General features: G+C 35.2%; 46 protein-coding genes and 1 tRNA gene (1 of these 47 only partly in view). 16 read left to right on the top strand and 31 right to left on the bottom strand.

Features of this window, described 5'->3' with window-relative positions; translation table 11 throughout:
* Positions 1 to 312: 312 nt before the first annotated feature.
* The 5 genes from ACNQGO_RS10315 to dnaE all read right to left on the bottom strand — a co-directional run bounded on the left by ACNQGO_RS10315 (position 313) and on the right by dnaE (position 7,876).
* A tRNA-Asp gene (locus ACNQGO_RS10315) sits at positions 313 to 386 on the bottom strand.
* An 86-nt stretch (positions 387 to 472) separates the two neighbouring features.
* Positions 473 to 1,408 (bottom strand): DUF58 domain-containing protein, encoded by a 936-nt coding sequence (locus tag ACNQGO_RS10310; protein ID WP_417985202.1) that lies wholly within the window; start codon positions 1,406 to 1,408, stop codon positions 473 to 475.
* A 166-nt stretch (positions 1,409 to 1,574) separates the two neighbouring features.
* Positions 1,575 to 1,892 (bottom strand): thioredoxin, encoded by a 318-nt coding sequence (trxA, locus tag ACNQGO_RS10305; protein ID WP_066083169.1) that lies wholly within the window; start codon positions 1,890 to 1,892, stop codon positions 1,575 to 1,577.
* Between the two features lie 319 nt (positions 1,893 to 2,211).
* On the bottom strand, positions 2,212 to 3,135 hold the full coding sequence (locus tag ACNQGO_RS10300; protein ID WP_417985201.1) for an outer membrane beta-barrel protein: 924 nt from the start codon (positions 3,133 to 3,135) through the stop codon (positions 2,212 to 2,214).
* Between the two features lie 196 nt (positions 3,136 to 3,331).
* Positions 3,332 to 7,876, bottom strand: coding sequence for a DNA polymerase III subunit alpha (gene dnaE, locus ACNQGO_RS10295; protein ID WP_417985200.1), 4,545 nt, complete (start codon positions 7,874 to 7,876; stop codon positions 3,332 to 3,334).
* Positions 7,877 to 8,508: 632 nt separating this feature from the next.
* Between dnaE and leuC the strand changes: the two genes are divergently transcribed.
* The 4 genes from leuC (at position 8,509) to leuB (ending at position 13,508) form a co-directional block, all read left to right on the top strand.
* Positions 8,509 to 9,903, top strand: a complete 1,395-nt coding sequence (gene leuC / locus ACNQGO_RS10290; RefSeq protein WP_417985199.1) for a 3-isopropylmalate dehydratase large subunit — start codon at positions 8,509 to 8,511, stop codon at positions 9,901 to 9,903.
* Positions 9,904 to 10,023: 120 nt separating this feature from the next.
* Entirely contained in the window at positions 10,024 to 10,620 is a 597-nt protein-coding gene (gene leuD, locus ACNQGO_RS10285) for a 3-isopropylmalate dehydratase small subunit (RefSeq protein WP_417985198.1), read from the top strand.
* 137 nt (positions 10,621 to 10,757) lie between these two features.
* Positions 10,758 to 12,350 carry an alpha-isopropylmalate synthase regulatory domain-containing protein gene (locus tag ACNQGO_RS10280; RefSeq protein WP_417985197.1) on the top strand — a complete coding sequence of 531 codons (1,593 nt, stop codon included), beginning with the start codon at positions 10,758 to 10,760 and terminating at the stop codon, positions 12,348 to 12,350.
* A 96-nt stretch (positions 12,351 to 12,446) separates the two neighbouring features.
* Positions 12,447 to 13,508, top strand: coding sequence for a 3-isopropylmalate dehydrogenase (gene leuB / locus ACNQGO_RS10275; protein WP_417948040.1), 1,062 nt, complete (start codon positions 12,447 to 12,449; stop codon positions 13,506 to 13,508).
* 108 nt (positions 13,509 to 13,616) lie between these two features.
* On the opposite strand, the gene ACNQGO_RS10270 is transcribed toward leuB, so the two are convergent.
* A complete protein-coding gene (locus ACNQGO_RS10270) occupies positions 13,617 to 13,979 on the bottom strand; it encodes an RNA recognition motif domain-containing protein (RefSeq protein ID WP_417985196.1) in 363 nt (120 codons plus the stop codon).
* A 155-nt stretch (positions 13,980 to 14,134) separates the two neighbouring features.
* The gene (locus tag ACNQGO_RS10265; protein ID WP_417946479.1) at positions 14,135 to 14,620 is read right to left on the bottom strand and encodes a DUF6252 domain-containing protein; all 486 of its coding nucleotides are present in this window, start codon (positions 14,618 to 14,620) and stop codon (positions 14,135 to 14,137) included.
* A gap of 202 nt (positions 14,621 to 14,822) precedes the next feature.
* Between ACNQGO_RS10265 and ACNQGO_RS10260 the strand changes: the two genes are divergently transcribed.
* From ACNQGO_RS10260 to ACNQGO_RS10230, 7 genes are all read left to right on the top strand, one after another.
* Positions 14,823 to 15,383 (top strand): 30S ribosomal protein S16, encoded by a 561-nt coding sequence (locus tag ACNQGO_RS10260; RefSeq protein ID WP_417946481.1) that lies wholly within the window; start codon positions 14,823 to 14,825, stop codon positions 15,381 to 15,383.
* Between the two features lie 14 nt (positions 15,384 to 15,397).
* Positions 15,398 to 15,922 carry a ribosome maturation factor RimM gene (gene rimM / locus ACNQGO_RS10255; RefSeq protein WP_417946482.1) on the top strand — a complete coding sequence of 175 codons (525 nt, stop codon included), beginning with the start codon at positions 15,398 to 15,400 and terminating at the stop codon, positions 15,920 to 15,922.
* An 89-nt stretch (positions 15,923 to 16,011) separates the two neighbouring features.
* Positions 16,012 to 16,725 carry a tRNA1(Val) (adenine(37)-N6)-methyltransferase gene (locus tag ACNQGO_RS10250; protein WP_417985195.1) on the top strand — a complete coding sequence of 238 codons (714 nt, stop codon included), beginning with the start codon at positions 16,012 to 16,014 and terminating at the stop codon, positions 16,723 to 16,725.
* Between the two features lie 172 nt (positions 16,726 to 16,897).
* The gene (locus ACNQGO_RS10245) at positions 16,898 to 18,076 is read left to right on the top strand and encodes an acyl-CoA dehydrogenase family protein (protein ID WP_417985194.1); all 1,179 of its coding nucleotides are present in this window, start codon (positions 16,898 to 16,900) and stop codon (positions 18,074 to 18,076) included.
* 181 nt (positions 18,077 to 18,257) lie between these two features.
* A complete protein-coding gene (locus ACNQGO_RS10240; protein WP_417985193.1) occupies positions 18,258 to 19,040 on the top strand; it encodes a DUF3050 domain-containing protein in 783 nt (260 codons plus the stop codon).
* Positions 19,041 to 19,103: 63 nt separating this feature from the next.
* Positions 19,104 to 19,829, top strand: a complete 726-nt coding sequence (locus tag ACNQGO_RS10235; RefSeq protein ID WP_417985192.1) for an SGNH/GDSL hydrolase family protein — start codon at positions 19,104 to 19,106, stop codon at positions 19,827 to 19,829.
* Positions 19,830 to 19,909: 80 nt separating this feature from the next.
* Entirely contained in the window at positions 19,910 to 20,806 is an 897-nt protein-coding gene (locus ACNQGO_RS10230; RefSeq protein ID WP_417985191.1) for a metallophosphoesterase family protein, read from the top strand.
* A 65-nt stretch (positions 20,807 to 20,871) separates the two neighbouring features.
* On the opposite strand, the gene ACNQGO_RS10225 is transcribed toward ACNQGO_RS10230, so the two are convergent.
* The 14 genes from ACNQGO_RS10225 to ACNQGO_RS10160 form a co-directional block, all read right to left on the bottom strand.
* The gene (locus ACNQGO_RS10225; protein ID WP_417947179.1) at positions 20,872 to 21,888 is read right to left on the bottom strand and encodes a hypothetical protein; all 1,017 of its coding nucleotides are present in this window, start codon (positions 21,886 to 21,888) and stop codon (positions 20,872 to 20,874) included.
* Complete coding sequence (locus ACNQGO_RS10220; RefSeq protein ID WP_417947188.1) at positions 21,869 to 23,494, bottom strand: NAD(P)-binding protein; 1,626 nt, start codon at positions 23,492 to 23,494, stop codon at positions 21,869 to 21,871. The genes ACNQGO_RS10225 and ACNQGO_RS10220 overlap by 20 nt, the downstream gene beginning before the upstream one ends.
* On the bottom strand, positions 23,472 to 24,989 hold the full coding sequence (locus ACNQGO_RS10215; protein WP_417947180.1) for a polyamine aminopropyltransferase: 1,518 nt from the start codon (positions 24,987 to 24,989) through the stop codon (positions 23,472 to 23,474). Before ACNQGO_RS10215 ends, ACNQGO_RS10220 begins: the two co-directional genes overlap by 23 nt.
* Positions 24,982 to 25,197, bottom strand: a complete 216-nt coding sequence (locus tag ACNQGO_RS10210; RefSeq protein WP_309756641.1) for a DUF350 domain-containing protein — start codon at positions 25,195 to 25,197, stop codon at positions 24,982 to 24,984. Before ACNQGO_RS10210 ends, ACNQGO_RS10215 begins: the two co-directional genes overlap by 8 nt.
* Before the next feature lie 21 nt (positions 25,198 to 25,218).
* The gene (locus ACNQGO_RS10205) at positions 25,219 to 25,404 is read right to left on the bottom strand and encodes a hypothetical protein (protein ID WP_417947182.1); all 186 of its coding nucleotides are present in this window, start codon (positions 25,402 to 25,404) and stop codon (positions 25,219 to 25,221) included.
* A gap of 2 nt (positions 25,405 to 25,406) precedes the next feature.
* Entirely contained in the window at positions 25,407 to 26,621 is a 1,215-nt protein-coding gene (locus tag ACNQGO_RS10200; RefSeq protein WP_417947184.1) for a DUF4178 domain-containing protein, read from the bottom strand.
* A 5-nt stretch (positions 26,622 to 26,626) separates the two neighbouring features.
* Positions 26,627 to 26,989 (bottom strand): S-adenosylmethionine decarboxylase family protein, encoded by a 363-nt coding sequence (locus ACNQGO_RS10195; protein WP_417947186.1) that lies wholly within the window; start codon positions 26,987 to 26,989, stop codon positions 26,627 to 26,629.
* Between the two features lie 124 nt (positions 26,990 to 27,113).
* Positions 27,114 to 27,431 carry a 2Fe-2S iron-sulfur cluster-binding protein gene (locus tag ACNQGO_RS10190; protein ID WP_309756649.1) on the bottom strand — a complete coding sequence of 106 codons (318 nt, stop codon included), beginning with the start codon at positions 27,429 to 27,431 and terminating at the stop codon, positions 27,114 to 27,116.
* Between the two features lie 112 nt (positions 27,432 to 27,543).
* Positions 27,544 to 27,783, bottom strand: coding sequence for a NifU family protein (locus ACNQGO_RS10185; RefSeq protein ID WP_073205171.1), 240 nt, complete (start codon positions 27,781 to 27,783; stop codon positions 27,544 to 27,546).
* A gap of 69 nt (positions 27,784 to 27,852) precedes the next feature.
* Positions 27,853 to 28,983, bottom strand: coding sequence for an Mrp/NBP35 family ATP-binding protein (locus tag ACNQGO_RS10180; RefSeq protein ID WP_417985190.1), 1,131 nt, complete (start codon positions 28,981 to 28,983; stop codon positions 27,853 to 27,855).
* A gap of 204 nt (positions 28,984 to 29,187) precedes the next feature.
* Entirely contained in the window at positions 29,188 to 29,517 is a 330-nt protein-coding gene (locus tag ACNQGO_RS10175; protein WP_417945115.1) for an MGMT family protein, read from the bottom strand.
* A 52-nt stretch (positions 29,518 to 29,569) separates the two neighbouring features.
* Positions 29,570 to 30,202: a LysE family transporter gene (locus tag ACNQGO_RS10170; protein WP_417985189.1), complete on the bottom strand. Its 633-nt coding sequence runs from the start codon at positions 30,200 to 30,202 to the stop codon at positions 29,570 to 29,572.
* Between the two features lie 30 nt (positions 30,203 to 30,232).
* Positions 30,233 to 30,910, bottom strand: a complete 678-nt coding sequence (gene trmB, locus ACNQGO_RS10165) for a tRNA (guanosine(46)-N7)-methyltransferase TrmB (protein ID WP_417985206.1) — start codon at positions 30,908 to 30,910, stop codon at positions 30,233 to 30,235.
* Between the two features lie 128 nt (positions 30,911 to 31,038).
* Complete coding sequence (locus tag ACNQGO_RS10160) at positions 31,039 to 31,557, bottom strand: nuclear transport factor 2 family protein (RefSeq protein WP_417985188.1); 519 nt, start codon at positions 31,555 to 31,557, stop codon at positions 31,039 to 31,041.
* Positions 31,558 to 32,164: 607 nt separating this feature from the next.
* Between ACNQGO_RS10160 and ACNQGO_RS10155 the strand changes: the two genes are divergently transcribed.
* Positions 32,165 to 33,745, top strand: coding sequence for a L,D-transpeptidase family protein (locus tag ACNQGO_RS10155; RefSeq protein ID WP_417985187.1), 1,581 nt, complete (start codon positions 32,165 to 32,167; stop codon positions 33,743 to 33,745).
* 141 nt (positions 33,746 to 33,886) lie between these two features.
* Here the strand turns inward: ACNQGO_RS10155 and ACNQGO_RS10150 are convergent, their stop codons facing one another.
* The 4 genes from ACNQGO_RS10150 to ACNQGO_RS10135 all read right to left on the bottom strand — a co-directional run bounded on the left by ACNQGO_RS10150 (position 33,887) and on the right by ACNQGO_RS10135 (position 35,642).
* The gene (locus ACNQGO_RS10150) at positions 33,887 to 34,114 is read right to left on the bottom strand and encodes a hypothetical protein (protein WP_417985186.1); all 228 of its coding nucleotides are present in this window, start codon (positions 34,112 to 34,114) and stop codon (positions 33,887 to 33,889) included.
* Between the two features lie 80 nt (positions 34,115 to 34,194).
* Positions 34,195 to 34,770, bottom strand: a complete 576-nt coding sequence (locus ACNQGO_RS10145) for a BRO-N domain-containing protein (RefSeq protein WP_417985185.1) — start codon at positions 34,768 to 34,770, stop codon at positions 34,195 to 34,197.
* Between the two features lie 188 nt (positions 34,771 to 34,958).
* A complete protein-coding gene (locus tag ACNQGO_RS10140; protein ID WP_099713737.1) occupies positions 34,959 to 35,273 on the bottom strand; it encodes an HPF/RaiA family ribosome-associated protein in 315 nt (104 codons plus the stop codon).
* 63 nt (positions 35,274 to 35,336) lie between these two features.
* Positions 35,337 to 35,642, bottom strand: coding sequence for a hypothetical protein (locus tag ACNQGO_RS10135; protein WP_417985184.1), 306 nt, complete (start codon positions 35,640 to 35,642; stop codon positions 35,337 to 35,339).
* A gap of 81 nt (positions 35,643 to 35,723) precedes the next feature.
* On the opposite strand from ACNQGO_RS10135, the gene ACNQGO_RS10130 reads away from it, so the two are divergent.
* The 3 genes from ACNQGO_RS10130 (at position 35,724) to ACNQGO_RS10120 (ending at position 38,761) form a co-directional block, all read left to right on the top strand.
* Positions 35,724 to 35,930, top strand: a complete 207-nt coding sequence (locus ACNQGO_RS10130) for a helix-turn-helix domain-containing protein (protein ID WP_309758374.1) — start codon at positions 35,724 to 35,726, stop codon at positions 35,928 to 35,930.
* A 63-nt stretch (positions 35,931 to 35,993) separates the two neighbouring features.
* Entirely contained in the window at positions 35,994 to 37,382 is a 1,389-nt protein-coding gene (locus ACNQGO_RS10125) for an AAA family ATPase (protein WP_417947321.1), read from the top strand.
* Positions 37,379 to 38,761: a hypothetical protein gene (locus tag ACNQGO_RS10120; RefSeq protein ID WP_417947320.1), complete on the top strand. Its 1,383-nt coding sequence runs from the start codon at positions 37,379 to 37,381 to the stop codon at positions 38,759 to 38,761. Before ACNQGO_RS10125 ends, ACNQGO_RS10120 begins: the two co-directional genes overlap by 4 nt.
* A gap of 67 nt (positions 38,762 to 38,828) precedes the next feature.
* Here ACNQGO_RS10120 and ACNQGO_RS10115 read toward each other — a convergent pair whose 3' ends face one another.
* Together ACNQGO_RS10115 and ACNQGO_RS10110 are read right to left on the bottom strand one after the other, a co-directional pair.
* Complete coding sequence (locus ACNQGO_RS10115; RefSeq protein WP_417947318.1) at positions 38,829 to 39,104, bottom strand: helix-turn-helix domain-containing protein; 276 nt, start codon at positions 39,102 to 39,104, stop codon at positions 38,829 to 38,831.
* A gap of 278 nt (positions 39,105 to 39,382) precedes the next feature.
* Complete coding sequence (locus ACNQGO_RS10110; protein WP_417985205.1) at positions 39,383 to 41,482, bottom strand: prolyl oligopeptidase family serine peptidase; 2,100 nt, start codon at positions 41,480 to 41,482, stop codon at positions 39,383 to 39,385.
* Positions 41,483 to 41,785: 303 nt separating this feature from the next.
* On the opposite strand from ACNQGO_RS10110, the gene ACNQGO_RS10105 reads away from it, so the two are divergent.
* On the top strand, positions 41,786 to 42,913 hold the full coding sequence (locus ACNQGO_RS10105; protein ID WP_417947814.1) for a Fic family protein: 1,128 nt from the start codon (positions 41,786 to 41,788) through the stop codon (positions 42,911 to 42,913).
* A gap of 104 nt (positions 42,914 to 43,017) precedes the next feature.
* On the opposite strand, the gene ACNQGO_RS10100 is transcribed toward ACNQGO_RS10105, so the two are convergent.
* From ACNQGO_RS10100 to ACNQGO_RS10085, 4 genes are all read right to left on the bottom strand, one after another.
* Positions 43,018 to 43,575 (bottom strand): type 1 periplasmic binding fold superfamily protein, encoded by a 558-nt coding sequence (locus ACNQGO_RS10100; protein WP_417985183.1) that lies wholly within the window; start codon positions 43,573 to 43,575, stop codon positions 43,018 to 43,020.
* 22 nt (positions 43,576 to 43,597) lie between these two features.
* Positions 43,598 to 45,982 (bottom strand): TonB-dependent receptor, encoded by a 2,385-nt coding sequence (locus tag ACNQGO_RS10095; protein ID WP_417985182.1) that lies wholly within the window; start codon positions 45,980 to 45,982, stop codon positions 43,598 to 43,600.
* A 74-nt stretch (positions 45,983 to 46,056) separates the two neighbouring features.
* Positions 46,057 to 46,401 (bottom strand): hypothetical protein, encoded by a 345-nt coding sequence (locus ACNQGO_RS10090; RefSeq protein ID WP_417985181.1) that lies wholly within the window; start codon positions 46,399 to 46,401, stop codon positions 46,057 to 46,059.
* A 112-nt stretch (positions 46,402 to 46,513) separates the two neighbouring features.
* Positions 46,514 to 46,736 carry the 3' portion of an aspartate-semialdehyde dehydrogenase gene (locus ACNQGO_RS10085; RefSeq protein WP_417985180.1) on the bottom strand. It continues 767 nt past the right edge of the window, so the window shows 223 of its 990 coding nt (coding positions 768-990); the start codon falls outside the window, past its right edge — the gene reads right to left on this strand; its stop codon occupies positions 46,514 to 46,516.

Below are 46,736 nucleotides of genomic sequence, written 5' to 3'. Positions count from 1 at the left end.
AAATAAAAGCATTTAGATCTCAATTCAGAGGAGTTAGAAATATAGAATTCTTCCTTTTTAGACTAACTAATATTTATGCTTAATTTTTGCTTCCCCACAGGTTTTGGGATTGATCCAGTTTTTGATTCTTTATTCAGCAAACGAACCTACTTTAAAATCAAAAAAGCTATCCACCAGGGTGGAAAGCTTTTCATTGGTCTAACTACTAAACCCGCTACGAGTTACAAATTCGTAGCAAACAACACAACTAACGTTAAAAACCTTAAAGGGGCAAAAAAGCCTTTCTGTTACGAAAGGCTTTCCCCAATATTGCGGTCTGGACGGGACTCGAACCCGCGACCCCATGCGTGACAGGCATGTATTCTAACCAACTGAACTACCAAACCTCTGCGTTATTGCGGTGGCAAAGATACAATTGATTTCCGTTTACACAAGCGTTTTTTTAAAAAATATTTGATAAAATTTAGACAGACTACCCAAAGTTTTGTTTTTCAAGTAAGTATGTCGTTAAAATTTTTTCAAAATTTTCACCAACGCTTACTGGAATGTACTTTATTCGGTTCTGTGAGCAGGTTAACGCTAATTTTTTAAAGTAACTTTCAACCTGTTTTTCATATTCTTCTTTGACGGTATCGGCAAAAACAGCTACTTCTTCTCCTGTTTCTACATCAATAAACTTCCTGGGAGCATTATCAAAGTCAAAATTCAACTCTGTTTTGTTATCGACCACGTGAAATAAAACTACTTTATGCTTGTTGTGCTTTAAGTGCTGTAATGCATTAAACAAGGCTTCTTCTGATCCATCAGCACCAGACTGAAACATATCTGTAAACAAGATAATCATGGAACGTCGGTGAATTTTTTCAGCAATTTGATGCAAGAAGGTAACCGTATCAGTACTTTTTTTAGCAACTGGCTTTGTCAATAATCCTTCTAGCGTATTCAAAATCATTCTATGATGGCGATCACTACCTTTTTCAGGCGCATAGTACTCATAAGTATCTGAATACACACTTACTCCAATAGCATCCCGCTGTTTCTTCAACAAATTCATTAAAACTGCCGAGGCCAAAACTGAAAAACCAATTTTATTCTCAAAAAACTGCTGGTTCTCTTTCAATTTAGGATAATGCATCGATGACGAATTATCGATAATAATATGGCAGCGCAGGTTGGTTTCTTCCTCGAATCGTTTGGCGTACAAACGATCGGTCTTGGCATATAATTTCCAATCAATATGCTTGGTACTTTCGCCTACATTGTAGACTTTGTGCTCTGCAAACTCTGCAGAAAAGCCATGAAACGGACTTTTATGCATACCCGAAATAAAACCTTCTACGACCTGATTAGCCAGCAACTCTAGGTGCTGAAAACTGGAAATTTTCTCTATTTGCGATTCTATCTTCATATCTCAAATGTATTTAAAAAGAATGAAAAATTTAATACTTTAAGGATTGAAAGATTGAAATAATTAATGGAGAAGCTGAATTAAATTTAGCTAAAACAAAAAAGGCTTGACTTGCGCCAAACCTTTAATTAAATCTCAGTAGATTTTATATCAATCCTACTCTATTTTACAACAAAGCATCTAAACTATCAGCATACGTTTGCTTTGGAGCAACTCCTACTTGTTTTCCTACTACTTCACCATTATGAAAAACCAAAACTGTTGGAATATTTCTAACACCGTATTTAGCAGCAAATTCTTGGTTTGCGTCAACATCAACTTTTCCTATAACAACTTTTCCTTCGTACTCGTTGCTTAATTCATCAATGATTGGACCTACCATTCTACAAGGTCCGCACCATGCTGCCCAAAAATCAACCATCACCGGTTTATCTGATTTCAAAACTACTTCTTCAAAAGTAGCATCCGTTATTGCTAATGCCATAATATTTTATTTAGAGTTTATGGTTTGACTATTTTAATGTTTCAAACCCAACTACAAATTTAGAAATTAAAAACAAATCAAACACTATTCGTAAATTAGTTTTGACTATTAATCTATTATCAATTCCTATTTGCTTTATAAATTCATGCTTTTTCTGGAGCAATTTCCTGCTGTTCGCTATATCTTTTCCTTTTTAAAGAAAAAAGGAAAAGGATGCCGCTACCATCAGGGCTAAAAATCCGTATTCTCCAATCTTATTTTTTTTTAAAATAAAAAAGGGATGCTTTCAAAAACATCCCTTCACGTATAAAAAGCTATATTACAAGCTATATTTTAATCCAAGAGTCAAACCTAGACCACTAATACCAACATAAGAACTTATATCATCAGAAGCTTTCGTGCTATCAAAACCGGCCGAGTTAGTAGCTTTGTTATTTGAAGTACTATTAATTTGATCTACATAATTAACGTGGTTCACAGAATAAGATGCATCGGGACGAAACGATGTAGGCGTATTTAAATTATCTACTCCATTTTCTGTATAAACTTCTGTTTCTTTAGACTTTCCATGTACTGTGAAATTACGGTATTCTAATTCTCCATACACTGAAATATTTTTTCCTAGTTTATAAGAAGTACCTACAACTGCCATAAAACCTACAGTTGGGTTTGGCAATACTTTTTCTTTAGAATATGTATTTACATTTCCACTAGGAGTTGTATATGTTCTGTTTGTTTCAATGGTTAAATTTCCAGAAACCGGCACAATTACCCCTACTTTTGTATACGGTTCAAACCCTTTCGACTCCCCTAAAAACAGAACAATTGCTGGAGCCAAATCAAATGCGGTAATTGTTCCCTGTGCTTTCCCTGAAGCGAAAACAGGTCCAGGAGCCACTAACCTATTCACGGTTTCTACCATAGTTTTACTGTTGCTTTTATAATGATTAAATCCTATCTCAAAACCCAACCTTGAAGAAACACGGTAACCTCCTGTTACACCTACTCTAAATCCTTCACCAAAAGATCCGTGATTTGTTTCTCTTGAAAGTAAAGTTGTTCCGTTAGAACCATAAACATCCGTATTTGGCAACTGACCTGAAACCACTGGAAATTCTGTCGCCGCCATTTGCATAAAATACGATCCTCCTAATTTAAAATACCAACTTTCTTTTTTCTCTGTTTGTCCAATCATCGCGATTGAAAAAATCATAAATCCCACTACAAATAACATCTTTTTCATAACACCTTTTTTTAACATTTTTGCAAAAATAGGTCATTTAGACTAAAGATTATTCATTAAATCACTTTGAAAATATGTTAAAACTAATGATTATTTAATAATCAATAAGTTGCAAAATCCAAAAAGCTATATTTATTTAGAAGGAAAAAATATCGCTATGATTTACAATAGAAAAAAGAGACGAAAAAGAACTTATTTAATTCAATTTAAAATTTACTTGCATTTTTTCGAGTTCCATTAGTAATTCATTCGAAATTTTAATTTTTAATTTTCTACTCGGCATTGTTAGCTTTGTTATTACTTTTATTTCTTCAACCTCCTCTACTTTTGCTAATACTGTTGTCTCTAAAATCTCGTTACCTTCCATTTCAGTATCGTCATTTACTTCTACAAAGGCTTCTTCGTCATTATCTATATTTGTTGCTGCATTTTCAACAATCCGCTTGATTTTTTCTAATTCCATGATTTCAAACGAAACCGTATTATCGCCTTTATTGTCTTGAAAAAGATGACTCAATTTATGAATAAAATCCGCCTCTAAGTCGGCAATATTCAAAAGCACAACTAGTTTTCTAGCAAAAGTTTCTAGTACATCCTGTAATTGTTTGACCTCAACAAATTGTAACCTTGGCTCTCCTTTTTTACCTGTATCGCGATCTGTCCAACCTTCTTTTACCAACACTTTCATGTACGTAAAATTATTTTGAATAAAAAAATGACGAAACTTCAAATACTCTTCTCCAAAAATTCGAAACTCATAACTTTCATCGTACCCTTCGAGTGTAAACATGCCCCAGCCCTTGCCATTCTTAGCTATACGATGTTGCACATTATTGATAATTCCTCCAAAAGTCAAATTTTTACTCAAGTAAAGATCCATATTTCTCAACGCTTCTAACTTCGCGTTACAAAAATATTTCATCTCAAATTTATAATCGTCTAGCGGATGTCCCGAGATGTAAATCCCAACAACCTCTTTTTCTTTTGCTAATTTCTCCATCGTACTCCAATCCTCACATGGTGGCACAATAGGCTCGGCAATTTGTACGTCACTAGCATCTCCAAATAAACTTACTTGAGCAGAATTCTCATTTTCTTGAAATTTCACACCATACCGAATCGCTTTTTCGTAAAAGGTAATTCCATCACCATCATCATGAAAATATTGTGCCCGTGTCGTCCCCAAAAAAGAATCAAATCCTCCTGCCAAAGCCAGATTTTCAATCGCTTTTTTGTTGGCAGCACGCAAATCTATTCGCTTTGCCAAATCAAAAATCGATTTGTACTTTCCATCTTTTCTGTTTTCAACAATCGTTGCAACTGCCCCAGAACCCACTCCTTTTATAGCACCCATTCCAAAACGAACAGCGTAATTATCATTTACAGTGAATTTGTAAAACGATTCATTCACATCTGGCCCTAAAACTTGTAGCCCCATTCGCTTGCATTCTTCCATAAAAAAGGAAACCTGCTTGATATCACTCATATTATTCGAAAGTACCGCAGCCATATATTCAGCTGGATAATTCGCTTTTAAATAGGCTGTCTGGTAGGCAATCCAAGCATAGCACGTCGAGTGCGATTTATTAAACGCATATTCCGCAAAAGCTTCCCAGTCTTTCCAAATTTTTTCAAGTTTATCTTCGGCATGTCCTTTGGCGGCAGCCTGACTAATAAATTTAGGTTTCATTTTATCTAAAACGTCCTTTTGCTTTTTCCCCATCGCTTTACGCAAAACGTCGGCATCACCCTTAGAGAAATCGGCTAATTTTTGGGACAAAAGCATTACTTGCTCCTGATAAACCGTTATCCCGTAGGTATCTTTTAGTAATTCTTCGCAGGCATCAAGGTCATAAATAATCTCTTCTTCACCGTTTTTTCGCTTGACGAAACTCGGAATATAAGCAATAGGTCCCGGACGATACAAGGCATTCATGGCAATCAAATCGGGAAAAACCGTTGGTTTCAATTCCTTCATATACTTTTGCATTCCTGGACTTTCATACTGAAAAATCCCTACCGTTTCTCCTCGTTGAAAAAGCTCATACGTCTTAACATCATCAATTGGAAATGCATCTGGATCGAGATCAATTCCCGTTCTGTATTTTACCAGTTTGACTGTGTCTTTTATCAGCGTCAGGGTTTTTAAACCCAAGAAGTCCATCTTCAATAAACCAGCACTTTCCACGACGGAATTGTCAAATTGCGTTACATACAAATCTGAATCTTTGGCTGTAGCCACAGGAACAAAATTTGTTATATCACTTGGTGTAATGATAACTCCACAGGCGTGAATACCAGTGTTTCTTAGGTTTCCTTCTAAAACTTTAGCTTGCTGAATGGTTTCTCCACCTAAATCATCTTCATTAGCAAGACCTATTAATTCTTTTATTTTATCGTATTCCTCGGGCCGAACCGCTTTTTTAATGATGTCTTCTTTTTCATTTAAAAAACGAGCTAAATTCCACTTAGAAGGCATCATGCCCGGAATTAACTTGGCAATTTTATCGGCTTCAAACAACGGTAAATCCAGCACACGAGCCGTATCACGAATTGCCGATTTGGTGGCCATTTTACCATAGGTGATAATTTGTGCCACTTGTTTCGACCCATATTTTCGGATCACATAATCCATCACACTGCTTCGGCCTTCATCATCAAAATCGATATCAATATCGGGTAATGACACACGATCGGGATTCAGGAAACGCTCAAAAAGCAGGTTGTACATCAGCGGATCGATATTCGTAATTTTCAAACAATACGCCACCACCGATCCAGCCGCAGAACCACGACCTGGACCTACCGAAACGCCCATACTTCTGGCTTCGGCAATTAAATCCTGTACAATCAAGAAATATCCAGGATAACCAGAATTAGAAATGGTCAATAATTCAAAATCCAATCGTTCCTGAATTTCTTCAGTAATTACTGGATAACGCTTTTTAGCACCCTCAAAAGTAAGATGCCTTAAATACGCATTTTCACCTCGTACTCCGCCATCAGCTGCGTCTTCAGGATTATTAAATTCAACCGGGATTTCAAATTTTGGAAGTAACACTTCTCGAGCCAAATCGAAAATTTCAATCTTATCCACAATCTCCGAAATATTCGAAATCGCCTCAGGCAAATTGGCAAAAAGCTGTTTCATTTCGTCTCCCGACTTGAAATAGTATTCCTGATTGGGCAATCCGTAACGATATCCTCGGCCACGACCAATTGGTGTAGTTTGCTTTTCGCCATCACGCACACAAAGCAAAATATCGTGAGCATTCGAATTTTCTTTGTCTATATAAAAGGTATTGTTTGTCGCAATAATTTTGACATCATGTTTCCTTGCCAATGAAATTAAAGAGGCATTCACCCTATTTTCATCTTCTTGATTGTGACGCATGACCTCAATGTAGAAATCTTCTTTGAACTCGTTTTTCCACCAGATCAATGCTTCTTCTGCTTGGTTTTCACCTATGTTTAAAATCTTATTTGGGATTTCACCATACAAGTTTCCAGACAAAACAATAATATCTTCTTTAAATTCCTGAATTACTTTTCGATCAATTCTAGGTACATAATAAAATCCTTCCGTATACGCAATCGAAGACATTTTAGCCAAATTATGATAGCCTTTTTTGGTCTTCGCCAAAAGTACTATTTGGTATCCGTTGTCCTTGACCGATTTGTTTTTATGGTCTTCACACACAAAAAATTCGCAACCCACAATTGGTTTCATCGGAACTTCGGTAGGTTCCTCACCATTTTCAACAGCCGCTTTATTTTTGGCTTCAGCCGCCTTATTATGGTATAAAATATCGCGGACAAAATGAAAAGCACCCATTAAATTGGCATGATCCGTCATGGCAACCGCAGGCATTTTTTGCTGTGCTGCCGCTTTTACCAATGCCGCAATACTAATGGTAGACTGCAATACCGAAAACTGCGTGTGATTGTGTAAATGCACGAAAGGCGTATCAATAAGCCCCTTTTTATTCTCAGAAAGTTCTGCTCTAGAAACAGCTGGCGCTTGTTTTTCTCCAAACTGTTGACGAATTTTATCTGAAGCTTCCTTAAGATTGATATGTTTTAATCCAATGAGTTTAATCTCACTTGGGTTCTTATTTTGAAAATCTTTAAAATAACTAGCTGGAACATCGAGTTCTTCCTTGGTAAAAATTTCGCGACGTATTAACTCCAAGAAACAACGCGTAGTTGCCTCGACATCGGCAGTCGCATTGTGCGCTTCACCGAAAGGTTTATTGAAAAGATACGAGTGCAGTTCCGTTAACGTAGGAAGTTTAAATTTACCACCACGGCCCCCTGGCAATTTCAATAAGGAAGCGGTAACTTCAGTACACGTATCCAGAATAGGCATCGAACTCATTTGGCTTTCTACTCCCATTCTATAAAACTCACAACCCATAATATTGATATCAAAACCTAAATTCTGACCTACAATAAATTTAGCTTTGCCTAAGGCAATATTAAATTTCTCCAAAACTTCCGCCAACGAAACACCATCGGCTTCAGCCAATTCTGTAGAAATACCGTGAATGCGTTCCGCATCATACGGAATATTAAAACCTTCGGGCTTCACCAAATAATCTTGATGCTCGATGACTTTTCCCATATCGTCGTGCAACTGCCATGCGATTTGTATACATCGTGGCCAGTTATCTGTGTCAGAAATGGGAGCGCCCCAACGCTTTGGTAATCCTGTGGTTTCGGTATCGAATATTAAGTACATATCTGGATTTGAAGTGTTTGAGATTTTAAAAAATCGCAAAAAATGAATTTCAAATTTAGTTTTTTTTGAGTATAACTGAACCTAAGTTATCAACAAAAAACAAATTTATTTTACAAAAATATTCTCCTACTAAAACTACAATCACTTTTAACAAATCATCTCAATCGTACTTTGTTATAAAGATAAGATGGCCACATATTAATTTTTGGATGTCGTAGTATTTCATCGAAAAAAAAACTGAAATACAATTAAAAAAAAGTTGACTAATTACTTAAGTCAAGTTTAAAAACAGCTCAAACAAAAGTCAAAAAATGAATTTAAAATTAAAAAAAATCACTTTTAATCCCATTTAATTAAACATTCACAATCATAACGGCTTTTAAGACCTGAATACTAACTATTTCTTAATTATCAAAAAATAAAAAAACTGTCGATACATTTTATAAAAATAAAAAACGCAGTACTAAAAAAGAAGTCTAAAAGACAAAATTTAACTAATAAATATCCGGATGAGATTTTGGGCATCGTAAAAAATGAAATACTCAAAAATGTAGATTTCATACTTTTTTTAGATTTGCATTATTAGTTATAATCACAGTCAGTTTGACTAAGAAATATTAAAAACAGTACAAATGAGTTCTACATTATTTGATAAAGTATGGGATGCACACGTGGTGCGTAAAATTGAAGATGGACCTGATGTGTTTTTTATTGACCGCCATTTCATTCATGAAGTGACTAGCCCAGTGGCTTTTTTAGGTTTAAAAGAAAGAGGAATTTCAGTTTTATATCCGGAGCGCACTTTTGCCACTGCGGATCACAACACACCCACAATAAATCAACATTTACCGGTTCAAGATGCTTTATCAGCGAATCAATTAAAAGCACTTGAAGATAATGCTGCTGAATATGGTATCTCACACTGGGGTTTAGGACATGCACAAAATGGAATTGTACACGTGGTAGGACCTGAAAACGGAATCACCTTGCCAGGAGCTACCATCGTTTGTGGCGATTCGCATACCTCAACTCACGGTGCTTTTGGTGCTATTGCCTTTGGCATCGGGACTTCTGAAGTCGAAATGGTTTTAGCAACCCAATGCATCATGCAATCCAAACCAAAAAAAATGCGCATTAACGTAAATGGTAAATTGAGCAAAGGTGTTGGCCCTAAAGATGTGGCCCTTAATATAATCTCTCAATTAACAACTTCAGGCGGTACCGGTTATTTTGTCGAATATGCAGGAGATGTTTTCGAAGACATGTCTATGGAAGGTCGCATGACGGTTTGCAACTTGAGTATCGAAATGGGGGCTCGTGGTGGTATGATTGCTCCAGACCAAAAAACTTTTGATTTCCTAGAAGGACGTTTGTATGCGCCGAAAGGTGAAGCGTGGACCAAAGCAGTTGCATATTGGAAAACATTAAAAACCGATATGGACGCTGTTTTTGATTCTGAAGTAACTATAAATGCTGCAGATATTGAACCTATGATTACGTACGGAACAAATCCCGGAATGGGAATTGGTATTTCTGCAACTATTCCGATTGCCAGTCAAATACAAGGTGGAGCCGAAACATATAAAAAATCTTTAGCGTACATGGGTTTTGAAGAAAACGATGTGATGATTGGCAAACCTATCGATTTTGTATTCTTAGGAAGTTGTACCAATGGTAGAATTGAAGATTTTAGAGCTTTTACAGAAATTGTAAAGGGAAGACAAAAAGCAGATAATGTAACCGCTTGGCTGGTACCTGGATCTCATGTTGTGGAAGCACAAATTAAAGAAGAAGGATTATTAGACATCCTAACCAAATCTGGATTTGTATTGCGCCAACCCGGGTGTTCCGCTTGTTTAGCTATGAATGACGATAAAGTTCCTGCAGGAAAATATGCAGTAAGTACTTCCAACCGAAATTTTGAAGGACGTCAAGGTCCCGGTTCCAGAACCTTACTTGCTAGTCCAATTATGGTAGCAGCGGCAGCGGTCACAGGAGTTTTAACAGATCCAAGAGAGTTGTTCTAATTGAATGTCAATTTCAATGGCAATAACAATATCAAACGAGAATTAAAAATAAAAAGGTTTTAGTTTTTTAAAAGTCAATTTTTCAAAAGGAAAGTCTGAAATCTAAAATAATCAATCACAATGGCATACGATAAATTTAATATTCTTACGAGTAGTGCAGTACCACTACCAATAGAAAATGTGGATACCGATCAAATTATCCCAGCACGTTTCTTGAAAGCTACCAAACGGGAAGCTTTTGGCGACAACCTTTTTAGAGACTGGCGATACAATTCAGATGATACGCCAAAAGCAGATTTTGTCTTGAATGACACCACTTACTCTGGTAAGATTCTAGTGGGTGGAAAAAACTTTGGCTCTGGTTCCTCGCGTGAGCACGCAGCTTGGGCAGTTTATGATTACGGTTTTCGTGCCGTAATTTCTAGCTTTTTTGCAGATATTTTTAAAGGGAACTGTTTAAATATTGGCATTTTACCGGTGCAAGTAAGCCCTGAATTTGCTGAAACTATTTTCAAAGCTATCGAAGCGGATCCTAAAACAGAATTGGAGATTAATTTACCTGAACAAACGATTACTTTACTAGCAACTGGCGCTAAAGAGTCTTTTGATATTAATGGTTACAAAAAAAATAACATGTTGAATGGTTTTGATGATATTGACTATTTGCAAAATATAAAAAAGGAAATTGTTGCATTTGCCAATGCCTTTCCTTACTAAAAACATACAAGTATAATTTATCAATATTACGCTTGATACTGTTGTCAAGCTAGATTGCTGCTTTTAAATTTTTAGAAAATAAAAAAGCAAAGCTTCTAATTATGAGAATCACACCCGCTTTTAGCAGTACATATATAATGGAAAAAAGAAAAATTGAAATAATGGACACCACACTTCGCGATGGAGAACAAACATCAGGAGTGTCATTTTCTGCTGCAGAAAAATTAACCATTGCGCAATTATTACTGGAAGAATTACAAGTTGATAGAATCGAAATTGCCTCAGCGCGTGTGAGTGAAGGTGAATTTCAAGGTGTAAAAGGGATAATGACTTGGGCTAAAGAAAAAGGATACGCCCACCAAATCGAAGTATTGACTTTTGTTGATAATGGACTTTCTATCGAATGGATGAAAAATACGGGCGCAATTGTTCAAAATTTATTAACCAAAGGATCTTTGAATCATTTAACTCATCAGTTAAAAAAAACACCCGACCAGCATTTTATTGAAATAGCACATACTATTGCTTTGGCGACAGCAAACAATATAGAGACAAATGTTTATTTAGAAGATTGGAGTAACGGAATGCGCAATTCCCCTGAATATGTGTTTGAATATTTAGACTTTTTAACCAAACAACCTGTCAAAAGAATCTTACTACCAGATACTTTGGGCGTTTTAATTCCGTCAGAAACTTTTGAATTTATTTCGAAAATCATAACTCGATATCCAAACTCACATTTTGATTTTCATGCACACAACGACTACGATCTAAGTATTGCTAATGTTATGGAAGCAGTAAAAGCAGGGATTCATGGGCTCCACGTGACCGTAAACGGAATGGGAGAGCGAGCAGGAAACGCACCTCTAGAAAGTACAGTTGCTGTAATAAATGATTTTTTACCACATGTAGCAATTAACGTTAAAGAATCTTCCTTGTATTCTGTAAGTAAGTTAGTCGAGACGTTTACGGGTTACCGAATTCCAGCAAACAAGCCAATTGTAGGTGACAATGTATTTACGCAAACAGCTGGAATTCATGCCGATGGAGATAATAAAAATAATTTGTATTTTAATGATTTGCTGCCGGAACGTTTTGGCAGAAGGCGAAAATATGCATTGGGAAAAACATCAGGTAAAGCCAATATTGAAAAAAATTTACAAGAACTAGGCTTGCAACTTAATCCCGAAGATCTTAAACTTGTCACACAACGAATTATTGAATTAGGTGATAAAAAAGAGACGGTTACTAAGGAAGATTTACCCTATATCATTTCAGATGTTTTAGACAGCCAGTCGTACCAAGAAAGAATCGTAGTAGAATCGTATATCTTATCGCATGCCAAAGGATTGCGCCCATCAACTACTTTGTCTTTAAAAATTGATGGAGAAATCATTGAAGAACACGCGCAAGGTGACGGACAATTTGATGCATTTATGAATGCTTTGGCAAAAATATATAAGAGTAAAAATTTAGAACTACCAAGACTGATTGATTATGCTGTCCGGATTCCGCCAGGAAGTAGTTCTGATGCCTTATGTGAAACCATCATAACTTGGACCAACGGAGGAAAAGAGTTTAAAACGCGAGGTTTAGATTCTGACCAAACAGTAGCCGCAATAATTGCAACACAAAAAATGTTGAATGTAATCCCCTCCAATCCCGAATCTTCAGAACTCACCGAAAGGGAGGGAGCCAAGCCGAAATTGGAGCTTGAAAATTTGAAATAAAATTAAAGAAATACAACACAAACGACAAACCCAATCCTTCAACACCCAGTCTCCGCCTACTTCGCAGGGGGTTGGAGCGAGGAAAACACAATTAATATGAAATTAAAAATAGCACTTTTAGCCGGAGACGGAATAGGACCCGAAGTAATCAATGAAGCCGTGAAAGTTTCTGACGCCATTGCTAAAAAATTCAACCATGAAATCACTTGGACACCTGCACTTACTGGGGCTTGCGCCATAGATGCCGTAGGCGTTCCTTATCCTGATGAAACCCACGAAATCTGCTTAGCTGCAGATGCTGTTTTGTTTGGCGCTGTGGGACATCCCAAATACGATAATGACCCAACTGCTCCAGTACGGCCTGAACAAGGTTTGTTATTGATGCGTAAAAAGTTGGGGTTGTTTGCTAATGTACGTCCCACTTTTACATTCCCGTCTTTAATTGACCATTCTCCTTTAAAAAGAGAACGTATCGAAGGAACGGATTTAGTTTTTTTACGGGAACTGACAGGCGGAATATACTTTGGAGAAAAAGGAAGAAAAGACAATGGCGAAACAGCTTTTGATACCTGTACTTACTCCAGATCTGAAGTTAAACGTTTAGCTAAAAAAGGTTTCGAGCTAGCAATGACTCGTACTAAAAAACTATGCTGTGTTGATAAAGCAAACGTTCTAGAAACCTCGCGCCTGTGGCGAGAAACAGTACAAGCAATGGAAAAAGAGTATCCAGAAGTTACAGTAAGTTATGAATTTGTTGATGCCGTTGCAATGCGATTAGTGCAATGGCCCAATTCTTATGATGTTTTAATAACGGAGAATTTATTTGGCGATATTTTAACCGATGAAGCTTCGGTTATTTCCGGTTCCATGGGATTAATGCCTTCCGCATCTGTTGGAGAACATACTTCATTGTACGAACCTATCCACGGTTCGTATCCACAAGCTACTGGTTTAAATATTGCAAATCCATTAGCGACAGTATTATCCGCAGCGATGATGTTTGAAGATGCTTTTGGTTTACAAGACGAAGCAAAGGCCATTCGATCAGTAGTTAACAAATCCTTAGAACAGGGAATTGTGACTGAAGATTTAGTGGTAAAGGGAGGTAAAGCGTATAAAACGAGTGAAGTTGGCGACTGGTTGGTGGCTAATTTATAAAACAAATTGTTTTTTTCGTAGAGACGCACTGCAGAGCGTCACAACAATATCCAAATAAAAAAGGTGTCAATTTTCATTGACACCTTTTTTTATAGCTAGAAAAAAATATTAATATCCTCCTCTGTTTCCACCACCACGGTTATCTCCACCACGGCTGTTTCCACCACCATAACCACCGCGTGATTCTCCACCACGACTGTTATTGTTAAAACTTCTTCTTTCACCTTCTGGTTTAGGCTCAGATTTGTTTACTACTATCGCACGACCTTGAACAGTAGCTCCGTTCAATTCGTCAATTGCTTTTTGAGCTTCGTCATCGTTTGGCATCTCAACAAAACCAAAACCTTTACTTCTTCCTGTAAATTTATCTGAGATAATTTTAACTGAATCTACTGCTCCGTAAGCCTCGAAAGACTCTCTTAAATCTGCTTCCTCAATACTGAATGGAAGGCTTCCAACAAAAATATTCATATGTACTTATTTAAATAATACAACAAATGTAATGCTATTTTTCTCTAATCCACTATATATTAGCTAATTTATGTTTTATTTCACTTTTAAAAAAATAAGAGTTGTAATAGTGAAACTATATAACGATTAGTATCTATAAGATAACAGTAAAAAAATTAGGGAACCAAAGGTTTTTGCACTGGAATTTTATAAAAAACACCTTGCTGAAAATTGACAGTTGCATTCGCTTGAGAACTTCTATTGGTGTTTTCAGCACTAAACTTAAAAGTCCCAGTAATAGTCTTATTGATAGCGTCGTATTCTGTGATTATAATTTGGCCTTGACCAACACCAAAACCTGTTGTATATGTTACTATTCCAGTAGCCGGACCAGTAACGGTACAAATTGCTTTACTTGCCTCACTTGTTCCAAGAAAATAAGTTTGAGGCTCAGCAGCAGCAGTTTTCAAAGAAATCGTTTCGTTTACAATAAGGGATTCTATTAATAAGGATCCATCTGAAGCAATAGTAGCTTTTGATCGCACACCTCTCCAAAACACATTGTCTTTTAAACCCTGAAAAGAAGGATTGTTGAAACGAACGTCGTCCTCACAGGAAAGCAAACCAAAAAAAACAAGGGTTATCAAAAAATATTTTTTCATAATAAATCACTTTTGTGAGGAACAAAAATAGGACATTAGACCTAAAATAAAAGACAATTGCTACAAAAAACAAAACTATCGCTTTGGTTAATACCCTAAACTTCATTAAAATAGTACAGCAGTTAGCATTTATCGATAAAAAATGTATCTTTGCACCCTTAATTAATCGAGGTCGAGTACCTCAAAATTTAATCACAAGATTATGTCAGTAAAAATTAGATTACAAAGACACGGTAAAAAACAAAAACCTTTTTACTGGGTTGTAGCAGCAGATGCTCGCTCAAAAAGAGATGGTAAATACTTAGAAAAAATCGGTACTTACAATCCAAACACAAACCCAGCAACTATCGAGTTAAACCTTGAAAGTGCAGTAAAATGGCTGCACAATGGTGCACAACCAACTGATACTGCTAAAGCTATTCTTTCTTACAAAGGAGCTTTATTGAAACACCACCTTGATGGAGGTATTCGTAAAGGTGCTTTGACACAAGAACAAGCGGATGCAAAATTAGCTGCTTGGTTAGAAGCTAAAGCTGGAAAAGTTGATGCTAAGAAAGAAGGTTTGACTAAAGCACAAGTTGCTGAAAAAGCTAAAGCTTTCAAAGCAGAGCAAGAAGTTAATGCTAAACGTTTAGCTGCTGCCGCACAAGCTGAGGCTGATGCTATCGCTGCTGCAACTCCTGCTGTTGAAGAGGAAGTTGCTGAAGTTGAAGCTGAAGAAGCTCCTGCTGCAGAAGAAAATAACGAAACAACTGAAGCATAATTTAGAAGGCGACAATGCGTAAAGAAGATTGTTTCTACTTAGGTAAAATCGCTAAAAAATTTAGTTTCAAAGGGGAAGTTCTTGCCTATTTAGACACGGACGAACCTGAGTTATACGAAAATTTGGAATCAGTGTTTGTTGAATGCAACAAACACTTGGTTCCATTTTTTATTGAAAGCAGTTCGCTGCACAAAAACGATTTCCTTAGAATTCGTTTTGAAGATATGAATACCGAAGAAGATGCCGATGCGGTTATTGGAAACGACTTATATCTTCCATTAAATATGTTGCCAAAACTTACCGGCAATAAATTCTATTTCCACGAAGTAATAGGTTTTGAGGTCGAAGACAAAAGACTAGGCGTTGTTGGAAAAATTGAATCCATAAATGACACTACAGCTCAGCCTCTATTTGAAGTTTTAAACGGTGATGTAGAAATTCTTATCCCTATGATTGACCATTTCTTGGTTAAAATTGATCGTGAAAACAAAAAAGTCATCGTGGATTTACCAGAAGGGTTAATTGAAATGTACCTTTAGTTTATTTTTTGAACCATTAAGAAATTAAGGTTCATTACGTTTTTTTCTTAATTCCCTTAATTTCTTAATGATTTAATTTTTTTGTCTTCATGTCTAAATTTCAATTTAAACAATTTTCTGTTGAACAAGATCGCTGCGCCATGAAAATTGGTACTGATGGCGTTTTATTGGGTGCTTGGACGCCAATTGATAACAATCCATTTAGCATTTTAGACATTGGAACTGGAACAGGTGTAATTGGACTGATGTTGGCACAACGAAGCAACGCAGAACAAATTGACGCTTTAGAAATTGACGAAGACGCCTACGAGCAAGCTGTAGATAATTTTGAAAATTCACCATGGAGCAATCGCTTATTTTGTTTTCATGCTGGCTTAGACGAATTTTTAGAAGAGCCTGAAGATGAATACGATTTAATTGTTTCCAATCCTCCATTTTATACCGAAGATTACAAAACTAATAACGAACAGCGTGATTTAGCCCGTTTTTCTGACGCTATGCCTTTTGAAGAATTGATTGAGGCTGCTGATTTATTACTATCTGAAAACGGAATATTCGCCGTAATTATTCCATTTAAGGAGGAAGATCGTTTTTTGGCTATAGCCAAAGAGTATGAATTATATCCTTTTAAAATTACACACGTGAAAGGAACCCCTACAAGTGAAACCAAACGTAGTTTATTGGCTTTTAGCCGAAACGAAACTATTGATTTTCTAGTTGACGAATTAATTATCGAAACCGAAAGACATATTTACACCCCAGAATACATTGCCTTGACTAGGAATTTTTATTTGAAGATGTAAAACTTTTTTTAAACAAAACCTAAATTTTCGTAGTTGTCCGTTTAATTTAAACTTTAGTCGTACATTAGAAATTAATTGTACAAAACAACCAATTTTTAAAAAATATAACAATTGTTAATGCTTTTGTTATATTTCTTTGTGTAAATTTGTACTCTATAAAATTCATAAAACCATGAAACCAGACTTATTCCAATCTCCAGATTATTATAACTTAGATGATTTACTTAACGAAGAACACAAACTAGTGCGCGATTCTGCTCGTGCTTGGGTAAAACGTGAAGTATCTCCTATTATAGAAGAATATGCTCAAAAGGCTGAATTCCCGAAGCAAATTATAAAAGGTTTGGGAGAAATTGGTGGTTTTGGTCCTTATATACCGGAAGAGTATGGCGGTGCTGGTTTAGACCAAATATCATACGGTTTAATCATGCAGGAAATTGAGCGCGGAGATTCTGGTGTTCGTTCTACATCATCTGTTCAATCATCGTTAGTCATGTATCCTATTTGGAAATACGGAAACGAAGAGCAACGCATAAAATATTTACCAAAGTTAGCTACTGGGGAATACATGGGCTGTTTTGGATTAACGGAACCTAATTACGGTTCTGATCCAGGAAGTATGATTACAAACTTTAAAGATATGGGAGACCATTATCTATTGAATGGTGCCAAAATGTGGATTTCGAATGCACCTTTTGCTGATATCGCTATTGTTTGGGCTAAAAATGAAGAAGGACGAATTCACGGTTTAATCGTAGAACGTGGCATGGAAGGTTTTACTACTCCTGAAACTCATAATAAATGGTCGCTTCGTGCCTCATCCACTGGAGAATTAATTTTTGACAACGTAAAGGTTCCAAAAGAAAACCTTTTACCCAATAAATCTGGTTTAGGTGCACCACTAGGCTGCCTTGACTCTGCACGTTACGGAATTGCTTGGGGCGCTATTGGTGCAGCTATGGATTGCTACGATACCGCTTTGCGTTACGCTAAAGAAAGAATTCAATTTGACAAACCAATCGCAGGAACACAATTACAACAAAAGAAATTGGCCGAAATGATTACGGAAATCACCAAAGCACAATTGCTAACTTGGAGACTTGGTGTTCTACGAAATGAAGGACGCGCTACAACCGCTCAAATCTCTATGGCTAAAAGAAACAATGTAGATATGGCCATCAATATTGCTCGTGAAGCCCGACAAATGTTAGGCGGAATGGGAATTACAGGTGAATATTCTATAATGAGACATATGATGAACTTAGAATCTGTAATTACGTATGAAGGTACGCACGATATTCATTTATTGATTACAGGAATGGATATTACCGGAATTCCTGCATTTAAATAGTATCAAATATATTAAATCATTTTTGTTTTAAAAAAAACCAGAATTATAGAAAATTCGTAACTTAACATACGAGAGTTTATATTCTTTTAATACTAAACAGTTATAAAAGAATTAGTAAAATTAATTACAAAAGCTTCTTGGAAACAAGGAGCTTTTTTACATTTGTTAAAAAATACCACCTATGAATATTGACACAATAAACAATAGTATTCAGCCACAAAAAGAACTATTGTTACAACATTCTTTGTACAACAAAGTTAAATCGATTGAGGATTTACATTGTTTTCTTGAAAATCACGTTTATGCCGTTTGGGATTTTATGTCTTTATTGAAAGCCTTACAATCTAAATTAACGTGTACGACAACTCCGTGGTTCGCTACAACCAATCCACAAACTAGATATTTGATCAATGAGATTGTGGTTGCTGAAGAGTCTGATTTGACAATCGATGGCCAACGTTCTAGTCATTATGAAATGTACATCGAAGCGATGAAAGCGTGCGGAGCAAGCACGAATGGAATTGAACATTTTTTAACAGAAGTAAATTCACTGAAAAATATTTTTGTAGCGATCAAAAAAAGCAATTTACACCCCAATATTAAATCCTTTTTAGATTTTACTTTCCGAGTTATTGAGGAAGGAAAATCACATGAAATTGCTGCAGCATTCACTTTTGGACGAGAAGATTTGATTCCGAGTATGTTTACTGCTATTTTGAAAAATTTTCAGGCTAATTTCCCTGATACTGATTTAAGCAAATTGATATACTATTTTGAAAGACATATCGAGTTAGATGCTGATGATCACGGACCTATGGCCATGAAAATGATCACGGAACTTTGCGAATCTGATGCTCAAAAATGGTCTGATGTTGAAGAAGTATCGAAAATGGCTTTAGAAAAAAGAATTGGATTGTGGGATGCCATAGAAGAATCCCTTATTATGAAAGTAGAACTGGCGTAAAACCAATAGTTTCTTATATACGTAACTATTATTTGGAAACGAATTCCCATTAATTTCAAAATAATGAAAAAGAATTTTCAAGTACTAGTTGCGTTATTTTTGTTGCTTATCATTGTAAGCTGTAGTGTAGAAAATGATGTTTCTCAAACAATACAAACCGCGCCGCCGATACAAGGTAAGGCCTACACTTATCTAGCTCTTGGAGATAGTTACACCATAGGAGAAAGTGTTTGTGAAACATGTTGTTTTCCAGCGCAACTATCAAAAAAACTAGTGAATCTAAATCCTAAAAATACGTATTCGCACAAAATTATTGCTCAAACAGGCTGGACTACAACCAACTTGCTTTCGGCTATTGGCGCTCAAAATCCATCTTCCAATTACGATTTAGTCACTTTACTTATTGGTGTAAACAACCAATATCAAAACAAGCCTTTTTCTTTATATGAAAAAGAATTCCCTGAGCTCGTTAATAAAGCAATTGCTTTTGCAAAAGGCGACAAATCCAATGTAATTGTGGTCTCAATCCCAGATTATGCTTTTACTCTTTTTGGGCAAGCATCAAGTAATCCAGCTGCTATTTCATCACAGATAGACCGCTACAATGAGTATGCGAAAAATTATTGTGAAGCCAATTCTATTTCTTTTATTTTCATCACTGATAGTACTAGACAGGGTTTGACTAATAAAAGTTTAGTAGCTTCAGATGGATTACATCCTTCTGATCTGGCCTATTCATTATTTGTAGAACGAATGTTCCCAACAGCGACTACTGCAATTCACAATTAAAAACATTAGAATTACGAAACCTCAAAGATACCTTAGCATTAAGGGCTATTTTGTTTATCTTTAATTTTCAAATTAAAAAAATGGCTTCGCAAGAACGATTAACAAGAGCTTTTATAGAAGCGCAGAGAATTCCTTTTAACGATCAATCGAAGTTTATTCTCTTTAGTGATTGCCATCGCAGTGACAACAGCTTTGCCGATGACTTTGCCAGCAATCGAAATGTTTATTTTCATGCAATGACCCAGTATTACAATGATGGATTTACCTATTTTGAGCTCGGGGATGGTTATGAACTTTGGGAAAACATCTTTTTCAAAACTATTTTTGAAGCACACAAAAGCGTCTATTTATTACTTAAAAAATTTCATGATTCTAAAAGATATTACAAAATTTGGGGCAACCATGAAATGACTTTTAAAGACAACGCGCATGCACAAAAAACACTCTCTACATACACAAATACGCAAAACGACAAAGAAGAACCTTTATTTACAGGTATTAAATGTCATGAAGCACTCGTTTTAGTTCATGAAGATACCAATCAAGAATTGTTTTTGACACACGGCCATCAAGCTGATTTCATGAATTACATCGGTTGGAAAATCAATCGGTTTATGGTACGAATATTATGGAAGCCATTGCAAATATGGGGAATTTCAGATCCAACAAGTCCTGCTAAAAATTACATGGAGCGCATAAAAATTGAACTCCGCATCAAAAAATGGATTGAAAATAACGGTCGTAAAATAACAATAGTTGGACACACGCATCGCCCTAGTTTCTCCTATCCAAGCCTAAATTCGACACCCTATTTCAATGATGGAAGTTGTGTACATCCCAGAAGTATTACGGGAATAGAAATTGTGGCAGGAACGATCACCCTAATAAAATGGTTTATTGATACCAAAGAAGATGGCATTTTGCAGGTTGTTAGAGAAGTATTGGAAGGTCCAACACTGTTAAAAAACTATGTTTAAATCATAAAAATCGGATTGTTGTAAATAGCAATGAATGAAAATTTACTTCTTAAAAAAAAGAATCTTTACTTGGATTTCCAAATAAAACCATCCAGTAAATAATGAGTGAATTGAGGAACTGTGAGTAAGGGAACCAAAATAAATTGCCAGCTGGAAAAATCATAACTAGAAACGGCAAACTGATCGTTCCAAACTAGGATTTCCCAAAAATATTCTTCGCAAAACGCAATTAAAAGTACAAAAGCTACAAACAGAAGTAAGCCTCTTGAACCGCGTAAATAACCCAAAAAACGGTATGGATTAGTGGTGTTTTTTTGAATGTCGTAAAGATAAATCAAAGCCATATATGGAATACCGTGAGAAACCACATTGAGTAATGTAAAAACCAAATCATTATTAAAATACACTATTCCGAAATACCATGATAAAAAAGTTCCTGAAATAATGGCATTTTTTGGAATATTAAAATACTGATCTTTTACATATGTATATACCGTAAAAATCAAATAACTTGAAAGAATTAGTATGTAAACCCAACCTAAAATACTTAAAATTCCTTGATGTTTGAGTTTTACAAAATCATGCGGCGTAAACCAGATGAAGGCTCTAGGTGTTGAAAAAAACCAATAAAACATAGGATATCCTGTAGCGGTATAAATAACTAAAGCATCGTAAAAAGTACTCCACTTAGTTTTCACTTCTTTGCGTGAATACAAGCGCATGAACCCATATAATTGCCTTATAAAATGAAAAACAGCTACATACGCTAAGACTGACCAAAAGATAAGGCTACCAAAACTAAAGAGAATCATACCAATTACAAAACATAAAATCGGTAAAAAAATCAATAATCTACGCCTTTTTTGAAATGCCTCTGGAACAAAATACGTTTTAAACAAGGTAGCATACACATGAGCCACATCTATAAAAACAATCAGAAACAACCAGGTATAAAAGGAAAAATACTCCTCCACATACTGTAATGCATCTTGAAATAAAAAAACCAAAGAAACCATAAAAAAAGCAGGTGCAAGAATAAAAACAACATCTGTTTTAGGCTTATCAATCCACGGTTGCTCCATCTAGAATTGTGTTTACAATGTTAATACCCTGATGAAATGCTTCTTCAAAAATTGAAATGCCCGCCAAATCAGAATGAGCAAAGAAAATCAGATTATCAATGCTAGCTGAGGCTTCTTTTTTGGCTTGACCAAAAATAAAACCCGGAACAGGACTAATCATTCCGTGTCCCAATCGATGAATGTATATGTCCTCTATAAAACTTTCAATGGTGGGATGCGCCATTTTTAAATCATCAAGAACTATTTGTTTCCAATAGTTTTCTTTTTGGGAGTACAATAGTCTACGGTTTTTCTTAATCTCAAGAGTTGAAAAACTGTAATAATACGTAATCACTTTTTTGGCTTGGATTTGCTGTACCGTTTGGTGTTGATCGTAGATATACCCCAACCCTTTTGAACCATAAATTACATTGTCCCAACACAAAGGAAAACTACCATTATCTGGAAGTTCTGAAACTACGAGAGTTGCCAAAAACCAAGGCGCGTAGTGAAAATCTTTGGTGATTTTTTTTCGATCCTTAAAAAAGTATTGATTGACAAACTGAGGTGTAGCCATAATAACCTTATCGGCAATTATCTCCAGTGAAGTTTGATTTTGCGCATCATATGTGGCTGCAATTACTTTCTTATTTTCAATTTTTATATCAAATACAATGTGGTTGGTAAGTGTTTTAGAATGAGTATATTTTTTTAAATGTGATGCTAAACGGGCATTGCCTTCTGGCCAAGTAAGAACGGTATCATTTCCATCTGTAGTCGTGTCTTGCTTCCGAGCTGCAAAGTAGTGAATACCTGCCCAAGCCGAAACTTCTTTGATGCCCAAACCAAAATCATCTCTACAGCAATAATCAATGTAATTCAAGAGTGGTTGCGCTGTATACCCCTCTTGCGTGAACCATTGCATCATTGTCATTTTGTCTAAAGCTCGTATAGATGGCTCCTGAGAAGATTTGGCTAACGGAATATCAAAATAATACACTCCATCTCTATCTTTCCCAGTTCTAAAAGTGCTCATCTTCAAGAAAAAATCATGAATTTGTGCATCATCATCTGTTGTGTTTCCTGTTTTTGGCACCAAACCTTCCTGCCAATTGTTTCTATAAAACAAGCGTTCATCTGGTGCAAATGTGAGTTGTTGCGCATCAAATATTGGAAAACCCTCATGGTCATAACCTTGAATGATGGCTTCCTCTTCTAGAAAATCAAGCAATTCTTGATCGGTTTTATTAGGCAATGGTAAGTAATGTGCTCCTAGCGGATATTTAGAATACTTATTTTCCCCACTTGATGAATTTCCGCCCAAATAGTTTTCTAATTCCACGACTAAAAAATCATGAATTCCTTTTTTTGAAAATTGCCTAGCAGCACTTAGCCCTGCTATTCCACCTCCCACAATTAAAAAAGGAATATAAATTTGCTTGGTTGGTTTTGGAAAGTTTTTGGTACGCAATCGGTGCCCCAAGATATGATTGGTGCCAGACAAACGAATAAGAACCTGAATTGCCTTTTCCTGACAAGCTTGTAAAAATGGCACGGCAAGTAAAGCTAATCCAACAGTTTTTACAAAAAAGCGTCTCGAGATATTATAATTTTCCCCACTCTTCATCAAAATAGCGCACTAAAATTTGGTTATCTAATCGGTTGATTTCAATGTCTTTTGAAATCATATCTTTGGCGAAATAATTGAATTTATCAAACTGATAATTATAAAAACGCAACCCTTCTACTTGCCTGTTTACGGTGTTAAAATTAGTCTTGAAACCATTCATCGCAATTGAAAATCCCCATTCTCCAAAAGAAGGAACATAGGCGTGATATGCATCCACCTGAGAGAAAACTTCCATCATGGTTTTATTGATACACCAAAACGATTTTGGAGCAAAATACGGACTAGTAGTTTGCACCACCACCACGGCATCAGGAGTTAAAATTTGTTTGAGGGTACTGTAAAAACTCCAAGAATACAACTTTCCTAAACTGTAATTTGAAGGATCTGGAAAGTCCACCACCACTACATCATATAGTTTTTTGGTATTCTTAGCCCATACAAAAGCATCTTTGTTGAGTACTTCTACTTTGGGATTATTCAAGGCATTTTGATTGAATTTAGTCAAAACAGAATTGGTTTGAAACATCTTAGTCATGCCTTCATCAAGATCGACAAGAGTCACTTTTTTAACCTCCTTGTATTTTAAAATTTCTCGAACGGCTAAGCCGTCACCACCGCCTAAAACCAGTACGTTATCCACTTTTTTGGCCATAGACATAGCCGGATGCACCAGCGCTTCATGATATCGGTATTCATCTGTTGAACTGAATTGCAAATTATTATTCAAGTACAAGCGATAATCGCTCTTGTTATGAGTAAGCACAATGCGCTGGTAGGGAGTTGCATTAGAGTAAATAATGTTTTCCCCATACAGTTTACCCTCAGAATACGATAAAATAGAATTTGAAAACAAGTACACTACAAACAAGACTAAGAAAGCTCCAATGGCCTTGGTTCTTAATAGATATACGCTCTTCAATTCAGACTTTAAAAGAAAGCACAAGGCAATGGCAATACTCACGTTGATCATCCCAAAAAACAAGGAAGTTCCCATGATTCCGAGTTTAGGAACCAACACTAATGGAAATAACATGGATGCCAATAATGCTCCTATATAATCAAAAGTAAACACATTAGAAACTAAGTCTCTAAACTGTACTTTGTCTTTTAAAATGTTCATTAACAATGGAATTTCAAGTCCTACAAGACAGCCCGTTACGAACACTAAAAGGTATAAAATAAATTGAAAAGAATATACGCTCTCAAACAACAAGAACAGTACAACAGAACTTAAACCACCTATAAGCCCAACCAAGACTTCGATTTCAACAAAAGTGTTGAGCATGTTCTTTGTTAGGAATTTAGAAAAATAAGAACCCACTCCCATGGAGAAAAGATAAACCCCTATGATAAACGAAAACTGTTTTACCGAATCGCCTAATAAATAACTGGCCAGAGTTCCTGCAACCAATTCATATACCAAACCGCAAGTTGCAATTGTAAAAACAGCAAAAAGAAGGAGGTATTCGAATTTTAAAAATTTTTTACCCATGTATTGCGGCACTAATAATCATTGAAAAACCAATAATAAGTGCACCAAAGACAATAGCTACAGCGGTATTATTTTTTTCTGTAATTTGTTTCCAAGTATTCTCGGGAGTTAGTTTTTCAATAATAAAGTAGGCTATCAGTAAAATGATAATTCCTAAAAGTGAAAAAACAATCGAGTTTAAAATAGGTTTTGAAGCGATAAAATCCATATTTGATAGTTTAAAATTAATTTATTTATGATAAAAACGGTTTACTGCACCGCGAGAATTTGAAGAGGAAGGTCTATAATTTTCGGTAGATTCGCAATCACACAACTGACTTCCAGTGGCATTGTAATAAACAAACAAAGCGTAAAAAAGAGCTCCTATCACAAGTGAAAGAGCATTACTGCGTATAAAATATAAAATCTTATCCATACTTAAGAATTAAAAAAAGACTCGTTAGTTTCTCCCCATCTTTTAGCTTCGAAATTTTTCTCTACATAATATAAGACAAGTACAAAAACAACCATAATTATTAAAATGAGCCAAACATTTCTAGATGAAGGCTCACTCCATACCACTTTTACATTCATAAAATCACTGGTAACATCCTCAGGAGCTTTCATTGGGGTGATGTTTAAATGATAGGTGCCCGCTGGGACACCACATAAATTAAACTCCTCTGAGTTTGAACCTTCGGACCATGACTCACCATCTGTGTAACCTGAATAACGCTCAATATCTTTACTAGCATACACTTCCTCGCCTGTTTTTTCGTTGATAAGTGCTACTTGAACATTGACCCATGAATTGCTCACGGGTGCATACAACTTTACCTTTAATGGCGCAGGGCTACCGCTAAGAGTAAAACTAGGACTTACAAAATCTTTAGTAGTAAAGTTCGCCAACGCTAATTGGGTATCCAACACTTCTGTTCGAACACGATCTTTATTTAAAAACCAATTTGACACTAAAATTAATGCCAAAACACAGCATAAAGTAATGGCTAAATTACGCAAGTTAAACAGAAAAGGCTGAACCATTCCTACTCCAACTTTAGTGGGTAAATAAGATGCGCTGAAGGCTTTTTTTACAGCAGCTTTAGAAATGTGTTTCCCCAAAAAAGCATTTTGTTCGCTTCCATTTCGTTCAAAAGAAAGTACTTGAGGTGGATTTATATATTCAATGAGCTCCGCTTTTTCAAAAATATCAAAGTCAAAAAAACCACAAGCCGCTCTTAATTTGGGATAAAAATAATCGTATCTGTCAAAAGTTAGTCCTTCATAATCAACCGTTAACGGATGATTCCCTACTTTTAAAGCAAATTCTATTTTTTCAAGAATGATCCAGTGCCCATCGGCCTCGGATAGATATAAAAAATTTTCTTTGCCTTGCAGGATGTATTCAGTCCATTCAAATCCTTCATTTTCTTTGACCAAAATCCCCGTAATGGTATAATCGGTATTGTTAAAAACACCTACTTGACCCACTTTTAATTGATCTGAAAATGTAAAAGGTCTTAGTTGATCTTTAAATCGTAAACCATCACGCTCTTGATAAACATAAACGCAATTGGTACACGCATAGATCTTTACTTCAAAGTTTACATCTAATTGTGTGGTATGATTGCAATTTGTACAGGTAACTTCCATGCGTATTATCTGTTAATTTCGAAATCTTTTATTAGCACCCCATCAAAATAAGCCACATAGGCAGCCATTACATCTTTTACTTTTTGTGAATTGTCTTGTAAATAATTGCACAAATACACATCTAAAGTCAGCTGGTTGTACTCTGGCCAAGTGTGAATGCAAATGTGGGATTCTTTGAGGCAAAATGAAATGGTGAAACTCCTATTTTCGAAATCATGAACTACGACACCTACTTTTTCAAGCGAAAATTGTGTCAAAATTTCTTCTGTAACCTTAGTGAAACCAGCACTATCCGTTAATTTTTGAGAGTCCTCAACATGCAATGTAACTAGTTTATGCAATCCAGGGGAATAGGTCGTAAGGTCCATGTATTCGTAATGAAGAAATTGAAATATAATTTTATAATGTACGAATATATCTATTTTATTTGAATAAAAAAAACCTCAAATAATTTCACATCATTTGAGGTTCTATGTTGTAGATAATAATCGCTTAATTTTCCGGAGCCAACTCTAATTCTAATCCTTCGAGGCTTTCGGTTATTGGAATTTGACAACCCAAACGGCTATTTGATTTTACATAAAACGCTTCTGATAACATTGCCTCTTCATCATCATTCATTTCTGGCAACGGCACATCATTCAAAACATAACATTGGCAAGAAGCGCACATGGCCATTCCGCCACAAGTTCCTTCAACTGGAAGCTCATACGCTTTACAAAGTTCCATAATATTCATAGCCATATCAGTGGGAGCCTGTAATTCATGTACTACTCCTTCTCTATCTTTTATCTTTATTAATACATCCATAAATCAGTTGTGGGTTGAGAGTTTCATTGAGACAATAGCAAGACCTATGCTTTTAGTAGAAAAACATAGGTCTTTTTTATCTTTTCTATTTAAAAGGAACGCTTAATACCGTTTATAGGATATTAACAACAGTTTCTATTTGTGGAGCAAATTTTTTAATGGTGGTTTCTACCCCGGCACGCAACGTCATCTGGTTGACACTGCAACTGGTGCAAGCTCCCTCGAGACGCACTTTTACATGCTTATCATCTTCGATGGAAATTAGTGTGATGTCACCGCCATCCGAGTTCAAAAAAGGTCTAATTTCTTCGAGTGCTTTTTGAACTTCTATTGTTAATTCTTCTGTTGTCATTTTCTTTATTTAAAGATTGAAAGATTAGAAAATTGAAAGATTATAAATCATTGTCAAAGATTCTAATTTCTATTTTTTATTTACTGCGGAACAACCTGCCATAGTTGTAATTTTTACAGCCTCAGTCGCAGGTAAATTTTCATTTCTACTAACAACTTCCTGTACTACATTTCTAGTGATTTCTTCAAAAACAGTTTGGATAACAGAACCCTCTTGCATCGCTGCCGGACGACCATAATCACCAGCTTCACGAATGGATTGTACTATTGGCACTTCTCCAAGAAAAGCAACGTCTAAATCTTCAGAAAGATTTCTTGCGCCTTCTTTTCCAAAAATATAATATTTATTTTCTGGTAATTCCTCTGGTGTGAAATACGCCATGTTTTCTATAATTCCTAAAACAGGAACATTAATCGCTTCAGACATAAACATGGAAACTCCTTTTTTTGCATCGGCCAAAGCCACGGCTTGCGGCGTACTTACAATTACAACACCCGTGATAGGCAAGGATTGAACAATAGAAAGGTGAATGTCTCCTGTGCCTGGTGGTAAATCGACTAACATAAAGTCTAATTCTCCCCAATCTGCATCAAAAATCATCTGGTTCAATGCTTTAGAAGCCATTGGCCCCCTCCAAATTACGGCTTGACTTGGTGCTGTAAAAAATCCAATCGAAAGTATTTTTACTTCATAACTTTCTACGGGTTTCATTTTAGATTTGCCATCTACGGTAACTGAAATTGGTTTTTCGTTCTCGACATCAAACATGATTGGCATCGAAGGCCCATAAATATCAGCATCTAATATACCTACTGAAAAACCCATTTTAGCAAGCGTCACCGCTAAGTTTGCTGTTACTGTTGATTTCCCAACTCCGCCTTTACCGGAAGCAACACCAATAATATTTTTTATTCCAGGTATAGCTTTTCCTTTAATTTCTGGCTTGTCTGGAACGTCAACCTTGCTGTTTATTTTTATTTTAGCCTCTGATGATACTAATTCTAAAATTGCTTTTTTGATATCGTCTTCTGCGCGCTTCTTAATGTGCATTGCAGGTGTGTGCAACACTAAATCTACTACCACTTCATCCCCAAAAGTAATCACATTTGCAATAGCGCCACTTTCTACCATATTTTTACCTTCTCCAGCTATAGTTATAGTTTCTAATGCTTTAAGAATGTCTTTTCTTTCTAATTTCATTTTTATTCCACTTTTTTCTATCGGCATTTTCATACCAGAATATTATCTTTATTTAAACTGAGTTCAGATTACAAAGATAGCAGTTTAAGTTCTTATTTTAAAGGATTTGTATTGCATTTATTGATTTGCAAATTGCCACTACTTATAGCCCTGCTTTTCTATTTATCAACCAATTCAACACTTTTATAATCAAAGAAAAGTTTGCTACTCCATTCTAATTTCGGGAACCCAAAAAACCGAATCAAGATCTACAATCTGATTATTAACAACAACAATGCCCTCGTTTTCTAACAACTGTTGCATCAAATTTGTTCCATCAAAATGTAGTTTTCCAGTTAGTAATCCATTTCTATTGACCACGCGATGTGCTGGAACATCACCTAAAGTATGAGACGCATTCATGGCCCAACCCACCATTCTAGCGGATCGAGCTGTGCCTAAAGCTTTTGCAATAGCGCCGTAAGAGGTCACTTTGCCGTATGGAATTTGCCGTACTACAGCGTAAACCCTTTCAAAAAAGTTATCGTCGGACATGGCTTTATGTTTGATAAAAAGAAAGTTTGCTTTTTTGAAGATTAAAAATCTACTACCAATAATACCGGATAATATTTATTAGTGTGATCAAAGATACCAAACCCGTTATACCCCCTATAATGCTATTCATATTGCGCATTAAATAATCGGTCTTATTTTGTATTTTTTGAAAAAAAGTTATGTAAAAATAAAATACTAAAAAAGAACCTAATACTACTCCCGCTACAAAAATAAAGACATAAGTTGTATCAAAATAAAACAAATTATAGGACGCCAAAGTTACGCTTACGAAAACATAATATGGAATTGGAAAAAAATTAAGCGCTGAAAGGAGCATCCCTAGAAAAAAACGAGTCGAAGTGCTCCTTTTTTTAATTATTTCTTTTTTCTTCTTTGGCTTTTTGGCAATCAATAAAAAATAGACTGTCAATACAGCAAATATCACAAAACCAAATTCGCGCAACAGTACAATAACTTCGGGACGTTCTTTTATAAATTGTGCAAAGAGTATTGCAATAGCTGCCTGAAAGAAAATGATAATTACCGCTCCAAGAACGAACCAATAGGCACTTTTTTTACCTTCCTTTAGATTCACTTTAGCTGCTGTCATATTAATCAAACCCGGAGGCGTAATCCCTACAAAAGCAGTAACAAAACCCAGAAACAAGGAAGTAATTAAATTCATAGGTAAAATACAAATATCAAAAAAGCACTACTATTCTTTAATTTTAAATCGAATATACGTAATTGCTTTGTTAATTTCCAAATATTGTTTTTCATAAAAAGTTTGAAATGCAGTCACTTCCTCTGGACTTCCCTCGTTTACATACACATTATGATTGGCATATAAAACTTCGTGACCTTCGCCATGAAGTAAACCAAGTGTGTAGCCGTGCATAAACTCACTGTCGGTTTTTAAGTTAACAACTCCGTCTTTTTTGAGGATTTTTTTATACAATTGCAAAAACTCAGAATTTGTCATTCGGTGTTTCGTGCGTTTGTATTTTATTTGCGGATCTGGAAAAGTGATCCAGATTTCATCTACTTCATTTTCAGCAAAAATATGATTGATTAATTCAATTTGGGTTCTAATAAAAGCAACATTATGTAAGCCAGTTTCTACAGCAGTCTTGGCACCACGCCAAAAACGAGCTCCTTTAATATCGATTCCTACGAAATTTTTATTCGGATATCGTTCTGCAAGTCCAACAGAATATTCCCCTTTTCCACAACCTAGCTCCAACACTAATGGATTGTCATTTTTGAAGAATTCTTTATTCCACTTGCCTTTCAAAGGAAATAAATCACCTACTACCTCTTCTCTCGTTGGTTGAAAAACATTAACAAATGTCTCATTTTCCTTGAACCTCTTTAATTTATTTTTGCTTCCCACTTTTTTTGAATATTTCGGCAAAATTAAGGAAATATATAAGACCGAATGTCAAAGTAGCAAAAAAATGAAAAATCAGCAGGCAACTTTCGATAACGAAATCTATTATTTACTTAAAACAGAACCAGCTCTTAGTTTTTTATTCCTTGAGCCTTAAGCTTATCGATAATAACCGACTCGCTTGCTGATTTCAATTCAATCACTTTGTTGGAATTTTCATTTGGGATTGTCATAGACAAAACGTATTGTTTTATTTTCCACTCTTGTCCTATTTTGACTAACACACCTGAGCCGCGACAAATTTTCATTTGAGTATTCAGCAATTCGTCAAACCAAGCGGTTTTTCCTGTTTTATCAAAATAAATATGGCGTTCTAAAGCTGTAAAACTCCACGCTTTCCCTTTATCAAAATGCGGTTTTGCATAGGCCTGAAAAGCTGTTTTATTCCAATTTTCTGTTGCATCAGTCCCAATAAAAATTGCATCATCAGTCATCAAGTTAAAGTACGTATTATAATTAGCATCTGCTGCAGCTTTATGCCAAGTATCTAATGTAACATTGATTTCGTTTGTAGAATCGGTTTGATTTACCATCACACTTTTACAACCTAATACGGTTATTACAGTCAAAATAGCTAGTAGTTTTTTCATTTTATTCGGTATTATTTTTATTTCTCCATCAAAAGCTAGTAGTATGCGCGTACTCCTTTTTTGTGTCGAATAAAGGTAGCATAAAAACACACAATATTGAAATCAATCGCACAATACCCACTTGTACAACCAACTAACTGTCATTTGAAATCAAACTTACAAGACCCAAAATACGTAAAGCAATAGCGCTATTTTTTGAGACATTACCGTGTTGTCTTTTACTGCGCATTCACAAGACAGAGTTACATCTTTACTACAGCGTTTTTTGAGCGAAGCGGAAAGAATCGATTTGATATAATAGTTTCGACAACATAACACATCAATAGACCTTAAGCCTTTTGGAATAAAAAACTTTGAAGATTTACTTAATTCCTTTCATAATTTTTGGATTTTCACGGTTCGATTTAATTTAGAATTTTGTTAAAAAATAAAAAAACAAATACAATCGTTTCATTTGCAATGTTTTATATTTGAATTGTTTTTAATAATCTGTCTCAAAAAAAAATATGCATCCGGACCAGTCCTACTAATGCAAAATTACATATCAAGTTTTGACGTACTTTTGTATTGCTTTAAACAGAAAAATTTAAGATTTAAAGTTCCAATTATGAGAAAGTTATGTTCCCCAATACTTATTATTGTTTTTACAATGCTGTTGACAATTGTTTCTTGTAAAAAGAAAAATAATCCCAATGATGCTACAAGTGCACCAAGTTTAAATACCGTTGAAGTTGCTTTTGACAGCACTCAAATCAATACTTTTTTTGAAAAATATCCAAAACTAAAAAATTACCAGAGCGAAGTAGAACAATTATACCGCAAACATCAGTTTCATTACATTTGGTTTGATAAAGATGGTCTCAATGAATTTGCTGGCCTGCTATACAACAAAGTGAATAACATGAGTCAGGAAGGTCTAGAAACTGAAATTCCGTACAAGGAAAAATTAGATGATATTTATGACAATCCAGAAGAAAATCAGAAAGCAAGTATTAACACTGAATTGTTCAGTTCTGCGCTTTACTTTTTTTATGCCGATAAAGTATACGATGGTATCAGCACTCAAAAAACAAAAGATTTAGGATGGTTTTTGCCTAGAAAAAGACAATCGTATGTCAATTATTTAGATTCGCTGTTAATCAATCCTTCGTTAATCAACAAAGAAGAAAAAGGTGTATTGAAACAGTATTACCTGCTAAAAAAAGTATTACAAGAATACCGAGCACTACAAAAAAAAGGAGGATGGAAAGCCATCACACTAGATTCAACCGTTAAGTCTTATAAAGTGGGTGATAGTGCCACCGCAATTGCACAAATAAGAACACGTCTTTTTATTACTAATGATATTCCACGAGATTCTAAAAGCGCCGTTTATGACGCTGAATTAGCAGATGGAATATTAAAATTTAAAAAGAGAAGTGGCAATACACTCAACAAAAAAATATTACCAGAGCACATCAAATACATGAATGTGCCCGTTGCTGAACGCATTAAAAACATTATGATCAACATGGAACGTTGCCGATGGATTTCGAATGACATCACGAAATCTAAGGAATTGATTGTGGTGAATATTCCAGCCTATGAACTAACTTTTTTCCGAGATGGGAAACCAGAATTAGTATCCAAGGTCGTGGTGGGGAAAGCCATGAACAAAACCGTAATTTTTAGTGCGCCAATGAAATATATCGTGTTCAGACCGTATTGGAATGTACCGACAAGTATCCTTAAGAAAGAAATTCTTCCCGCCATTGAAAAGAATCCGAATTACTTGGCCGAGCACAACATGGAATGGAAAGACAGTAACGTAAGACAAAGACCGGGACCTGAAAACTCATTGGGATTAGTGAAGTTTTTATTCCCCAATTCGAATGCCATTTATTTGCATGACACGCCATCTAAAAGTTTATTTGGCAGGGAGGATCGCGCTTTTAGCCACGGCTGTATTCGTGTAGCCAAGCCAAAAGAACTTGCTGCCATGATTATGAAAAACGATAAAAAATGGAATCCTGAAAAGATAGAAACCGCAATGAACAGCGGAGAAGAATATTGGTACACGCTCAAAAACAAAATTCCGGTATACATTGGTTATTTCACCGCTTGGGTAGATGCTGACGGCGTAGTTCATTTCTATGAAGATGTCTATAAAAGAGACGAAGCATTAGCATCCTTATTGTTTGACAAATAAAAGTATACCTAATTTTCTAGAGAATAACAACCAAAAAAAATGACACTATCTCCATAAGACAGTGTCATTTTTTTGGCGTGCCAAAAGGCTATTGTTTAAAACAACTCTAAAACTAGTTAAGCATTTAATTTGTTGTTAGAACTATTCTTTTAATTTATTCTTATCTTCTTTTAAAACTGTAGCATTTTGTGGGCTAACAATTTTTTTACCCGTTTGTTCTTCAATTTGCTTTCGGGTATTTCCAGCAATTTCACCTCCTTTTCGGGCCATTTTTTTATTATCAGCAAATGTTTTAGGATTATTTTCTTTACTAATTTCTGTTGTCGTTGCTTCCGCCAACATATTTAATACCAATTCTAAATTGGTCATATTATCTCTTAGGTTTTCTTTTTTTAAGCCTTTTAAATTCTTGTACTGCTTTACTGTGTTTCCGCTCCAAGCTTGGGTAATTATATCAGTAAGTGAGGTAAATTTCTTACGTGCTTTTTATTTTTTGTAAGGAGTTCAAGAATTCCACTTCGTTCCATTTCTTGCCCTTTTTTTACACCTCTATTTTCCCATTCATCGGTGAGTTCTTTTCTAACTTCGATGCTTTTTAGGCGCTGATTAATCCATGCTGTAGAGTATCCTAATTTCAAATAATTTTCCATAGCACGATCAATTGCCTTTTCTGGATCTTGACTCTCTTCTATGCGTTCGTAGCCTATTTTAGCTAACCATTGTTTAAAAGGCTCTGCTTTTGGTGAAGAAATAGATTGAATCAAACGGAATAGTTGTTCTGTATCAGCAACATCTGTTAAACGCATTTTACCATCATCTGCCATCATTTTCAATTGTCCCATATTATGGGACAGTTCACTTCCTTCGTTTTTCAGTTTTGTTTTCAGTGCACTCCAATATTTCCGTGACCTAGGACTATCTGTCAAAACTTGTATAATATCTACAATGGAGAAAAACCATTTATCTTGTTCGTTATCCCATGAGGAACGTATTTTTTGGCTTTCAAATAATTTTATGTTTTCCATCATTTTGTTCTATAATTACATTTTCTCAAATTGCTACTTCTTAATGCCTTTCGATATTAAATTAAAAGTCCTAATTTACTGCTAAAATTATTAAAACCACTATCCCAATTCTAAAGAATCTTAACCAAAAAAAATGACACTATCTTATTTAGACAGTGTCATTTTTTTGTTTGCCAAAAGGCAACTATTTAATACGCTTTCTGTTTTTCGAAAGCCGTGTCCAACACTTTTTTGATTTTGTCTAAGGCACCGTGAAAAGCTTTTTCGGTAGTATCGGCATGATTGGTAACTGCAACGGGTTGCATATTTACTGGTCTGGCTTCGATCAGGCATCGTTTGTCGTTGATTCCGAATTTATCACTGTTTTCGTCTGCAAGATGCACTTCTAAACGGGTTACTTTATCTTCAAAACGCGCCAAAGCGGTTCCTAATTCCTCCGCAATATACGCTTTCAAACGTGCGTGTCCTTCTACATTGTTGTCTGTGTTGATTTGTACTGTCATATTTTTATTTATTTAATGTTCTATTCTCAAATTTATCGATTGCAGTATGAAAAACCGAACCAATTAATAAAACATTGTGAAAATAAAAGAGAGAAATTGTGGTGTTGAGGATGGGAATGGATTATAAGGATCCATTATTTTAAAATAATTTTTCAATGCTTTTGAAAATATATTTATTTCGAGTTCCAATAGTTCTACTCTAACGTCCCAATCTTTAATCATTTCCTCGTCTTCTTCACATATTTCTTCACAATCTAGTTTTCTACTGAGTATATCACTTAACAAAATATCACCACAGGAATAATATTTTGGATAATATTTTTCAATAAATGTCCAAAAGCAAAAGTCATCTCTTTCTGAAGCTTCCATAATTAAGAATTTATTTCAAAGATATAAAAACCGGACTCTACTCCGTTGCAATATAGACCACATTTTGTAATATTTGTTAACATGAATATTAAGCAAAAACTAGGTTTAAAAGTAAAAGAGCTAAGAAAAGCCAAAGGACTTTCACAAGAAAAGCTTGCTAATCTTGCTGAAATTGATAGAACCTATCTACCAACTATTGAAAAAGGAGAAAGAAACGTTTCTATTGAAGTTGTTGAAAAATTAGCAAAAGCTCTTGATGTAAAAATTAAAGACCTATTTGATGAATAGAGCTTATTATTTAAAACCGACTATTAATCTAAGTTGGAATAATATAATACTTAAAACAGAAAAATGATTATAGATAACATTAGACAATTTATAAAAGACAAAGCAGAGCAATTTGGTGCCAAAGCCGAAAATGAATTTAACAAACCATACGTTGAACGCAAGAATACTGGACAAGAGGCATTGAAAGATAACGGTGCATATTTTGGTTTTATTCATCCTGACGAAGATACTTCTGGTCCGTTTCACGATTTTTCATTGACTATTTTTCCCAACGAACAGAACAAACCATGGTTAGTTTGTTTAGGTATTGGCTCAAGTGGGTTTAAAAATGACTATGAATTAGCAACTTATCCAGGACTCAGAAGATTGTTTTCAAATCTAATTAACGAAAGAGGCTTTTGTAAATCTGATTTTTCAGATATTGAAACCAGTTTACCAAAAACAATTACTGGAAACAATGATTTACAGCATATAAAAAACACTATTAAAATCTATTCAAAAGTATTGCCGGTTTGCCAAATAGTAGATAATCCCGAATCTAAAGAAGGTAAGGAAATAATTGCTGCTTTTGTTGCTGGTTATGCAAAGTTAAGAGAATGGCCATCAAACAAAGAGCATAGAAAAGCAATTACTGAAGCTCTTGAACCTTTTTTGAAAATAGAGGAAATTGATGAAGCTGAAGAAATCGAAAGTCTGCTCAACCAAAGAAGATTCATTGTTCTTCAAGGTCCTCCAGGCACTGGAAAGACAAGAACGGCTAAATTAGTGTCAGCTAAAATAAAAGCTAAAACATTTTTTACACAATTTCACGCTGAGACTAGTTTCTCTGATTTTATTTATGGAATTAGACCCGATGTTAAAAGTAAAGAATTAAGTTATATTGAGAACCTAGGAAGTTTTACCATAGCTTTAAAATATGCCATAGAGCATCAAACAGAGAAAATTGTTTTGATAATCGATGAAATAAATAGAGCAAATTTATCCAACGTTTTGGGTCCAATATTTTATCTATTTGAACACAAAATGGAAGATTCTGATATTGAAATAGAAATTTACCCAGGCTTTAAGATTAATCAACTTCCAAAAAATTTTAATGTAATTGCAACAATGAACACTGCCGACAGAAGTTTGGCAGTTGTAGACTTTGCTTTAAGAAGAAGATTTGCATGGTACACTTTGAAGCCAAAACAAATCAACTCAAAACAATTCTTCAAAAACGATTTCAGCAGAATCCAAGAAATATTTGACTGGTATGCAAACAGTAATGAACTTTCATTACAGCCAGGACAAGGTTATTTCATTTCTTCTTCGGTTGAAGAAATGGATAATAGAATCAAATATGAAATATTCCCATTAATTAAAGAATACTTACAAGAAGGGTTAATCAGAAATGCTAAAGAAGAGTTCAATAATTATTTCACAACTAGAATTAATAAATCTCTTTTTGAATGAATAAGCCTTTAGATGTTTTTTGTGAAATACCCTGTTTAACAGAAAAATCGATTTTATTGAACGGTCTTGTATTACAAAAAAAATGGTTTAAATCCGCCGACAAAAGAATCATAGGCCAATACCTGCAAAAATTCATTAATTATAATTCAACTAATTTTAGCTTTTTAGGCGTTCAGCCCTTAATCATAGGTACAGACCAAAATACTTCTTTAACTTTTCGTACTTCAGAATTCATAGGGACTATTCCTTTAAGAGCATCAGATACTGGTAAGCAGATTGGTGACTTTGTTGTAATGCCCAGATTCACTGGGCGGGATAGATTTGAAGATTACATAGAAATTCTTAATCTTTTAGGGACTACAATCAGTCCTCAAGTAATCGACAGTTTACCTTTAGCTTCAGGAAGGAATTTCCGACCTCCATTATATTTAGAAGCTATAAAATTTATTGATTCTCTTGAAGAATTAATAAAAACTCCTTGGAGAAAATTTGATAATATTGAAAAGATAACTTCTCAACCAACAGGACAAGTAAATTGGAATAAATATATAAATGAAGAATATAAAATCGAAAATCGGTTAAAATTCCCAGCACGGAAAAATATCCTAAGTGAATTTCATAAAGAATATTCTGAAATTCGCTATGTCTATGATTTGTGTAAATTGAAACTTTTATCTTCAAATACACCACAAAGAATAAAAAGCTCGACTAGAAACAGACTAAGCTTTATTGACGAAAAGCTTTATTTACACAAACCTATTTCAACTAATAATATTGTTATAAAATCCGCTGATAATCTTAAAGTTAAAAACTGTAAAGATCAAGCAAATAGAATATTAAATTTTAATTTTATAGACAGTACGGCGTGGCGAGTGGATTTCTCTGATGTTTTTGAAAAGTTTGTTCAATATATATTTAAAGAAATTTCAAAAGAAACCGGAGGTCATTTATTTTCAAATTACAAATTTCATTCCAAAACATCTAATCGATATGCTTGGGAATTGAAACATATTGAGCCAGATGCAATCTACAAAAAAGAAAATCTTATTGTATTTATTGATGCTAAATACAAATCAAATCTTTACAACAAATTTGACAAAAGTGAGAATTTAAAAGATATTCATAGACATGATTTACATCAGATTATGGCTTATTCATCATTTAGCAAAACCGACAATAAATATGGGTTTTTATGTTATCCTTCTGATAAAGTTGAAATAAAAAAAATCAGCTACAAGAATAATATAAATCAATCAACAAACAATATTTTTATATGCGGTATCCCAATGAAGAAAGAGTTTGTTCTTGATGTAAAAAAAGCATTAATGGCAGAACTAAATAAAGTGGAAATGAATACCGTACCAAACACTAACTATTAGTTTCTTAAATATTTCACAATCAATTTCTTGTTATCAAACTCTTCAATTGATATATTCTCTTTCATTTTCATTTCTTAAAATTATTATCGTTGAAGAGCTCCATAAAATCAGTATCGAGTCCAAGGATAATTTTTTCCATTATTTCAATAGAAACATTTCTCTTTCCCTTTTCGATGTCTGAGATATAATTTCTGTCAACATTCGATATATTAGCTAGTTGTTCAATAGAAAAACCTTTATTCTCTCTTAATTCTTTTACTTTATGACCGAATTTTTCTTTAATATCCATATTTGATAAAATTAGTTTTACGCCTACAATTGACCCGCCTACAATTGGCCTCATTAATTTTTAGTTTTCAACTTGATTTTTTGATACGTAAATTCATTCCACAAAAAAAACGCTACTCTTTCGAATAGCGTTTCTTGAATTTCTTGTTAGTATAAATTCGTGATGTGATTGCCACGTTCCTCGCAATGACAATCGTCTTGAGGAATCGAATGCCCTAGCCCTGATGGGAACGGCATCCTTTTACTTCCGCCACTTTCGGCGAAGGAAAAGATACAGTGTACAGCAGGATTAAGCTCCTAAAAAAGAATAACCCCGTACTGCCTGTGTTGCTGTTATTTACTTGCAGAGATGGCCATAATCCCCATGTTGTAGAGCGTAAAGGCTTGTATGTCTACGTTTTCCTGAATGGTTGCTGCTACTGATTTTCCGGCGCCGTGTCCTGCATTGATGTCAATTCTAATTAAAGTTGGGTTGGTTCCGGTTTGTTTTTCCTGTAATTCGGCAGCAAATTTAAAGCTGTGTGCCGGTACTACTCTATCATCGTGATCGCCCGTTGTGACCATTGTTGCCGGATATTGAACTCCTACTTTTACATTGTGTACGGGAGAATAGCCTTTGATGTAACTAAACATTTCCTTGCTGTCCTGAGCCGTTCCGTAATCATACGCCCAACCTGCTCCTGCGGTAAAGGTATGGTAACGCAACATGTCCATCACGCCTACCGCTGGCAAAGCAACTTTCATCAAATCTGGACGTTGCGTCATGGTAGCACCTACAAGCAATCCTCCGTTTGACCCACCACGAATGGCAAGATACTGTGAAGAAGTGTATTTTTGAGCAATCAGGTATTCTGCCGCTGCGATGAAATCATCAAACACGTTTTGTTTTTGCATTTTGGTACCCGCATCGTGCCATTTTTTTCCGTATTCGCCACCGCCACGTAAATTAGGTACGGCATAAACGCCTCCGTTTTCCATCCAAACGGCATTGGCAATGCTGAAACTTGGCGTTAAACTCACGTTGAATCCGCCATATCCGTAAAGCATGGTTGGGTTGGTTCCGTCTAGTTTTAATCCTTTTTTATGTGTGATAATCATTGGGATTTTGGTTCCGTCTTTTGAGGTATAAAACACTTGTTTGGACTCATACAAATCGGTATTGAAATCTACTTTTGGTTTTTCATACACAACAGAGGTTCCAGTTTTTGTATCTATACTAAAAATTGAACCCGGTGTGATGTAATTTGTAAATGAGAAATAAAGGTTTTTCTCTTTTTTCTTTCCGCTAAAACCGCCCGCTGTTCCTACTCCAGGAAGTTTGATTTCGCGAACCAATTTTCCGGAATAATCATATTGTTTTACTAATGAAACGGCGTCTTTCATATAATTTGCAAAGAAATAACCGCCACCTGTTGATGGAGATAATACATTCTCTGTTTCGGCAATGAAATTTTTCCAATTCTCTGGTTTTGGGTTGTTGACATCCACGGTAACGATGCGTTTGTTGGGTGCATTTAAGTCGGTTTCTATGAATAATTTTCCGCCTTCGTTTTCGATGATGTTGTTGTCGCTCTTGAAATTATCTACAATAGTCACAATAGGACTGTTGGGTTTTGTTAAATCTTTGATGTATAACTCGTTTCCATATGTAGAATTTGCCGCCGTAATTACAAGGTAACGATCATCCTCAGTCACGCCACCGCCTACATAACGGCGTTTTTGGTCGGCACCAAAAATGATTTGATCGTCTTTTTGAGCTGTTCCTAATTTATGAAAATAGAGTTTGTGCTGGTCGGTTTTTGCCGATAATTCGCTTCCTTTTGGTTTGTCGTAACTAGAATAGTAGAAACCTTCGTTTGCTTTCCAAGACACGCCACTAAATTTTACATCGACAATCGTGTCTTCGATTATTTTATTAGTAATGGCATCCATGATGATGACTTTTCTCCAGTCGCTTCCGCCTTCTGAAATAGCGTAGGCTACTTTTGAACCGTCTTTAGAAAAATCCAATCCGCCAAGAGAAGTGGTTCCGTCTTTAGAAAACGTATTTGGGTCTAAGAAAACAGTTTCGGTACCTTTGGCGTCTTTGCGATACAACACCGATTGGTTTTGTAAACCGTTGTTTTTGTAGTAATACGTGAAATTCCCTTCTTTGAAAGGTGCTCCTATTTTTTCGTAATTCCACAGTTTTTCCATTCGGGATTTTAACGCATCACGAAACGGAATTTGATTGAGATATCCGTAAGTTAATTCGTTTTGGGCTTTGACCCAAGCACCTGTCTCGGCTGATTTATCGTCTTCTAGCCAACGGTATGGATCTGGAAGTTTCGTATCAAAATACGCATCAACAGTTGCCCCTTTACTGGTCGTTGGGTATGTTATTTTTTCGTTTTTATTTTGGCCAAAAGTCGCCATTGCAGAAGTTACAGCCATTATTAAAAAGGATTTTTTCATTAGTTAATTTTTTAGGTTGTTACAAAAATAGGGAAATAGTTAGTGTGGTAAAGGTGCGAAAGTCTTAAATAAAACCAAAAAACTGGTGTTTAGAGAAATCTGATTTTATAAAATATTTTTTCAAATTCAAAACACTAATTAAGATTCTCTTTCATTTACTTAAATTACCCATTTCTTATTTAAGTTTTTTGTTTATTTATTTAAATAAAGAAAAAGTTATTTAAGTTTTTTGCTTGCTTTCTTAAATAAGGATATATTTGTTTAAGTTTTTAAATTATCAAAATGGAAAAATTTACTTCAGGCAAATATATCAATCAAGGATATTACAAAAGCTTCCAACCCAATACCATTCACAGAGACTGGATATTAAATGATATGGAAGTTATTCAGTTACTGAGTAAAGCCGACAGACATTTAGGTAGATTAGACATGTATTCTGAGTACGTAAACATCGACTTATTTATTAGGATGCATATTGCTAAAGAAGCCACTCAATCTTCAAAAATTGAAGGTACTCAAACCAATATGGAAGAAGTTTTTTTAAGCAAAGAAGAAATTGCTTATGAAAAAAGAGACGATTGGGAAGAGGTACAAAACTATATCAGTGCAATGAATGAAGCGGTTAAACTATTACACCAACTTCCTTTTTCATCCCGACTTATAAAACAAACACATAAAATACTTTTGCAGGGTGTACGTGGCGAACACAAATTACCTGGAAAATATCGAACTAGCCAAAACTGGATTGGCGGAGCCAATATTAGTGACGCAACCTTTATTCCTCCCATTCACTCTAGTATTAATGAGTTCATTTCGGATCTTGAAATATTTGCAAACGATGAAATATCACCACTTCCTGATTTAATAAAAATTGCAATTATACATTATCAATTCGAGACTATTCATCCTTTTTTAGATGGAAACGGCAGAGTTGGCAGATTACTTATAACCATATATTTAGTCAGCAAAGGAATCCTAAAACAACCCATTTTATATCTTTCTGATTTTTTTGAAAAAAATAGAATATTATATTATGATAATCTAATGCGAACCAGAACCCACAACGACATTAACCAATGGTTAAAATTTTTCTTAACCGGTATTATTGAAACTGCAAAAAAAGGGGTAACTACTTTTGATGGTATTTTGCAACTGCAAAAAAGTTTGGAAGAAAAATTAAAGTCATTGGGAAATCGTAATATGGACGCACGAAAAGTAGTAGATTACCTCTATACTCAGCCGATAATTGAAGTAACAAAAGTAGAAGAAATATTACAAAAGTCATCAGTTACAGCCTATAAACTTTTGGCAGATTTAGAGCGACTCGATATCATAAAAGAAATATCTGGAGCACAACGAAACAAGTTATTTATTTTCAAAGATTATTTAGATTTATTCAATCACAATTAACATTCATCTGTCAAAAAATTAAAAATCCATACCCTGCACTTAAAACCAAAAAACGCTACTCTTTCGAGTAGCGTTTTGAAAATCTATAACAAATCGTTTCAAACTTATCTAAGTACTACTGGATATGTAATTTGTGCGTCTGTTGCTCCACCGGCATTTGTAATATCTCCAGTTGCAACTCCAGCTGCGCTTTTAAGTGGTTCATGTCTCAAAAATACACTAATAGTTCCTGTTGCAGCAGCTGCTCCTGTTCTTAAAGTAAAAGCCAAACCAATAGGCTTACCGTTAATATCGGCATCGGCATAAGTAAAAGCTCCTATTGCTGATGCAGTTTGAAAAAACAATTGGTGCTCATCACCTTCTTCTTTTACCTCCAATGTAATATCATCAAGTGGCGTCACTGCCTCGTTTAAGAAACGTACTGTTCCCGTGTAGGTAGTGTTTACTAATAAATCCCCAGAAACTGTTACCACAGGTGCATTTGGTCCGTCTCCGTCAAGATCTCTTGAAGTCAAAGTCACCGTCTGACTTCCAGCTGTCAAAGTTGTTGTCACCGTTGTGATTACTTCTTCTTCATTTACTGCAACAGGATCATCATTATTACAAGATGCTAAAGAGAAAAGGGATACTAATGTTAATGCTGCAATTTTTAAATTTTTCATGATTATTTGTTTTTTTACTTTTTTAATAATTGAATTTTAATTGAATTTGAAAGTTTCTACCCATTTCATCGGCGAAAAAGCGCTGTCTGTTGAGATAGTCCCTGTAACTAGTGTTTAAAATATTTTGAACAGAAAATGCGATCGTTGCATTGGTTTTACCGAAAGTTTTGAATTTCATTTCCGAATAAAAATGCAACAATTGATAAGCTGGTGGAGGTGTGCTGATATCTACCAGAACGGGTACCAACTCATTATTCACGATAATATTTGCGATGAAATTATTGTCAGGAAATTGATTTTGACGCAGAACCACTTCGCTTTTTAATTCGAGTTTTAGATCATTCCATTCCGTTTTTGCAAACTGAATTTTATTGCTCACATTCAAGGGCGGAATATCGATTAAAGATTCCTTGTTAGTGATGTCCTTCCCGTTAACATAGGCCAAGGCAAAATCATGTTGCCATTGTTTGCTTATTTTCCAATGGGTTTGCACATCAACTCCCGTCAATCTTGCATTGGTCTGCTGGTATTCCCAAACAGGGAAAGCACCACGAGTAGTAGTTTCAAAATCAATAGGACGCAAGAACATGAAATTACGGATGCTATTGATAAAAGGATTCACCTCAACCGAGAAAGCAGTCCATTTTTTCTGCAATGTCGTCGATAATTTGATTGCTTGTTCTTTGTCTAAAGCTAAATCTCCTAACTCGATTATGCCCGTAGAATGATGCAAACCGTCACTAAAGAACTCCGATGGATTTGGGTTTCTTGTCGCTAGGCTAATATTAGAATACCAATTCAGATCTGCGTCAAATTCCTTGTGAAACCCCGCGCTGGCTGAGATATTATGAAATGCAAAACTAGGCTTTGCCAACCATTTAAGACCGTCTTCACGCACTATAAAATCAGCAAATTCAGTTTCGTAACCCCTTTCCTCCCATCTGGATTTATAATAAAACTTAGCCGCATCCACTCGCGAAAAGTCATACCGAATTCCTGCATCCACAGAAAAACTATCAGACAAATCATAACTTGCTATTCCATACGTTCCAAATTCGATTCGTTCAAAATTAGGAATCAGCGGATCTATTCCAGTGGCCGGATTTGCAAAATTATTCTGGAAGGAAGTGTTGAATCCCGTTTTAAAAGTCCAGTCATGCAACGTTTTTTTGTAATCTACATTAATGGTGTGCGTGGTCAACTCCAAGTCTAAAGCGGCTACATCATTAAAATTTTCTCTGCGCACGTCAAACTCCAATCGCTTATTAAACTGAAAAGAGTATTGCACGGATAAAGAAGCCGTTTCATCGAAATAATAGTTGTAGTTCATTTTAGCCAAATGGTGCTGTACCTTCTGCTTCGGATTTTTTATCGTGTAGGTGAAATCATTCACAACGGAAGAAGTTTTATTGGTAATGGAATTGTATAAATCGTTTACATTCCCAGTATGCGACGCACTCAAAATACCAATCGTAGTATTGTAAAAACTGTAATAACCGGAAATATCATATTTTTTTCCAGTGAATTTTACATCTCCAGAAAAATTAGCTTCCCGATTTCCTGAATTGGACAATACATAATCCGGTGCTTCTTTGTCACCTGAATACTTGAATGTTCCTAAAGCGTTCCAACTCCATCCTTTATCATTTCCTTTATGCAAACTTGAACTAACGGAACCGCCTCTGCCATTGGACGCCAAATTCAGAATGGTTTTGCCAAACAGCGTGTCCCTTTTTACCGAAATCGGTTCTATAACTACTAAACCTCCTACGGCATCACCGCCATACTGTAATCCGGAAGCGCCTTTAATCACCGTTATTTTCCCGGCAGCGTTTACATCAAAATTGGGTGCATGTTCTGTTCCCCATTCTTGATCTTCTAATCGTACATTGTTATTAATGATTGGAACCCGACTTCCAAACAAACCATTGATAACGGGCTTCACCACGGAACTTCCCGTCTTAAGACTTGAAACACCTGCTACTTCTTTTAGAATATCTCCAAGAGTCTGGTTACTAAATTTTTCAATTGTTTCCGTTTTGATCTTTTGTTCCAAAATCGATTTGTTCAGCGTATTGGCTTTTTGCCTTACGACTACTTCCTGAAGTTGGTCCGTATTTTCTTTTAGAGTAAAGTTCAAAACTTGGTCATCCGATAAATTTACAAGTGTATCAACAGATTTATAACCAACATACGAAACGAACACTTTGATATTTCCTGTTGGTAATTTTCTGATCGTGTAATTTCCAGAAACATCCGAGGATACTGTTTTTTTTCCAATGTGTATGTGACTGCCTGCAAGAGGGATTCCTCCTGAAACGGTAATTTGACCACTTACAACATTTTGTGCAGAACCAACGACACAAAAGAAACAGCAGCAGATAAAAATAAAAATTTTTGTTTGCATTTTCCTTGTTCAAAATATATAAACATGTGAATCATTTCCAAAATTGAAAATGATATATTGTTCTAAAATACTATTTAAACTAAGGGTGGAGCTCGAAGCGCAAAAAGGCTTCCTTTAAAAAATTGTGTGATTTCTGTAGATGCGAAAGCACTCTTTTTAAGAGGTAATTCTGAAGTGTTGGATTCGAAGGTTGGCAATAATAAAAAAGTAAAACTACTCACTTTAAAAGCACAAACACCACAAAAATCATAACCATGATGTTGATGCGTTATTTCGGTGGATGAGTTTTTTTTGTGAACACATTGAAATTCAGAAAGTTGTTGTGCTATATGTTCGTATTTATGCACCGATTGAAACAGCATCGAAAATAATACTGTCAACGTTAACACTAAACTAAATATAGAAAACTTCTTTTTCATTGTGGCCAAAGATAATAAAACAAAAAACTACAACGGTGAAAGTTGTAGTTTTTTAACAAACTAGCTGTTTTATGTCAGTAGTTCGCCTTGTATCATTAACATTAAGTATAACTTACACCAATTTATTTGCAATCAAATATTCAGCAATTTGAATGGTATTTGTAGCCGCACCTTTTCTCAAGTTGTCTGCTACAATCCACATATTCAAGGTGTTTTCCTGACTTAGGCACCTACGAATTCTACCTACAAAAACAGCATCTTTTCCTTCTGCGTACAAAGGCATTGGATACGTATACGTGTCTGTATTGTCTTGAACTACTACTCCATCGGTATGA

Source organism: Flavobacterium frigidum, assembly GCF_048286735.1.
Lineage (GTDB): Bacteria > Bacteroidota > Bacteroidia > Flavobacteriales > Flavobacteriaceae > Flavobacterium.
The sequence above is the reverse complement of the archived record's forward strand: the minus strand, read 5'-3'. Positions and strand labels throughout refer to the sequence as shown.

Bases quoted from the DNA above. Each gene is read 5' to 3' on its own strand.
- ACNQGO_RS10180 (WP_417985190.1), bottom strand. From the start codon at position 28,983: ATGAAATTAGAAAGAAAAGACATTCTTAAAGCATTAGAAACTATAACT.
- leuC (WP_417985199.1), top strand. From the start codon at position 8,509: ATGAGTTCTACATTATTTGATAAAGTATGGGATGCACACGTGGTGCGT.
- ACNQGO_RS10140 (WP_099713737.1), bottom strand. From the start codon at position 35,273: ATGACAGTACAAATCAACACAGACAACAATGTAGAAGGACACGCACGT.
- ACNQGO_RS10250 (WP_417985195.1), top strand. From the start codon at position 16,012: ATGTCTAAATTTCAATTTAAACAATTTTCTGTTGAACAAGATCGCTGC.
- ACNQGO_RS10230 (WP_417985191.1), top strand. From the start codon at position 19,910: ATGGCTTCGCAAGAACGATTAACAAGAGCTTTTATAGAAGCGCAGAGA.
- ACNQGO_RS10215 (WP_417947180.1), bottom strand. From the start codon at position 24,989: ATGGGTAAAAAATTTTTAAAATTCGAATACCTCCTTCTTTTTGCTGTT.
- ACNQGO_RS10175 (WP_417945115.1), bottom strand. From the start codon at position 29,517: ATGTCCGACGATAACTTTTTTGAAAGGGTTTACGCTGTAGTACGGCAA.
- ACNQGO_RS10160 (WP_417985188.1), bottom strand. From the start codon at position 31,557: ATGAAAAAACTACTAGCTATTTTGACTGTAATAACCGTATTAGGTTGT.
- ACNQGO_RS10200 (WP_417947184.1), bottom strand. From the start codon at position 26,621: ATGGAAGTTACCTGTACAAATTGCAATCATACCACACAATTAGATGTA.
- ACNQGO_RS10100 (WP_417985183.1), bottom strand. From the start codon at position 43,575: ATGAAAAATTTAAAAATTGCAGCATTAACATTAGTATCCCTTTTCTCT.
- ACNQGO_RS10235 (WP_417985192.1), top strand. From the start codon at position 19,104: ATGAAAAAGAATTTTCAAGTACTAGTTGCGTTATTTTTGTTGCTTATC.
- ACNQGO_RS10245 (WP_417985194.1), top strand. From the start codon at position 16,898: ATGAAACCAGACTTATTCCAATCTCCAGATTATTATAACTTAGATGAT.
- ACNQGO_RS10300 (WP_417985201.1), bottom strand. From the start codon at position 3,135: ATGAAAAAGATGTTATTTGTAGTGGGATTTATGATTTTTTCAATCGCG.
- ACNQGO_RS10210 (WP_309756641.1), bottom strand. From the start codon at position 25,197: ATGGATTTTATCGCTTCAAAACCTATTTTAAACTCGATTGTTTTTTCA.
- ACNQGO_RS10110 (WP_417985205.1), bottom strand. From the start codon at position 41,482: ATGGCTGTAACTTCTGCAATGGCGACTTTTGGCCAAAATAAAAACGAA.
- ACNQGO_RS10090 (WP_417985181.1), bottom strand. From the start codon at position 46,401: ATGAAAAAGAAGTTTTCTATATTTAGTTTAGTGTTAACGTTGACAGTA.
- trxA (WP_066083169.1), bottom strand. From the start codon at position 1,892: ATGGCATTAGCAATAACGGATGCTACTTTTGAAGAAGTAGTTTTGAAA.
- rimM (WP_417946482.1), top strand. From the start codon at position 15,398: ATGCGTAAAGAAGATTGTTTCTACTTAGGTAAAATCGCTAAAAAATTT.
- ACNQGO_RS10260 (WP_417946481.1), top strand. From the start codon at position 14,823: ATGTCAGTAAAAATTAGATTACAAAGACACGGTAAAAAACAAAAACCT.
- leuB (WP_417948040.1), top strand. From the start codon at position 12,447: ATGAAATTAAAAATAGCACTTTTAGCCGGAGACGGAATAGGACCCGAA.
- ACNQGO_RS10130 (WP_309758374.1), top strand. From the start codon at position 35,724: ATGAATATTAAGCAAAAACTAGGTTTAAAAGTAAAAGAGCTAAGAAAA.
- ACNQGO_RS10095 (WP_417985182.1), bottom strand. From the start codon at position 45,982: ATGCAAACAAAAATTTTTATTTTTATCTGCTGCTGTTTCTTTTGTGTC.
- ACNQGO_RS10240 (WP_417985193.1), top strand. From the start codon at position 18,258: ATGAATATTGACACAATAAACAATAGTATTCAGCCACAAAAAGAACTA.
- ACNQGO_RS10270 (WP_417985196.1), bottom strand. From the start codon at position 13,979: ATGAATATTTTTGTTGGAAGCCTTCCATTCAGTATTGAGGAAGCAGAT.
- ACNQGO_RS10225 (WP_417947179.1), bottom strand. From the start codon at position 21,888: ATGGAGCAACCGTGGATTGATAAGCCTAAAACAGATGTTGTTTTTATT.
- ACNQGO_RS10125 (WP_417947321.1), top strand. From the start codon at position 35,994: ATGATTATAGATAACATTAGACAATTTATAAAAGACAAAGCAGAGCAA.
- ACNQGO_RS10135 (WP_417985184.1), bottom strand. From the start codon at position 35,642: ATGGAAGCTTCAGAAAGAGATGACTTTTGCTTTTGGACATTTATTGAA.
- ACNQGO_RS10150 (WP_417985186.1), bottom strand. From the start codon at position 34,114: ATGACCAATTTAGAATTGGTATTAAATATGTTGGCGGAAGCAACGACA.
- ACNQGO_RS10205 (WP_417947182.1), bottom strand. From the start codon at position 25,404: ATGGATAAGATTTTATATTTTATACGCAGTAATGCTCTTTCACTTGTG.
- ACNQGO_RS10105 (WP_417947814.1), top strand. From the start codon at position 41,786: ATGGAAAAATTTACTTCAGGCAAATATATCAATCAAGGATATTACAAA.
- ACNQGO_RS10195 (WP_417947186.1), bottom strand. From the start codon at position 26,989: ATGGACCTTACGACCTATTCCCCTGGATTGCATAAACTAGTTACATTG.
- dnaE (WP_417985200.1), bottom strand. From the start codon at position 7,876: ATGTACTTAATATTCGATACCGAAACCACAGGATTACCAAAGCGTTGG.
- ACNQGO_RS10220 (WP_417947188.1), bottom strand. From the start codon at position 23,494: ATGAAGAGTGGGGAAAATTATAATATCTCGAGACGCTTTTTTGTAAAA.
- ACNQGO_RS10170 (WP_417985189.1), bottom strand. From the start codon at position 30,202: ATGAATTTAATTACTTCCTTGTTTCTGGGTTTTGTTACTGCTTTTGTA.
- ACNQGO_RS10185 (WP_073205171.1), bottom strand. From the start codon at position 27,783: ATGACAACAGAAGAATTAACAATAGAAGTTCAAAAAGCACTCGAAGAA.
- ACNQGO_RS10115 (WP_417947318.1), bottom strand. From the start codon at position 39,104: ATGAGGCCAATTGTAGGCGGGTCAATTGTAGGCGTAAAACTAATTTTA.
- leuD (WP_417985198.1), top strand. From the start codon at position 10,024: ATGGCATACGATAAATTTAATATTCTTACGAGTAGTGCAGTACCACTA.
- ACNQGO_RS10280 (WP_417985197.1), top strand. From the start codon at position 10,758: ATGGAAAAAAGAAAAATTGAAATAATGGACACCACACTTCGCGATGGA.
- ACNQGO_RS10120 (WP_417947320.1), top strand. From the start codon at position 37,379: ATGAATAAGCCTTTAGATGTTTTTTGTGAAATACCCTGTTTAACAGAA.
- ACNQGO_RS10145 (WP_417985185.1), bottom strand. From the start codon at position 34,770: ATGGAAAACATAAAATTATTTGAAAGCCAAAAAATACGTTCCTCATGG.
- ACNQGO_RS10190 (WP_309756649.1), bottom strand. From the start codon at position 27,431: ATGGATGTATTAATAAAGATAAAAGATAGAGAAGGAGTAGTACATGAA.
- ACNQGO_RS10265 (WP_417946479.1), bottom strand. From the start codon at position 14,620: ATGAAAAAATATTTTTTGATAACCCTTGTTTTTTTTGGTTTGCTTTCC.
- ACNQGO_RS10310 (WP_417985202.1), bottom strand. From the start codon at position 1,408: ATGAAGATAGAATCGCAAATAGAGAAAATTTCCAGTTTTCAGCACCTA.
- ACNQGO_RS10155 (WP_417985187.1), top strand. From the start codon at position 32,165: ATGAGAAAGTTATGTTCCCCAATACTTATTATTGTTTTTACAATGCTG.